We start from the raw sequence: 57,032 nt of genomic DNA on the forward strand, positions 1-57,032 counted from the left end.
GAGTTCGTGAACAAGAAGCTCATCCGCATCGGCTGAGCCCCGCAGCATCCTGAGTCGCCACCTCGCGCGACGTGCGGGCTTTCGGTCTACACGCGGGCATATGCACCCGCATTGCCCGCGTGCGGCCCGATTGCCCGCGTCTCGAGAAGGGCTCGCCGGAGCGACTCGGATGCGGCGACTCGACGATCTGGGCGCCCGGTTCGCCACCGCCGGGGGCATGGCATAGACTGGATGGAGCAGTTGAAGTCTGCATTCTTTCGCCGTGCCCGCGGGTCGGGACGACAATTCCCGGTCAGGTCAGGGTGGAAGACTGTGGGCATCCCGGGCCGCATGGCCTTAGGGCGGTAGCTCAATTGGCAGAGCAGCGGTCTCCAAAACCGCAGGTTGCAGGTTCGATTCCTGTCCGCCCTGCGCGTCAGCGCACGCTGACACACGGAAGGTACTCAGGTGAGTTCGATGGTCCAGGATGAGCCGGCGGGCGGCGACGTCGTCGCCAAGCGTGACGCGCCGCGCGAGAAGAAGCCCAACTTCTTCCTGCGCATCGTCATCTTCATCCGCCAGGTCTTCGCAGAGCTTCGCAAGGTCGTCACGCCGACCCGTCAGGAGCTGCTGAAGTTCACGGCAGTCGTGCTCGGTTTCGTCGTCGTGATGATGGCGCTGGTCTACGGGCTCGACGTGCTTTTCGTCTGGGTCACGAGCGTCGTGTTCGGCGTACCGGGCGGCACCGTCCCCTGAGCGGCGCTTCTGCGCCCGCGGAGCGCGTCGAGCGCTCGCACCACGAACGGAAGAGAACACAAGTGTCAGAACGATTCACCGACGACGCCGACTGGGCGACCGCGGCCGAGCAGTCCAGCGAGGACGACGAAGCCCAGGAGGGCAACCAGCTCGCCGCCGAGGAGCGCTCCGTCGCACCCGCCGAGCAGGTCGCCCTGCACATCGAAGACGAGAACGGCTCCGATGAGAGCGACGGTCTCGACGAGATCGAGGTCGACGACCCCGAAGCCGACGCGGTCGTGAACGACGCGCTCGAGATCGACCAGGCCGCCGAGGCCCAGGCCGCCGCCGAGGTGCTCACCGAGTCGCTCGAAGACGACGTCGCCGAGCGTTCCGCCGAGGCTGCTGACGAGGTCGCCCCCTACGACGGTCCCGACGTCAACGGAGAGCCCGACGCGCCTGTGCTCGACGAGGACTTCGTCGAGGATGTGGATGCTGCGGCGTCCGTCGTCGACGACGTCGAAGCATCCGTCTCGCCCGCCGATGCCGCCGAGGCCCCGGCCGACGGCGAGAGCGACGAGGACGCCGACCCGTACGAAGAGTTCCGCATGGATCTGCGGATGCTTCCGGGCAAGTGGTACGTCATCCACTCCTACGCCGGGTTCGAGCGCAAGGTGAAGGCCAACATCGAGCAGCGGAAGTCCACGCTCGAGGTCGAGGACGACATCTACCAGGTCGAGGTCCCGATGGAGGACGTCGTCGAGATCAAGAACGGTCAGCGCAAGATGGTCACGCGCGTCCGGATCCCCGGCTACGTGCTCGTGCGCATGGAGCTCAACGAAGACACCTGGTCGGTCGTGCGTCACACGCCCGGCGTCACGGGCTTCGTGGGCAACGCGCACAACCCGACCCCGCTCCGCTTCGAAGAGGCCTTCAACATGCTGAAGAGCCTCGTCGAGGTCAAGGAGGTCGCTCCCGCGAAGGCCGGCGCCACGAAGGGCGGCCAGCCGCTCGCGCGCAGCGTCGTCACCGAGGTCGACTTCGAGATCGGCGAGACGATCACGATCAAGGAGGGCTCGTTCGCGGGTCTTCCCGGTTCGATCAGCGAGATCAAGCCCGAGAGCGGCAAGCTCACGGTGCTCGTGTCGCTCTTCGAGCGCGAGACCCCGGTCGAGCTGTCGTTCGACCAGGTCACCAAGCAGTAACCACAGACTTCCTCTCGGTCCCTGAGCCTGTCGAAGGGTCCGAGAAGGGGAACCGCTGCCCGGAGATGCCGGACGTGCGGGAGAACGGATTCGGTCCCTGAGCCTGTCGAAGGGCCCGAATCGTTCGATGAAAGGAAAAGGAAATGGCACCCAAGAAGAGGGTTACCGGCCTGATCAAGCTCCAGATCAAGGCCGGCGCCGCCAACCCCGCGCCGCCGATCGGTCCGGCGCTCGGTCAGCACGGCGTCAACATCATGGAGTTCTGCAAGGCGTACAACGCGGCGACCGAGGCCCAGCGCGGCAACGTCATCCCCGTCGAGATCACCGTCTACGAGGACCGCAGCTTCACGTTCATCCTGAAGACCCCGCCGGCCGCCGAGCTCATCAAGAAGGCCGCCGGACTGTCCAAGGGCTCGCCGACCCCGCACACCACCAAGGTGGGCAAGCTCACCAAGGAGCAGGTGCGCGAGATCGCGACCACCAAGCAGCCCGACCTCAATGCGAACGACATCGAGGCCGCGTCGAAGATCATCGCCGGCACCGCCCGTTCCATGGGCATCACGGTCGAGGGCTGAGGGGAATACGAATATGGCTACCAAGTCCAAGGCCTTCCGGGCCGCTGCCGCCAAGATCGAGGCGGACAAGTTCTACACCCCCACCGAGGCTGTCGCCCTCGCGAAGGAGACCGGCTCGGCGAAGTTCGACTCGACCGTCGAGGTCGCGCTGAAGCTCGCCGTCGACCCCCGCAAGGCCGACCAGATGGTTCGCGGAACCGTCATCCTGCCCCACGGCACGGGTAAGACCGCCCGCGTCATCGTCTTCGCCACCGGTCCCGCGGCCGAGGCTGCCATCGCAGCCGGCGCCGACGAGGTCGGCGGAGCCGAGCTCATCGAGAAGGTCGCCGGCGGCTACACGTCGTTCGACGCCGCCGTCTCGACCCCCGAGCTCATGGGCCAGGTCGGTCGTCTCGGCAAGGTGCTCGGCCCCCGCGGCCTGATGCCGAACCCGAAGACCGGCACCGTGACCCCCAACCCGGCCAAGGCCGTCGAGGAGATCAAGGGCGGAAAGATCGAGTTCCGCGTCGACAAGCACGCTAACGTGCACTTCGTCGTCGGCAAGGCGTCGTTCTCGGCCGAGCAGCTCGACGAGAACATCGCCGCGGCTCTCGAAGAGGTCGTTCGCCTGAAGCCGTCGAGCTCGAAGGGCCGTTACATCCAGAAGGGTGCGGTGTCGACCACGTTCGGCCCCGGCATTCCGCTGGACGTCAACGCCATCGTCTGACGCATCGCGTACAAGAGGGTCTCACCGGTCTCCGGTGGGGCCCTCTTCGCGTCTGCCGTCAGGCCGTGTCGCGGATCTCGAATCCGCCCGCGCCGATTGCGGGGATGTCGGTGACCTGGAGGTCGTCGACGCGGGCGCCCGGCGGCCCGTGCGCCATCCAGGCGAGCATCGCGTCGATCTGCTCGCCCGAGCCCTCCACCTCGGCCTCGACCGATCCGTCCGCTCTGTTTCGTACCCACCCCGCCACCTCGGCGCGTCGAGCGAAACGGCCCGCCGAATAGCGGTACCCGACCCCCTGGACCAGACCTCGGACGACGACACGGATGCGGCGCATCTGCCCATCGTGCCGCACGCCCGGCGCCCTGTCAGTGCGGGAGCACCAGACTGACCGCCAACGCGATCATCACGACGGCGATCACCCCGTCGAGGATCCGCCACGCGCGGGGGGTTGCGAGCCACCGACTGAGGTAACGCGAGCCGAAGGCCAGCGCGAAGAACCAGGCCACGCTCGCCATCATGGCTCCCGCGGCGAAGACCCACCGGGTATCGCCGTGCGCGGTGGCGATCGAACCGAGCAGGAACACCGTGTCGAGGTAGACGTGGGGGTTCAGCCACGTCAGCGCCAGGCACGTCAGCACCACGGGAGCCAGACGCGGTCGAGTCGCCAGCGCTGTGGCGGCGGGCGCAGCATCCGTCCTCTCATGGGCGGGCGCGACCTCGACGCGCAGCGTCGCACCGCCCGGGCGCCAGGCGCGGCGTGCGGCGAGGAGCCCGTAGCAGAGCAGGAACGCGGCGCCCGCCCACCGCACGACGTCGATCACCCAGGGCACGGCCGCCAGCACGAGCCCGATACCCGATACGCCGACCGCGATGAGCAGCGCATCCGAGGCCGCGCAGACGAGCGCCACCGTGAGGGCGAACTCGCGCCGGAGCCCCTGACGCAGCACGAACAGGTTCTGCGCCCCGATCGCCACGATGAGAGAGAGGCCGAGCCCGACGCCGGCGAAGAACGAGGTGATCACGCTCCGACGCTACGTGCGCGGTGATATCACGTACAGCTCAATATTCTTCGCTGCCATTAGCGTTGCTTCATGCAGATCCCGCTCGACCTCGCCCGCACTCTCGCCGTGGTCATCGACGAGGGCACCCTCGAGGCGGCCGCTCGCCGCCTGCACATCACGGCGTCGGCCGTGAGTCAGCGCATCCGCGCGCTCGAGAACCGCCTCGGTCGCGTGGTGCTCGTGCGCTCCAAGCCCGTGCGGGCGACCGACGCGGGGGAGGCGGTCGTGCGCCTCGCCCGCCAGCTCGCACTCATCGAGCACGACGCCCTCGCCGAGATCGGCGACGAAGACGAGGGGGCGACGGCTGTCGTGCCCCTCGCCGTCAACGCCGATTCCCTCGCAACCTGGTTCCTGGCGCCGCTCGCCCGTCTCGCCGAACGCCGGCGCATCGTGTTCGAGCTGCACCGCGACGACCAGGACTTCACCGCGGGTCTTCTCGAATCGGGCACGGTGATGGGGGCCGTGACCTCGCGTGCGGAGCCGGTGGGCGGATGCCGCGTCCGCGCGCTCGGGGTGCTCCGCTACGAGGCCGTCGCCGGCGCATCGTTCGCGGCCCGGTGGTTCGCCGGGGGCGTGGATGCGGCGTCGCTCACCGCCGCCCCGGTGGTCGACTTCGATCGGCGCGACGATCTGCAGTCGCGATGGCTGTCGGCGAACGATGTCGACCCGTCGGCGCCGCCACGACACCTGGTGCCGGCGTCGAGCGAGTTCGCCGAAGCGGTCGTACGCGGACTGGGGTGGGGGCTGTTGCCGCGCTTCCAATCGGAGGCGCACCTGCGGACGGGCGGGCTCGTCGCCCTGGGTGGCCCGCCGATCGACGTCGCGCTCTACTGGCAGCAGTGGAACCTCACGTCCGACCTGCTCGACGCCATCGCCGACGAGGTGGTCGCCGAGGGGCGGCGGGTGCTCGCGCACTGAACGCCCACCGCCCGCTGGGCGACGCGGTCAGGCCGCCGTGATGTACCCGTTCGGGTTGAGCACGTACTTGCGGGCCGTGCCACTGTCGAAGTCGGCGTAGCCCTGCGGGGCTTCGTCGAGAGTGATCGGGGTGGCGTGGACGGCCTGGGCGATCTGCACCTTGTCGTGCAGGATCGCCATCATCAGCTGCCGGTTGTACCGCATGACCGGGCATTGACCGGTGGTGAACGACAGCGACTTCGCCCAGCCGAGTCCCAGTCGCAGCGAGAGCGAGCCGACCTTCGCGGCTTCGTCCACGCCACCGGGGTCGCCCGTCACGTAGAGCCCCGGAATGCCGAGCGCGCCGCCCGCCGCGGTGAGGTCCATCAGCGAGTTCAGCACCGTCGCCGGTGCCTCCTGCGCCGAGTCGGAACCGTGACCGCGAGCCTCGAACCCCACGGCGTCGACCGCGCAGTCGACTTCCGGAACCCCGAGGATCTGCACGATCTGATCCTTCGGATCGCCCTTCGAGACGTCGACCGTCTCGCAGCCGAACGACCGAGCCTGGGCGAGGCGTTCCTCGTTCAGGTCGCCGACGATGACCACGGCGGCGCCCAGCAGTTGGGCGGAGACGGCGGCGGCGAGACCGACGGGCCCGGCACCGGCGATGTACACGGTGGATCCCGGACGCACCCCCGCGGTGTAGGCGCCGTGGAATCCCGTCGGGAAGATGTCGGAGAGCATGGTGAGGTCGAGGATCTTCTCGAGAGCCTGCTCGCGGTCGGGGAAGACGAGCAGGTTCCAGTCGGCGTAGGGGACGAGCACGTACTCGGCCTGGCCGCCCACCCATCCGCCCATGTCGACGTACCCGTAGGCGCTGCCCGGGCGATCGGGGTTCACGTTGAGGCAGATGCCCGTCTTGCCCTCCTTGCAGTTGCGGCATCGACCGCAAGCGATGTTGAACGGGACGGAGACGATGTCGCCGACCTTGACGAACTCCACATCGGGGCCGACCTCGATGACCTCGCCGGTGATCTCGTGGCCGAGCACGAGCCCCTCGGGAGCGGTCGTGCGCCCGCGCACCATGTGCTGGTCGGATCCGCAGATATTGGTGGCGACGGTGCGGAGGATCGCTCCGTGAGGAACCTTCCGTCCGACGTTCGCGGGATTCACCCCCGGCCCGTCCTTCAATACGAACTCCGGATACGGGGTGTCGATGACCTCCACGACACCAGGACCCTTGTACGCAACCGCTCGGTTCGTCGACATCTTCGTCGCTCCTTCGTGAGGGGGCGCGCATCGTCGCGCGCCGATGCCCCCACCCTCCCACCGGGGCACCCGTTGCGCGACCCCCCTCGCGCAACGGGCGGTTCGGATCAGTCGTCGCTGACGCGCAGGACGAGCTTGCCCCGCGTGTGTCCGTGTTCGAGCTCGCGGTGCGCGTCGGCCGCCTCGTCGAGCCCGAACACCCGATCCACGTAGACCTGCACGGCGCCCGACTCGAGCAGGCGTGCGACCGTCGCGAGCGTTCCACCGTCGGGCGCGACCTTGAAGCTCGTGGCGCGGAAGCCTTCGGCGGTCGCCGCCTCGTAGAACCCCGGCCAGGCGCCGGTCGGCACCTCGATGAGCAGTCCGCCCGGACGGAGCACCCGGAGCGAGCGGGTGCCCGTGTCGTCCATGACGTTGCCGACGAGATCGATCACCACGTCGACGTCGGAGACGTGATCCTCGAACCGCTGGGTGGCGTGGTCGATGACGGTGCGGGCGCCGAGGTCGCGCAGCCAGTCGGCATTGCGGGCGGAGCCCGTCGCGATGACCTGCGCCCCGAAGTACGACGCGAACTGCACCGCGAAATGGCCCACGCCTCCGCTGCCGGCGTGGATGAGGATGCGCTGCCCCTCGTGAGCGAGGGCGGTCTCGACCACCAGGCCCCACGCGGTCAGCGCGGCCACCGGCACGCCGGCGGCTTCGACGTGCGAGAGTGACGCGGGCTTGCGCGCGAGCGAGAGCGCGGGCACCGTGACGTACTCCGCGTAGGTGCCGCCGGTGCGGGGGAAACCCGCCATACCGAACACCTCCGTTCCCACGGGGAACGCGTGCGCCTCGTACGGGGATTTCACGACGACGCCGCTGAAGTCGAAGCCGAGCACCGTCGGGAACGAACCGATCGCGGCCGACACTCCCGCGCCCGATCGCGTCTTGGCGTCGATCGGATTGACGCCGGCGGCGACGACCCGCACGAGCACCTCGCTCAGCACCGGTACGGGGGTGTCGATCGTCGCGAGGTGCAGCTGCGCAGCATCCCCCGTCCTGTCGATGACCGCGGCGCTCATCGTCGACGGCAGCGCGGGCGGATCGGCGAGCGCGACGTTGGAGGGGGACTCGGGGCGGTGGGGCCGGAATCTCATCGGCGCTCCTTCCGTGCGATGGGCGACGACGGCGACGGTGCCGACGACGGACACCAGTCAACCGCGGAAGTGTCTCCGCGGTGTTACGCGGGTGTCACCGCGGAAAGAAGCTCGCCCTTCAGGCCTCCGGCGTCTCGCCGGAGGCGAGCGAATGCAGCAGGCGGGTGAGATGGCGGATGTCGTCGATCGACCAGTCCTCCAGCACGGTGAACAGGCGCCCCTTCTGCGGAGCGCGGGCGACGGCCAGGCGCTCCGCGCCCTCGGGGGTGACCGCGATGAGTCGAGACCGTCGATCACCCGGGTCGAGCGTGCGCGCGACGAGTCCGAGCCCCTCAAGCTCCGAGACGCTGCGGCTGACGAGCCCCTTGTCGGACGCCAGGTGCTCGGTGAGGGCCGAGAGCGTGGTCGATCCCGAGCGACCGATCAACGACAGCACCTTGAAGGTGCCGGGGAGCATGCCGGGGTGCACGCGGTCGGCCGCCGCGGCGAGGTGGCGGCGGTAGGCCATCATCAGCTCGGCGAACGAGCCCTCCAGCGCCTCGACCGCGACGGACCGGTCATCCCCCGCCGGTGCGTCGACCGGGATCGTCGCGTCGGCGGGGGAGTCGGTGGCGGTCATGTCAGTCATTCTCGCCGACGGACGAGCGCGTTGCACGTGCGTCGCTCTCGGGAACGGTCGTGACCGTACCGGTTCCGGCGAGCACCGACATGCCCTCGGAGGTCGAGACCGTCGCGAGGTCGGCTTCTCCGGCGTGGATCCGCTCGCTCGTGGTCATGCGGTTCAGCGGGTGGTTCGGCAGGAAGATGATCGCGATCAGGCTGATCACGGCGATCGGCACCGCGATGAGGAACGAGCTCGCGATCGACTGCGCGTAGATGTCCTCGACGATGATCCGTACGGACTCGGGGAGCGCCGAGACCTGCGGGATCGTTCCGGACTGCAGCTGCGCCGCTACTGCGGCGCCGTCGGCGCCGAGGCCCGCGATCGCCGTCGCGATGTCGGCTCCGCGATCGACGAAGAGGCCGGCGGCGGTCGTCGCCAGGGCCGCGCCCATGACCGAGACGCCGACGGTGCCGCCGAGGCTGCGGAAGAACGTCACGCCGGAGCTCGCGGCCCCCATGACCTCCGGACGCGCGGTGTTCTGCACGATCAGCACGAGGTTCTGCATCGTCATGCCCACGCCGGCGCCCAGGAGCGCCATGTAGACCGAGACGAGAACGAAGTTCGTGTCGTAGTGGATCGTCGACAGGAGGGACGACCCGGCGATCAGCAGCACGCCACCGGCGATGAGGTAGGGCTTCCAGTGGCCGTAGCGCGAGATGAGCGAACCGACGATCACGGATGCGAGGAGGAGCCCCGCGATCATGGGGATCGTCATGACACCGGCCTCGGTCGGGGTCGCCCCGCGCGCCATCTGCATGTACTGGCTGAGGAACACCGCGGTGCCGAACATCGCCAGGCCGGTCGCGATCGAGGCGATCGTGGCGAGGGTGAACGTGCGGTTGCGGAAGAGCGTGAGGGGCACGAGGGGCTCCGACACGCGCAGTTCGACGATGACGAACAGGACGGCCGAGACGATCGCACCGCCGACCATCAGCACGGTCTCGGTGCTCCACCAGTCGTAGTCCTTGCCCGCGTTGGTGACCCAGATGAGGATCAGCGAGACCGCGGTCGCGAGCAGCACGATGCCGAAGTAGTCGATCTTCACCGCCCGCTTCGGTCGGGCCGGGAGGTGCAGGGTGCGCTGCTGGATGAACAGCGCCGCGACCGCGAAGGGGAGCGCGACGAAGAAGTTGAAGCGCCAGCCGAACGAGTCGGTGATGACTCCGCCGAGGAGCGGGCCGCCGACGGTGGCGACGGCCATGACGGCGCCGAACAGACCCATGTAGCGGCCGCGCTCGCGGGGGCTGATGATGTCGGCCATGATGACCTGGCTCAGCGCGGCGAGGCCGCCGGCGCCGAGTCCCTGAACCGCGCGGAACGCGATGAGCATCTCGGTGTTCTGCGAGAAGCCGGCGGCCGCCGTCGCGAGCACGAAGATCGCGATGGCGATCTGGATCAGCAGCTTGCGGTTGAACAGGTCGGCGAGCTTGCCCCAGATCGGCGTCGAGATCGCGGTCGTCAGCAGGGTCGAGGTGATGACCCAGGTAAAGGCGGCCTGGTCGCCGTTGAGGTCGTGAACGATGACGGGCAGCGATGTCGAGACGACGGTCGATGCGAGCATCGACACGAACATCCCGAGGAGGAGTCCGATGAGCGCGGGCAGCACGCGCCGTGGCGCGGTTGCGGGCTCGGAAGCAGTGGTGGCCATGAGAACCTTTGCGAACGAGGAAGAGAAGTCGCGACACCGTCGACGCGATAGTTGACTTTCATCAACTTTACTCCGATTGTTTGACTTTCGTCAACTATCCCCGCATCGTGCGATGCGCTGCTCAGCCGTCGGTCAGCGCGAGTGCGCGGAATCTCTCGCGCGGAGGTTCGACGCGCGGGGCGGGTGCTCGCGCCGCCATGGTGCGGCGGTGCAGCTCGTCGATCAGCGCCGTGGCCAGACGCACCAGGTTGTCGATCTCGCGTTCGTCGCGGTCGACCCACTGGCACTGAGGCTCGTCTCCGACGGGCACGAACCCGTCGTGCTCCTCCCACGTGACGAGCGTGCGCTCGGCGCCGAGCACGTGCTGCTGCCACCAGACCTGTCGCAGATAGGTGCGCGGGATGCTGCGCCACTTCTTGTTCGTCGTCTTGATCTCGGCGAGGATGACCCGCCCCGCAGCATCCACCGTCACACCGTCGGGTGTCGCGAGGTGTCGCTTCTCGACGACCGCGTGGAACAGTGCCGAGGACGGCTGGATCCCGTGCGTCGCGGCGACCCACGCGGCGATCTCGGGCTCGCGTGCCTTGCCGTGCGCCGTGTAGGCGTTGCCGGAGAACCCCGATCCGAGCAGCTTCGCGTCGGCTGCCCGGGGGATGACCCGGTCGCTCGTCAACGCGGCGACGTCGGTGGCGGTGATCCCCCGCGAGCGTGCGCGCACCCACGCGACCCGGTCGCGCGAGTCGGCCACGATCCGCGCTGCCAGCTCAGGGCTGCGCGCGGACAGTTCGGGGGACATGCGTTCGACCCTAACCCCGCCTCCCCGCCGTGCGCGCCTCGACGCGCGTCGAGATCACGACTTCTCGCCGAGACGACACGCTGTCCGCGTTAGGTGGGTGGCCGTTCGGCAAGTGAACGGTGGATCGGAGTCTCCTCCCCAACGGTCCGCGGGCGCGAGTTCCGCACAGACGCGGGCAGGGCGCCCTGCAGCGAGAACGCGCGGGCGACGATCGACGCGTGAAGAAGGCGATCGTTGTCGATGATGCGAGGCGGATGCTGCGTTCTCGCGCCGAGCTGATAGATCGGGGATGGTCCGACCGCCGACTGAGTGTGGCAGTGGAGGGCGGTCAGCTCATCCGCGTGAAAAAAGGATGGTTCGTCACAGCGGCGGCATGGGGTGATCTCTGGCCGGAGGGCCGCCACCTCGTCGAAGTCGTGGCCGCCTCGAACGACCTGTCGGGCGGCACCCATGTCTTCTCGTACGTGTCGGCGGCGGTGTTGTGGAAGCTCCCCCTGTTCCGAGTCGTTCCGCTGCGGGTGCACGAAACCGGGACGACGCGCATGCACGCGTCGAGCACCCCGGGGGTGCAGCGACACGAGGATCGCCTCCCGGAGGCGGATGTCGTCGTCGTAGACGGAATCAGGTGCACGTCCCTGGAGCGGACGGTGCTCGACGTTGCGCGCGTCGCCGCACCGGAGGTCGCCGTCGCGGCTGCGGACGCCGCTCTCGCCCTCCGCGCGGGCGCGGACCATCGTGCCTACGACGAGCGGACGGCCGAGGAATGGCGCGGATCGATGAGCGACCGGGTGGCGGGCGCCGGGTCGATCCGGGGCGTCCGTCAAGCGCGGTGGGTGATCGAGTTCGCCGACGGGAGGGCGCAGCTGCCCGGGGAGAGCGTGAGTCGGCTCCAGCTCTCGAGGCTCGGGTTCGCCGCGCCATCGCTGCAGGTTCCGGTGCCCGCGCCGGATGGGTCGATCTACTGGGTCGACATCGGTCTAGACGACGTCTTCGCGTTCGGCGAGTTCGACGGCAAGACGAAGTACGTGGATGCGGCGATGAGACAGGGCCTGAGCATCGACGAGGTTCTGCTCCGCGAGAAGCAGCGCGAAGACTGGATCCGTGGCACGACCCACCGCAGGTTTGCGCGTTGGGGAGACGAGCACATCGGGACCCCGGAGCTTCTGGGCGCGCGTCTGGCCTCGTTCGGCATTCGCCCCCGCGGGTGAGCTCACCGTCGACTCGATATCCCCTCGCCGACCCGCCATCCCTTCGACGCAGTCGGGATGGCCGTTCGGCGAGACGACGGCGTCTCGGCGATGGATTTGGCGGGGGCGGGGGCGGGGGCGTATCGTGGGGGTAAGCCAAAGACCGCCGGTCATCGGGGTGCGCGAAGCGCAGCACGATCGAAGCAGCTGACGCGAATCCCGCGAGGGATCGTGAACGCAGACCTGCGCAGGTGTACGAACGAATTCCCGATCGGGAACCACGCTCCGTGCCTTGCGCCGGAGCGTTTTTTCATTGCTGGGGAGAGACCGGATGCTGCGGCCCGACGCCCGCTCCCGCGGTGCGTCTCGTACACACAAGGAGTGGCCATGGCGCAGAAGGACGCATCGGTTGCCGAGCTCACGAAGCACTTCGAGGACTCGACCGCCGTTCTGCTGACCGAGTACCGCGGTCTGACGGTTGCCCAGCTCAAGGAGCTGCGCAACAACATCCGTCAGGACGCGGAGTACGCCGTGGTGAAGAACACGCTGACCAAGATCGCCGCGTCCAACGCGGGCGTGACGGGTCTGGACGACGAACTCAAGGGTCCGTCGGCCATCGCCTTCGTGCACGGTGACCCGGTCGCCGTCGCGAAGGGGCTGCGCGCCTTCGCCAAGGCTAATCCTCTTCTCGTGATCAAGGGTGGGTACTTCGACGGTGCCGCCCTGACCGCGGATGAGGTCAACAAGCTCGCCGACCTCGAGAGCCGTGAAGTCCTGCTGGCGAAGCTCGCCGGTGCGATGAAGGCCTCGCTGTTCGGCGCCGCATATCTGTTCAACGCACCGCTGTCGAAGGCCGTTCGCACGGTCGATGCGCTGCGCGACAAGCAGGAGTCCGCAGCCTGACACGGTCAGGCGCGGTACGAATAACCCCGATCAAGGAGAATCATCATGGCAAAGCTCACCACTGACGAGCTGCTCGACGCCTTCAAGGAGCTCACGCTCATCGAGCTCAGCGAGTTCGTCAAGAAGTTCGAGGAGACCTTCGAGGTCACCGCTGCGGCTCCGGTCGCCGTCGCCGCTGCCGGTGCCCCCGCCGGTGGCGCCCCCGCCGAAGAGGAAGAGGTCAAGGACTCCTTCGACGTCATCCTCGACTCGGTCGGCGACAAGAAGATCCAGGTCATCAAGGTCGTCCGCGAGCTCACCTCGCTCGGCCTCGGCGAGGCCAAGGCCGTCGTCGACGGTGCCCCCAAGGCCGTGCTCGAGGGCGCGACCAAGGACGCCGCTGACAAGGCGAAGGCCGCTCTCGAAGAGGCCGGCGCCAGCGTTACCCTCAAGTAACCCTGTCCACGAAGGGCCCCGGATGCTGCGAAGCATCCGGGGCCCTTCGTCGTGGGCCCCGGATCGTGCCCCGTCAGCGGGGTGCGGCGGTGGAGGCCCGCACGACGAGCTGCACCGGGATCGTCGACCGTGCGGGGGCGTCGGCGTTGTCGACCATCCCGAGGAGGATGCCGACGGCCTGCTCGCCCTGCGCGGCGGGGCGCTGTTCCACCGTCGTCAACGCGAACATCTCCGCGTAGTCGTGGCCGTCGACCCCGACGACGCTGAGCTGGGAGGGGACGGCGATACCCAGTCGGCGGGCGGCCACGATCGCGCCGATCGCGATCTCGTCGCAGGCCGCGACGATGGCGGTGGGTCGGCTTTCGACATCGGCGAGCAGGGCGGCGGCGGCGGCGTAGCCGTCGGTGATCGTGAGTGTCGATTCGTGGACGCGCGCGGTGTCGGCCAACCCCGCGCCGGCGAGAGCCTGGCGATAGCCGGCGATGCGGTCGATCACGTCGTGGGCGGTGGGCTCGCCCTTCGGTGTCGCGCCGAGGAACACGATGGCCCGATGGCCGAGCGCCAGCAGATGCTGGGTGATCATGCGGCCGATGGCGGTGTTGTCGATGCCGAGCGTGGCGATCTCGGCCAGTTCGTTGCCGATGCAGACGGTGGGCTTGCCGAACGAGAGCAGCCGGGCGATGTCGGCGTCGTCGGGCTCGAGGGCGACGGCGATGACGCCGTCGAATCTCTTGCGCGCGAGGAAGTGCGTGTACAGGCTCGCCCGATCGCGTGAGTCGGGCTCGGCGACGTACAGCGTCAGGTCGTAGCCGCGCGGGATGAGCGTGCGCTCGACACCCTCGATGATCGAGCCGAAGTACCAGCGATTGACGCGCGGCACGATGAGGGCGACCGTGTTCGTGCGGCCGGTCGCGAGGCTGACCGCACTCGTGGTGGGCACGTAGCCGAGCGATCCCGCGGCATCCTGTACCCGTCGCCGGGTCGCATCCGAGACGTACCCGCCCCCGGTGAGGGCGCGGCTCGCCGTCGACTTCGAGACGCCCGCCAGGCGTGCGACATCGGCGATTCCGCTCACTGGTAGCCCTTCCTGCATCGCGGCATCTCTGCACACGGACGGCGGCGTCGCCGATCCGGATCACAGAAACCATAGTGCAGAGCGCGAAAAAAGAGAACCGGTTCCACACGGTGTCGGATGCGGCGGGCGCGGGTTTCACGCGAGGTTATCGTTTCGTGATGATTCACCGTTGTATCCGGTGAGCATCTCGCTTACCTTGGTGTGGAATCGGTTCCCGAACGGAACCTGCGCAGGTGCAAGTCGCGCCCGCGCCCTCGAAGAGGAGGAATCACATGATCAGTTCGCAGCGACGCCGCGTGATCGCACCGATCGCGTTCATCGGCATCGCGGGGCTTGCTCTTGCAGGCTGCGCAGAGGGTGGCACCTCGGACGACTCGGGCTCCGTCGAGGGCCAGACCGTGCAGATCGCCGGTGGCATCACCGGTGTCGAGGCAGACGACCTCAACGCGTCGTTCGAGCAGTTCACCGCGGACACCGGGATCGAGGTCGTCTACACCGGCGACAAGAGCTTCGAGGGCAACATCGTCACGAAGGTCACCGGCGGCTCCGCCCCCGACATCGCGATCGTTCCCCAGCCCGGTCTCGTCAAGGCGCTCGTCGACACCGGCGAGGTCAAGCCGGCACCCGAAGCCGTCGAGTCGAACGTCGACGCGAACTGGTCGCCCGACTGGAAGACCTACGGCACTGTCGACGACGTGTTCTACGCCGCTCCCATGCTCGGAAACGTCAAGGGCTACGTCTGGTACTCGCCGAAGCAGTTCGCCGAGTGGGGCGTCGAGATCCCGACGACCTACGACGAGCTCCTCACCCTCACCCAGACCATCCGCGACACCACGGGCACCGCGCCCTGGTGCGCCGGCTTCGCGTCCGACGCCGCATCCGGCTGGCCCGGAACCGACTGGATCGAAGACCTCGTGCTGCGTCAGTCCGGCGCCGACGTCTACGACCAGTGGGTCGCCAACGAGGTGCCCTTCACCGATCCGAAGATCAAGGACGCCTTCGACGCGGTCGGCGAGATCCTGCTCAACCCCGAGTACGTCAACGCCGGCTACGGCGACGTGAAGAGCATCAACTCGACGGCGTTCGCCGACGTGGCCGCTGCTGTCTCCGACGGTCGCTGCGCGATGACCCACCAGGCATCGTTCCTCTCGGCGAACTTCCTCGAGGCGAAGACCGCCGCGGGCGCGACCCCCGAGATCGGTCCCGAGGGCGACGTCTACGCGTTCCTGCTCCCGGGCATCGAAGCCGACGGCGAGACCTTCGTCGAGGCCGGCGGTGAGTTCGTCACGGCGTTCTCCGACTCCGCGGCCACGCAGCAGGTGCTCGAGTTCATGTCGACCCCCGAGTTCGCGAACGCCCGTGTGGAGCTGGGCGGCGTCATCTCGGCCAACAAGAACGCCGACCCGTCGCTGGCTTCCAGCCAGTTCCTCACCGAAGCCATGGAGCTTCTGCAGGACCCCGAGACCGTCGTCCGCTTCGACGCATCGGACCTGATGCCGGCCACCGTCGGCAACGGATCCTTCTGGAAGGGCATGGTCAACTGGATCGACGGCCGCCCGACCGACCAGGTCCTGAGCGACATCCAGGCCGGGTACGACAACTGATCTCGTAATGAGTGCGCGCCGCGGGGATCCCATGATCCCCGCGGCGCGTACTCTTCTCCGCACTACGCGAAAGGTATGACAATGTCGCATACGCTCACCGCGCCACCGGAAGCTCCGCCGGAACAGCCGCGTGCTGTCGCGTCGCAGCCGGGCCGCCGCGCCGCCACCATCGGCGTGATCGTCGCCGCCGTGGTGCTCGTCGTCGCGCTGGTGGCGCTGTTCGCCGCCCCGGCGGTCGACGATGCCCCCAAGACGACCATCGGGTTCTCGCTGAACAGCTTCTTCGTCTGGATCGGCAACCTGAACCCGCTCGTCCAGATCCCGATCGCGGTCGTCGCCTTCGGCGCCGTGGTCGCGCTGATCCTCCTCATCATCGAGTTCGCCCCCCGGGCCGGTCGCGGCTACTTCTGGATGCGGCTCGTGATCTGCTTCGCCGTTCCGGTAGTCGCCTTCATGCTCCTGCGGCCCTACCAGAACGCCGTTCTGTACGTCGTGGGCATCGCGCTCGCGCTCGGCGCGCTGCTGTTCTTCTTCGACTACCGCTCGCGAGCGGGGGCCGGGTACTTCTTCCAGCTGGTGGTGTTCCTGCTGCCGGCGGCCATCCTGCTGCTCCTCGGCCTCATCTACCCCGCGATCTCGACGATCTACCAGTCGTTCTTCGACAAGAGCGGCGAGACGTTCGTGGGGCTGGAGAACTACATCTGGACCTTCACCAACCCCGAGGGGTTCTGGTCGGTCATCAACACGATCATCTGGGCGATCTTCGCCCCCACCCTGTCGACGGCGATCGGGCTGGCGTACGCGGCGTTCATCGACCGGGCGCGCGGCGAGAAGATCCTGAAGCTCTTCGTCTTCATGCCGTTCGCCATCTCGTTCGTCGGTGCCGGCATCATCTGGAAGTTCGTCTACGACTACCGGCAGGGCGAGCAGATCGGCATCCTGAACGCGATCGTCACGCTGTTCGGCGGTCAACCCATCGGGTGGCTCGATCAGACGCCGCTCGTGAACACCTTCGCGCTTCTGGCGGTGTTCATCTGGACCCAGACCGGTTTCGCCATGGTGATCCTGTCGGTCGCGATCAAGGCGGTGCCGACCGAGCAGCTCGAAGCCGCGCAGCTCGACGGCACGACGCCGTGGCAGCGATTCATCAACGTGACCGTGCCCGGCATCCGCGCCTCGCTCATCGTGGTGCTGACCACCATCACCATCGCCTCGCTGAAGGTGTACGACATCGTCGCGGTCATGACCGGCGGGCGCGCGAACTCCAGCGTGCTCGGCTTCGAGATGGTCAACCAGCAGCAGCGGTTCCAGAGCTTCGGGCATTCGTCGGCGCTGGCCGTCGTGCTGTTCCTGTTCGTGCTGCCGCTGATCGTCTACAACGCGCGTCAGATGCGCAAGCAGAAGGAGATCCGATAATGGCCACGGTGCAGGAGGCCCCCGCCTACAGCGCGCGCGCCGCCAGGAAGACGGCTCGCGAGACCCGTCGCAACGAGGCGGAGGCGCACAAGCGGCTCACCTCGCGGACCGCGACGATCATCGCGATCGTCATCGCGATCTTCTGGACGATTCCGACATTCGGTCTGTTCGTCACCTCGTTCCGACCCGGTGCCGACTCGCAGACGTCGGGGTGGTGGACGGTCTTCGTGAACCCCGGGTTCACTCTCGACAACTACTCCGAGGCGCTGACGTCGGGAGGCACCGCGCTGACGCTGGGCGACTCGTTCCTCAACTCGCTCGCGATCTCGATCCCTGCCACGATCATCCCGATCTCGATCGCCGCGCTCGCCGCGTACGCGTTCGCGTGGATCGACTTCAAGGGCAAGAACCTGCTGTTCGTCTTCGTCTTCGCCCTGCAGATCGTGCCGATCCAGATGGCGCTGGTGCCGCTGCTGTCGCTGTTCTCGCGCGGCCTCGAGATCGGCGGCACCGCCGTCTTCCCGGGTTTCGAGCTACGAGATGTCGACCACAGCTTCGCGACGGTGTGGATCGCGCACGCGATCTTCGCCCTCCCGCTCGCGATCTTCCTGCTGCACAACTTCATCTCGGAGATCCCGACCGAAGTGATTGAGGCGGCACGTGTCGACGGTGCCGGTCACGGCCAGATCTTCTTCCGGATGATCCTGCCGCTGGCCATGCCGGCCATCGCCTCGTTCGCGATCTTCCAGTTCCTCTGGGTGTGGAACGACCTGCTCGTCGCGACGATCTTCGCGCCGACATCGTCTCTGCCTCTGACGCAGACGTTGAACTCGCTGTCCGGGTCGTGGGGTGATCGCTGGTACCTGCAGTCCGCCGGTGCGTTCATCTCGATCATCGTTCCGCTGATCGTGTTCTTCTCCCTGCAGCGCTTCTTCGTGCGGGGTCTGCTCGCCGGCGCGACGAAGGGCTGACACGGGGCGCGGGGCGGAAGCACTCCTGGATACAGTGTGCCCATGGATGCTTCCGCCTCCCCCTCCCCGCTCGTCCAGGTCGACGTCGAGACCGGTCTGACGACGGCGCAGGTCGCCGAGAGGGTGGCAGCGGGCACGACCAACGCGTATCGCGCCGACTCGAGCCGGAGTATCGGCAGCATCGTCCGTGCGAACGTGCTGACCCTGTTCAACGCGATCGTCGGCGGCTGCTTCCTCGTGCTGCTGCTCCTGGGACGCTGGCAGGACGCCCTGTTCGGGCTGAGCGCGCTGGCGAACGCCGTGATCGGGTGCGTGCAGGAGTTCCGCGCGAAGGCCGCGCTCGATCGCCTCGCCCTGCTCAACGCCCCGCTGGCCCGGGTGCGTCGTGACGGTGAAGATGCCGAGATCACCCCCGACGGGATCGTGCTCGACGACGTGCTGGTGCTCCGCGCCGGCGACCAGGTGCCCGCCGACGCCGTGGTGCTCTCGGAGCGGTCTCTGCAGATCGACGAGTCGATGCTCACCGGCGAGTCCGACGCGGTCGACAAGCGTCCGGGCGACGAGGCGCTGTCAGGTTCGATCGTGGTGGCGGGGGAGGGCGCGGCACGAGTGGTGCGCGTCGGCGCGGATTCGTATGCCAACTCGTTCGCCGCCGAGGCCAAGCGCTTCTCCATGGTCTCGAGCGAGCTTCGCACCTCGATCAACCGGGTGCTGACCTGGGTCGGCTGGGGGATCGGGCCGATCGGCCTGCTCGTTCTGAACGCGCAGATGGTCGCCGCCGGCGGGTGGGTGCAGGCCTGGGAGAGCGGGGCGTGGACGCAGGCCGTGGTCAACGTGATCGCCGCGCTGACCGCGATGATCCCGCTCGGCCTCGTGCTCATGACGTCGATCGCCTTCGCGGTCGGCGCGGCCAAGCTCGCGGCGCGTCAGGTGCTCGTGAACGAGCTGCCCGCCGTGGAGGGCCTCGCGCGCGTTGACATCATCTGCCTCGACAAGACGGGCACCCTCACCGCGGGCGAGATCCGCTTCGACGGTGCGCACCCCGTGACCGAGATCGCCGGGTGGCGTGATGCGCTCGCCTGGTACGGCGCCGCACCCGATGCGAACGCGACGGCGAAGTGCCTGCGCGACCCGTTCCCCGAACCCCGACCCCGCGAGGTGCGGGGCACCGTGCCGTTCTCGTCGGCGCGCAAGTGGAGCGCGGTCACGCTCGACGGAGCCGCGGATGCCGGGGGCGGAACGTGGGTGCTGGGGGCCCCGGAGATGGTGTTCCCGGATGCGGCGACCGACACCACGACGCCGCTGGGCTCGCTCTCGGTGACGCTCTCGTCGTCGGGGATGAGAACGCTCGTGCTCGCTCACTCGCCCGTTGCGCTGTCGGACGACGACATGGAGGCCGAGCGTCTCCCCGGCGCTGTCCAGCCCGTCGCGGTGCTGACCTTCCGCGAGGAGGTGAGGCCCGACGCCGCCCAGACGCTGGCCTACTTCCGGCGCCAGGGCGTCCGCATCCGGATCATCTCGGGCGACAATCCGCGCACGGTCGCCGCGATCGCCCGCGAGCTGGGCGTCGATGCGGGGGAGGGTGTCGACGCGCGCACTCTGCCCGACGACGAGGCGGCGCTCGGCGAGGTGCTGGAGAAGAACATCGTCTTCGGCCGCGTGACCCCCGACCAGAAGAAGCGGATCGTGCTGGCCCTCCAGGCCCGCGGGCACACGGTGGCCATGACCGGAGACGGCGTGAACGACGCCCTCGCGATCAAGACCGCCGACATCGGTATCGCGATGAACTCGGGAGCCGCCGCGACGAAGGCGGTCGCGCGCCTTGTTCTGCTGGACAGCCAGTTCTCCCACCTGCCCGACGTCGTCGCGGAGGGGCGGCAGGTGATCGCCAACATCGAGCGCGTGTCGATGCTGTTCCTGACGAAGACGGCCTACGCCACGACGCTGGCGATCCTCTGCGGGGCGCTCGTGATGGAGTTCCCGTTCCTCCCGCGTCAGCTGTCGATCACCGACGGTCTGACGATCGGCATCCCCGCCTTCTTCCTCGCCCTCATGCCGAACGCGCAGCGCTACGTGCCCGGCTTCCTTCGGCGCTCGTTGACGTTCGCGATCCCCTCGGGCGTGCTCATCGCCGTGGCCTTGACCGTCTACGCGCGGATCGCGGCCGAGATGGGCGTGGCCCAGCCCGAACTGCGCACCGGCGCGACGATCATCCTCGCGGTGATCGGCATCTGGGTGCTCGCGGTGCTGTCGCGACCGATCAACCGGTGGAAGGGGCTCGTCATCGGGGCGATGTTCATCGCCCTGTTGGCGATCTTCACGATCCCGCTGTCGACCGGCTTCTTCCAATTGATCGATCCGGGTGAGGATGCGGCGTACCTGGTCGCCGGCATCACGGTGGCGACCGTCGGGGGCATAGAGATCGTGCGCGCCGTCCATCGCCGTTTCCTCGTGCGCACGCTCGGAGAGAACCCCTTCGCGGCGGTCAGCGGCGGAACCAGCGACTTCCCGGCGGCGCCCACAGCGCGGCGACGATGAACACGTCGACCACGATCTGGATGAGTGTCACCGGATCCCACGACGTCGTCGCGACCGTGATGACGTGCAGCACGAACTGCACCACGAGGTAGACGGTCACCGCGAGGCGCGCGAGGCGGCGCCCGCGGCCCACGGCCGACGCGACGGCCAGCGTCAGCAGCCCGAGAAGAATGATCCCGGCTCCGAGGAGGGAGACGATGAGCACCTCGGCTTCGGGCACCTGGTAACGGCTGAGCAGCACGAGGAGACCGAGGGCGGCGTTGGACAGCGCACTGAGGTAGACCAGCACGAGGACGATCGTCACCAGGACGGGACGACGCATGCGCGCGGGGGTCGCAGCATCCGTCGTCATGCGATCACTGTAGCGTCGGGCCGATCGATCGCGTCGAAGCGGTCAGGCGGCGCAGCTCAGGCGCGTCTGCATCGATCGCATCGCATCGATCTCGGAGGATTGCCCGGTGATGATCGACTGCGCGACGGTGAGCACCCTCGGCTCCTGACCCAGCTCGACCACGGCCTGGGCCATCGGGATCGCTCCCTGGTGGTGGCGGATCATGAGCTCGAGGAAGAGGCAGTCCGCCTCGGAGCCGGTGGCCGCTTCGAGCTCGGCGAGCTGCGCGTCGGTGGCCATGCCCATCTCGTCGCGGAGCTCCTGCTCGGTGGCGGTGGCGGGATCGTGCTGGTGGGCCGAGGAGTCGGACATCCACGACATCAGCGGACCGCCGGTCTGGGACAGACCCCATTCGACGAGCCAGCCGTACATCTCGCCGCGCTGCCCGGCCTGCGCGGTCGCGATGTCGTGCGAGAGGATGCGCAGTTCGTCGTCGGAGGTCTTGCGGTAGATCTCCATCGCCATGCGGACGGCCTGCTCGTGGTGCACCTGCATATCGCGGGCGAAACCCGCCTCTGCCGAGACCGTGGAGGGGCGCACGGGCGCCGCCGACGCGCCGAATGCGGTGAACCGGCCGAGGGCGAACGCCACGGCCACGATCGCCAGGATCGCCACCGCGACGAGGATCCACCGCGTCGCGGGGCGGGGGGTCCTCGCCTCGTCGGTCACGTCAGAGCTTGCCGGGGCCGTTGATCGCGCCCGAGCAGACGGCGTTGGGCTCGGGGGCGTTCTGGCTGCGCCAGTACTCCGTGAAGAACTGCTCGATGCGCGGGTCGTCGGCCGCGTCGATCTTGAGCTGGTGGTTCCAGGCGCTCAAGACGATGGGGGAGTCGAGACCCTCGTAGGGCGAGAGGAGCATGTAGGTCGCCGGAAGCTTCGACTTCAGCGTCGTGAGCTCTTCATCGCTCACCGCGTTGGCGTCGTAGGTCACCCACACGGCGCCGTGCTCCATCGCGTGGACGGCGTTCTCGTTCGCCTGCGGCTCGGTGTAGACGCCGCAGTTGAGCCAGACGGCGTTGTGTGGGCCGCCGGCGGGCGGGGTCTGCTCGTAGGTGACGGCACCCTCGACGTGGTTGTTGGGGAGGTCGAAGGTCTCGACGCCCTCGATCTCGGCGCCCGAAGCGTTCGCGCCGGGGTACGTGGGCGCCGCTTGCGGCGCGAAGATGAACGACGCGGCGACGAGCGCGATGATCGCGAGCCCGGCGGTACCGCCGACGACCCACCACAGCAGCTTGCTGCGGCGGCGCTTGGCGAGCTGACGCTGGTACTCGGCCAGCTTCTCCTGGCGCTTCTGCTCGCGCTGCTGCTTGACCGTCTGGTTGATCTGCGACTGCGTGGCGGGGTTGCCGCTGGTGCGGCGATTCTCGGAAGACATGTGCGTGGTGTGGGCGCTTCTGCTCGGGGGCGAGGACCGTCGGCGGAACTCCGACGGTTTCACCCTATGCGGGAGGATGCGTTCGAGACTGAGAATGCTCTCGAACGGTCATGAATGACACGGTGCGCAGACCGGATCGGTTCGATATCATCGATATCAGACGACCGAATCGATTCGATCCTGTGAGATCGAACGCCGTCGTCGCACCGATCTCCCTCCTGTGCCCGGCGCGTCCGGGTGTTCGCCGACGTCCCGAAACGAAGACTTCTTGCTCGACACCGCCTCCACTCCCGTCGTCCCCGACCGTGCACCGACGGCGCTGCCCGCCACGACCGGTGCGATTCGCACGCTCGGGTCGAATCCGGCGACCGCGCCGATCATGCTGCACCCGGGCGACGCGATCCCGGCGCGACGGCGCATCGTGTTCATCGTGCTGCTCGGGGCGCTGACGGCCCTCGGCCCGTTCACGATCGACATGTACCTCCCCGCCTTCCCGATCCTGCGGGAGGACTTCCAGACGACGGAGGCGGCCATCCAGCTGACGCTGGCCGGCACCATGATCGGCTTCGCCCTCGGCCAGTTGATCGTCGGTCCGCTCAGCGACAAGGTGGGGCGCCGCATCCCGCTGCTCATCGTGACCGGTCTGCACGTCGTCGCGAGCGTGCTCGCCGCTTTCGCGCCCAGCCTCGAGCTGCTCGGAGCCGCGCGTGTGCTCATGGGGATGGGCGCCGCCGCGGGTGGCGTCGTCGCCATGGCGATCGTCCGCGACCTCTTCGGCGGCAAGCGGCTCGTGGTCGTGCTGTCGCGCCTGGCGCTCATCACGGGCGTCGCGCCCGTGATCGCGCCGCTGGTCGGCTCGGCTCTGCTCGAGATCATGCCGTGGCGCGGTCTGTTCATCGTGCTCGCCGCGTACGGCGCGCTCATGCTCGTATGCGCCCTGTTCCTCATCTTCGAGACGCTTCCGCCCGCCCGCCGTCAGGACCGCGGCGCGACCACGGTGATGCAGCGCTACCGCAGCGTCTTCAGCGACCGTGTCTTCGTCGGGGTCCTGGTGATCGGAGGCATGAGCTTCAGCGGACTGTTCTCCTACCTGTCGGCGTCGTCGTTCCTCTTCCAGGGCACGTACGGGTTCAACGCGCAGATGTACGGCGTGCTCTTCGCGGTCAACTCCGTCGGCCTCGTCATCGGCAACCAGATCGCCGCCCGCCTCGCCGCGCGCTTCGGACCGCAGTGGGTGCTCGCTTTCTCGACGGCGGTGCTCATCCTGGCCTCGGGGGCGATCATCGTCGCCGACCAGCTGGGTCTGGGGCTGTGGGGCACGGTCATCCCGCTGTTCGTCTTCATGAGCGCGTGCGGGTTCACGTTCCCCTGCGTGCAGGTGCTCGCCCTCGACCGTCACGGCAAGGCCGCCGGCACCGCCGCATCCGTGCTCGGAGCCGTCAACTTCGGCGTCGCCGGCCTCGTCTCGCCGCTCGTCGGTTGGCTCTCGGGTTCGGCGGGGATCACGGCGACGTCGATGGCGATCGTGATGTTCGGCTGTGCCCTCATCGGCGCCGCGTCGCTGTGGTTCATCGTGCGACCCAGGAGCGTCGCTCAGCTGACCCCCTGAGCCGTCAGCTGAGCGGCTGGTCGTCGGCGTCGGCCCGCACGCAGCACCGGGGGCGGCGGCCACGGCACTACGCTGACCGCATGAGCGACCCCACGGCGGAGGCGGAACTGGCGCGACTGCGCGCGGAGGCGGAGCTCGCGGAGGCGCGGCTGCAGGCCGCCCAGGCGCGCGCCGCGCTCGCCGCGGCAGAGGCGGCGCATGCGGGCTCGGCACCGACCCCGGATGCAGCGGCAACACCCGATGCGACGGCACCGGATGCGGCGGCCGCCCGTGGCTCGGCCCCTGATCCCGCTGCATCCGGCCCGCTGAGCAGCGACGAGGTCGCCGCGCTCACCGAGGCGTACGCGTTCGCCGGTGCTGCGCTCGACCTCGGAGCGCTCGTCAACGGCGAGGCCGTCGCGTCGGCGCAGGTGCGCATCCCGCTGGCCATGACGAACCGTCACGGTCTCGTCGCGGGGGCGACAGGTACCGGCAAGACCCGCACGCTGCAGCTGCTCGCCGAGCAGCTCTCGGCGCACGGGGTCGCGGTGTTCGCCGCCGACATCAAAGGCGACCTGTCGGGCGTGGCCACGCCGGGTCAGCCGAACGAGAAGCTCCTCGCCCGCGCCGCCGGTATCGGGCAGGACTGGGCCGCCGGGGCCTCGCCGACGGAGTACTTCGCCCTCGGCGGCTCGGCGGCCGGGTCGGGGGCGAGCCGGGGCGTGCCCATCCGCGCGACCGTTTCGGGCTTCGGCCCGCTGCTGCTGGCGAAGGTGCTCGGACTCAACGCGACGCAGGAGTCGAGCCTCGGTCTGGTCTTCCACTACGCCGACCGCGAGGGGCTCGCGCTGGTCGACCTGTCGGACCTCCGCGCCGTGCTGACCTTTCTCACGAGCGATGAGGGAAAGGCCGAGCTCAAGGAGCTGGGCGGATTGTCGTCGGCGACGGCGGGCGTGATCCTGCGAGAACTCATCACCTTCGCCGACGCCGGGGCCGACGTCTTCTTCGGTGAGCCCGAGTTCGACGTCTCGGATCTCCTGCGCACCGCGCCCGACGGACGCGGCGTGATCAGCCTGCTCGAGGTGCCCGGGGTGGCCGACCAGCCGACGCTGTTCTCGACGTTCCTCATGTACCTCCTCGCCGAACTGTTCGAGGTGCTGCCCGAGGTCGGCGACCTCGACAAGCCCAAGCTCGTGTTCTTCTTCGACGAGGCGCACCTGCTCTTCCGCGACGCCTCGAAGGACTTCATCGCCGCGATCACGCAGACCGTGCGGCTCATCCGGTCCAAAGGCGTCGGGGTGTTCTTCGTCACCCAGACGCCGAAGGACGTGCCGGGCGACGTGCTCGCCCAGCTGGGCTCACGCGTGCAGCACGCGCTCCGCGCCTTCACGCCCGACGATGCCCGAGCGCTGCGGGCATCCGTTCGCACCTATCCGACGTCGGGGTACGACCTCGAACGGGTGCTGCAGGAGCTCGGCACCGGTGAGGCGATCGTCACGGTGATGGGCGAGAAGGGCGCTCCGACGCCCGTCGCGTGGACGCGGCTGCGCGCCCCGCGCGGACTCATGTCGCCGACACCGGCTGCCGCGATCGAGGCGGCGGTCGCCGCATCCGCGCTTCTGCCGGCCTACGGCACCTCGATCGATCGCGAGTCGGCCCGCGAGATCCTCACCGCGCGCATGAACGCCGCGCACGAGGCGTTCGCCGCCGCGGAGGCGGCGAAGGAGAAGGCGAAGCTCGACGCGGAGTACGCGAGGCAGCAGGCGGCGATCGACAAGGCCCGCGCGGCGGCCGACAAGAAGGCCCAGCAGGAGTACGAGCGGTTGCTGCGGCGGACGGCGGGGTCGACCCGCACCACCTCGCGCCGCGCACCCAAGACCCCGATCGAGCAGATCCTCGGTTCGACATCGGCGGACACCCTGCTCACGGGCGTCATCCGCGGACTGTTCGGCACCGGCCGACGGTAACGCGGCGTCCCGTCGACCGGTGCCGGGTCATCAGTGCCGCTGCACGTCGAGCGGCATCGTCGAGGTGTCGAGCAACGGGTTGTCGTCTTGGTGCGCGACAAGATCGCGGGCCTCGGCGGTGGTCTCGACCGTCGGCACCGATCCGAGGAGCGGCCGGCGAGCGGTCTCCCGCATCGACAGGAGGGCGACGAGCCCGAGCGCGGCGAAGAACATGATGTAGAACGCCGGCATCAGGGTGTTGCCCGTCAGCTCGATGAGACCCTGGCTGAACAGCGGCGTCGTGCCGCCGAACAGCGAGACCGACACGTTGTAGGCCACGGCCATGGCCCCGAACCGTGAGGCGGTCGGGAACAGCGCGGGCAGCGCCGAGGCCGAGATCGCGACGTAGAACGCCACCGGGATCGCCGCCAGGGCGAGGGCGATCATCACGGCCCACAGCTCGCCGATCTGCATGATGAGGAACGCGGGCACCATCAGCACGAGCGCCGACCCCGCGGCCAGAACGTAGACGGGTTTGCGTCCGATCCGGTCGCTGAGGCGTCCGATGAAGGGGAGCGCCACCGACATGACGATCAGCACGGGCACGGTGGCGACCGCCGCGAACAGGTTCGAGACGCCGACCTCGCGTTCGAGGTACGTGGGCATGTAGCTCGTCAGCGCGTAGCCGGCGGAGTTCGTAGCCGCCACCAGCGCGATCGCGATCAGCAACGACTTCCCGTGGTGGCGCACGATTCCGACGAGACCCTGGCGGGCGAAGGGCCCGTCCTCGGCGATCGTGGGGTCGGCCCCCTTCTCCTGCGCCAGCTCGAACGAGGGAGTCTCGGGGATGCGCAGGCGGAACCAGATCGCGACCGCGCCGAGCGGGATGGCGAGCAGGAACGGGATGCGCCATCCGTATTCGACCATGCCGTCCGGCCCGCTGACCGAGGAGACGATCGCGGTCGTGATCGCCACGACGCTCGCACCGGCGGCGAAGCCGATGTAGGAGCCGACGTCGAGCCACGACGACCAGAAGCCCCGGGAGCGATCGGGCGAGAACTCCGACACGTAGGTCGTCGCCCCGGCATACTCGCCACCGGTCGAGAAGCCTTGGATCATCTTCAGCAGGTACAGCGGCACGATGGCCCAGAGCCCGATCTGGGTCGAGGTCGGCAGCATCCCGATCAGAGCGGTGGCGAGGGCCATCATCGCCATCGTGAGGAAGAGCACCTTCTGGCGGCCGATCCGGTCGCCGAGGGGGCCGAGCACGAAGCCGCCGAACGGGCGGACGAGGAACGAGATGGCGAATCCGAGGAGGGTCACCAGCAGGCCCCAGGGCTCGGGCAGGTCGGAGGTGAAGACGACCGCCAGGGTGACCGCGAGGTACCCGTAGATGCCGAAGTCGAACCATTCCATGAAGTTGCCGACGACGGTGCCGCCTATGGCGGTGCGCACTTTCTTGCGGTCGACGACGATGACGTCGTCGACCTCCAGGCGGGGGGTGGACGATGTGGGCGGTGTTGACTCGCTCATCGGTCCAGCCTTTCGCGATCACCCCGTCGATTCCAGTCGAGGCCGCGACGTGCGATGTCGGAAGGGATGCGGTATGGGCGCATGAGTGCGGTCAAGCCCTCCGGGGGAGAGGATGCTGCGGCGTAACGTCCAGGTATGAGCGAGCTGACCGCGCCCACCGGGCGCGAACCCGAACTGCGAGCCGAACCCCGGACGGACGGGACGCCGCCGCGCGCGCTCGTGATCGGCGCCACCGGATACCTCGGCGGACGACTCGTCCCCCGCCTGCTCGAAGCGGGCTACACCGTGCGCGTGCTCGCCCGGCATGCGCCGCGAGTGGCCGCCTTCGAGTGGGGCTCGCGGGTCGAGGTCGTCGAGGGCGATGCGGGCGATGCCGACGCGGTGGAGCGGGCGGTCGCCGACGTCGACGTGCTCTACTACCTCGTGCATTCGATGGCGGCCGGGAAGGACTTCGAAGACACCGACCGCGTCGCCGCGCAGACCGTCGCCGACGCGGCGGCCGCAGCATCCGTCGCGCGCATCGTGTACCTCGGCGGACTCCACCCCGACGATGCACCGCTGTCGGCGCACCTGCGCTCGCGTGTCGAGGTGGGGGAGATCCTCCTCGCCAGCGGCGTGCCGACGCTCGTGCTGCAGGCCGGTGTCGTCATCGGCTCGGGGTCGGCGTCATTCGAGATGGTGCGGCACCTCACCGACGTGCTGCCCTACATGCCGGCGCCCAAATGGGTGCGCAACCACATTCAACCGATCGCGGTGCGCGACGTGCTGCACTACCTCCTGGGCGCCGCGCGCGTCGACGCGACCGTGAACCGCGCCGTCGACATCGGCGGGCCCGACGTCTTGCGCTACGGGCAGATGATGAACGGCTACGCGGTGGAGGCGGGGCTGCACCAGCGCGCGATCGCTGCGCTTCCCGTGCTCACGCCGCGGCTGGCTTCGCACTGGGTGAACCTCGTGACGCCGATCCCGCGGGCGACCGCCCGGCCCCTCGTGGAGTCGCTGCAGAACGAATGCGTGATGAAGGACCACGACGTCGACGCGCTGATACCCCGCCCCGCCGGAGGACTGACGCCGTACCGCCGAGCGGTCGCTCTCGCGCTCGGGCGTGTGCAGGACGACACGATCGAGACCAGCTGGCAGGACGCCGAGGTCTCGGGCGTGCCGAGCGACCCGCTGCCCAGCGATCCCGAGTGGGCGGGGCGGATGGTCTTCGTCGACGCTCGCTCGGTGACGACGACGGCGTCGCCCGAGCAGGTGTGGGCGGTGATCGCGGGGATCGGCGGGGCGAACGGCTGGTACTCCTCGAGGCTGCTGTGGTCGATCCGCGGCCTGATGGATCGGGTGGTCGGCGGCGTCGGTCTCGCACGCGGACGCCGCAGCCGCGCGGTGCTCACGGCCGGCGACGCGCTGGACTTCTGGCGCGTCGAGGCGATCGAGCCGGGGCATCTGCTGCGCCTGCGCGCCGAGATGAAGGTGCCGGGTCTGGCCTGGCTCGAGATGCGCGTGAGCCCCGACGGTGACGGCGCCCGCTATGAGCAGCGCGCGGTGTTCTTCCCCAAGGGCCTGGCCGGACGCCTGTACTGGCTCGGAGTGCTGCCCTTCCACGGGCTGATCTTCCCCGGCATGGCCGCCCGGATCACTGCGGCCGCCGTCGCGGCCGGCCAGCGGTCCGAGCGCGTCGCGGTTTAGGGTGAGCAGCATGCAACGCACTGCCGCCGTGATCACGGTGTCCGACAGGTCGGCGACGGGCGAACGCCCCGATGCGAGTGGTCCGGTCGCCGTAGACGCGCTCCGTGAGGCAGGCTTCGCGTGCGAGGAGGCGGCCGTGGTCGCCGACGGCGTCGACAGCGTCGAGGCGGGACTGCGGGCCGCCATCGCGGCGGGAGCGCGACTGATCGTCACCACCGGCGGCACCGGCGTCGGGCCGCGCGACCTCACGCCCGAGGGCACGCGGCGGGTCGTGACGCGGGAGCTCCCCGGAATCGCCGAGGAACTGCGTCGTCGCAGTACGGCCGAGAAGCCCGCGGGGATGCTCTCGCGCGGCGTCGCCGGTGTCGTCGACGGATCGGGGGCGCTCGTGGTGAACCTTCCGGGCTCGCCCCGCGCCGTGGCGTCCGGCATGCCCGTCATCGCGTCGATCGCCGGACACGTGATCGACCAGCTCGGCGGATCGGACCACTCGTGAGCGCCGTGCGCCTGGCCGCGCTCTCCGACCGACCGCTCGATCTCGACGCGCACCTCGCGGCCGTCGACGATGCGACCGCCGGGGCGGTGACGACCTTCATCGGTCGCGTGCGCGATCACGATCCCGATGCCTCGACCGAGGTCGTCGCACTGGAGTACTCCGCGCACCCCGACGCCGAGGCGACGCTGCACGGCATCGCCGAACGTGCCGCGGCCGGCACCGACGCGATCGTCGCGGTCAGCCACCGCACCGGGCGGCTCGGCGTGGGCGACGCGGCCGTCGTCATCGCGGTGGCCTCGGGGCACCGCGCCGAGGCGTTCGAGGTGTGCCGCGCGGTGATCGAGGCCATCAAGCTCGAGCTGCCGGTCTGGAAACGCCAGGTGGAGGCCGACGGCACCACGGCGTGGAAGGGCCTCGGAGGCTAGCTCACCCGCCGGGCTCGGCTCGGCCGCTCGAGACGCGGGGGATCACGCGAGGTGCGGGCTGTGGCGCGGGGATTGCCCGCGTGTGGGCCGATTGCCCGCGTGCGGGGACGCGGGCGGGGGCGGCTCAGCCGCCGGCGAACGGCGGCAGCACGTCGACGATCGTCGCGTCGACGAGCGTCGCGTCGGTGTCGGTGCGCACGCCGTCCACGAGCACCGCGCAGCGCGGCAGGATCTCGCCGAGGTCGGGGTGCTCTCCGACGATCGCCGCGCGGAGGGCGGCGAGGGATGCTTCGAAGCGGTGCTCCTCGTCGACGCCCGCGCGCTCTGCGGCCGCGGCGAAATACCTCACACGGACGCTCATTCGGGGCGCGTCCAATCTCCTGAGCGGCCGCCGGCCTTCGCCGTGATGCGCACGTTCTCGATCACCGTGGCGCGGTCCATGCCCTTGATCATGTCGACGATCGCGAGGGCCGCGACCGAGACCGCGGTCAGCGCCTCCATCTCGATGCCGGTGCGGTCGGCGGTGCCGACGGTGGCTTCGATCTCGACGCCGCCGTCTGTCACGACGAGGTCGACGGATGCTGCGTGCACCCCGATCACGTGGGCGAGGGGCAGGAGGGCGGGAGTGGACTTGGCGGCCTGGATGCCGGCGATGCGGGCCACGGCGAGGACATCGCCCTTGGGGGCGGTGCCGTCGCGGAGCGCGGCGATCACCTCGGGAGAGCAGCGGACGAAGCCCCGCGCGGTGGCCGACCGGACGGTCGGCTGCTTCGCGGTGACGTCGACCATGCGGGCGTGGCCGGCAGCGTCGAGGTGGGTGAAGCTCATCCCACCAGTATGACGTCGAGCGGATCGCCCTCGGCGACCTCCGTGACCTCCGCGGGCACGATCGCGAAGGCTCGGGCCTGCGCGAGGCCTCCGGCCAGATGCGACCCCGAGCCCCCCGCGGTGGCCGGGCGCACGGTGCCCGCGGCGAGGTCGACGACGGCGGGGAGATACTGTCGCCGCGCCGGGGGCGTGCGCCAGCTCTCGGCCGCCCGCAGCCGCACCGCGGGGCGGGCGATGTCGGCGCGTCCCTGCAGGTGCAGAAGCGCGGGACGAACGAAGACCTCGAACGACACCGCGACGCTGACGGGGTTGCCGGGGAGGCCGAAGACGAGGGTGCCGCTCGGGAGCGTGCCGAAGGCCTGCGGCTTGCCCGGCTGCATCGCGACCGCGGCGAATTCGATCCCGCCCCGGCCCGCCCCGTCCGCCGAGAACGCGCCGCGCACGGGCTCGTACGCCCCCGCGCTCACCCCGCCGGTGAACACGATGACGTCGGCGCCCGCGGCCTCCGCCTCCCGGGTGACGCGTGTCACCTCGGCCGGGTCGTCGCCCACCCGGTGGAGCCCGACGAGCTCGGTGTCGGCTCCGACGAGCAGGGCGGCCAGCAGCGGACCGTTCGAGTCGGGGATGCTGCCGCGTCGTCCGTCGGCGCCGGGGGCGGTCAGTTCGCTGCCCGTCGACACGACGACCACGCGGGGCGCGCGAGAGACCCGCACCTCGCCGACGCCGGCGGCGACGGCGGCCGCGATCTGGAAGGCTCCCAGCCGCACGCCCGGCGCCATGACCTCGTCGCCCGTGCGCAGGTCGCCGCCACGGCGTCGCACGAAGAGCCCGGTTTCGCGAGGAGCGCGCTCGATCACCACGTCGTCGAGCCCCGCGGAGAGGCCCCCCGCGGTGTCTTCGAACGGCACGATGACGTCGGCGTCGCCCGGAACCGGGGAGCCCGTCATGATCCGCGCCGCCTCGCCGGGCCCGAGGGCGGGATCGAGGGAGGTGCCGGCGGGGAGGTCGGCGACCACCCGCAGCGTCACCGGTGCGTCGGGCGCCGCATCCGCGACGTCGTCGAAGCGCACGGCGAACCCGTCCATCGCGGAGTTGTCGAACAGGGGGATGTCGCCCGCGGCGATCACGGGGTCGGCGAGCGTGCGTCCGAGCGCCGCGGTGACGGGGAGCACGTCGACCGGAAGGGGGCGGACGGCGGCGAGGATGCGCCCGAGCTGCTCCTCGACGCTGCGCAGCCCCGGGCCTGCGCCGCTCACGCGGGCACCGCCGAGGTGCGCGCGAGGAGGGGCACTTCGCTCTGGCGGGCTCGGAGCGCGTCGATTACGACGACGCGACCGAGAAGGGGGTCGCCGGCCCCGGTGATCAGCTTCACGGCCTCGGTGGCGAGGATGCCGCCGATCTGCAGGCAGAGCGATCCGAGCACCCCGACCTGCTCGCACGTGGGCGGCTCGCCCGTGCTGTCGGTCGGGTAGAGGTCGTGGAGCGAGATCGGCGCGACTCCGGCCGGTGGCCGCGACCAGAACACGGTCGCTTGGCCGGCGAACTCCTGCACCGCGCCCCAGACGACGGGGATGCCGAGGGCGTCCGCTCCGGCGGCGACCGCCTCGCGCGTGCCGAAAGTGTCGCTCCCGTCGACGACGAGGTGCGCGCCCTCGAGCAGTCGCACAGCGTTGTCGGCGTCGAGCCGTTCGGCGCGGGGGATCACCCGGGTCGTCGGGGAGAGGTCGGCCGCGGCGCGGACGGCGGAGTCGACCTTCGGGCGGTCGAGGTCGCCCAGCCGGTGCAGCACCTGCCGCTGCAGGTTCGAGCCGTCCACCACGTCGTCGTCGATCACCACGATCTCACCGACACCGGCGGCGGCCAGGGCGAGGATCACGGGCGATCCGAGCCCCCCGGCGCCGATCACCGCGACACGGGCGGCGGCGAGACGGCGCTGGCCCTCGTTGCCGATGCCGGCGAGCACCGCGTGACGGGCGGTGCGGATGAGCTCGGTGGGGGCGAGGGCGTCGATCGGCTCGACCAGCGGTTGCATGGGATCAGGCTACGCGGGGTGCGGGGAGATGCGCCCGTTCTCGATGCGAAGGGTGCGGTCCACGAGCGCGGCGGGCACGTCGACGTGCGAGATGAGCACGACCGCACGGTCGCCGGGCACCGCGGTGAGCAGGTCGGCGAGCAGGGCGTCGGATGCTGCGGGGTCGACCCCCGCGGTCGGCTCGTCGAGCACCAGCACGGGGAAGTCGTGGAGAAGGGCCCGCGCGAGCGCGATGCGCTGCGCCTGCCCGCCGGAGACGAGGGAGCCGCGCTCGCCGACCGCGACGTCGAGCCCCCCGCGGCCGGTCGCCCAGTCGGCGAGGCCGACGCGCTCGAGGACGCCCTCGAGCTCGTCGTCGGTCGCGGTGTCGCGGGCGAAGAGCAGGTTCTGCCGCAGCGACTCGTCGAAGAGGAACGGCTGCTGCTCGACGAGCCCGACGGTCAGGCGCAGGTCGTCGCCTGAGAGGTCGCGCGCCTCGATGCCCCCGATCCGGTACGAGCCCGTGTAGTCGAGGAAGCGCACCAGCACGTGCGCGAGGGTGGTCTTGCCTGCCCCGCTCGGCCCCGTCACCAGCACGCGCTCGCCCGCCCCGACCCGCAGCGTCACGTCGTCGAGGCGCCCGGGGTCGTCGACTCCGGCTCCGCGACGCGGCCACGAGGCACCGAGGCCGCGCAGGTCGATCCCGCTCCCGCCGGGGCCGACGAGAGGCGCAGCCCGGCCGGTGGCGTCGGGTTCGTCTCGGGGGAGTCCTGCGGGGACCTCGCCGGGCACCGTCTCGGCGATCCGGGTGGCCGCCGCGCGCACCTGGCGCCACGACGCGAGGGCGAGGGGCACGGGGCCGAACACCTCGAACACGGCCATCGGCAGCAGTACGACGATCGCCAGCGCCGGGCCGGTGAGCGTGCCGTCGACCACGCCGGGGGCCGCGACCGCGAGCGCGAGAAGGGAGGCGGTGCCGGCCAGCAGCGACACCGCGCCGGCGGTGAGGCCCTGCGCGACACCTCGGCGCACCACGGCGCGACGCAGGCGCTCGTCGGCCCGCCGCACGCGGTCGTGCGCCGCATCCACCGCTCCGAAAGCGGTGAGCACGTCGATCGAGGTCAGCAGGTCGAGCAGGGCGTCGGAGACCTCCGACCGCAACGGCGAGATCGCGCGTTCGGCGCGTCCGCCGGCGGCCCATCCGACCCACACGGCGAGAGCGAACGCCGTGGCGAGGCTCAGCGCGACAACGAGGGCTGCGCTCCACGAGATGAAGGCGAGGAAGACGACGCTCCCGAGGGCCGCGAGTCCGGCGACGGCGAGCGGCTGCACCACACGCAGCGGGAGGTTCTGCAACTCGTCGACGTCGTCGACGAGGTTCGACAGCAGCGCACCGCGGCGCGCGCGGCCGAGACCGTCGGGGGCGAGCGGCACGATCTCGCGCACGAGCCCCGCCCGCACGGTGGCGAGCTGGTCGAGAGCAGCGTCGTGGCCCGCGAGCCGTTCGAGGTAGCGGAAGACACCGCGCCCCACGGCGAACGCGCGCACCGCGACGACGGCGGCAGAGAGGTAGAGGAGCGCGGGCTGCTCGGCGGCGCGGGCGATCAGCCACGCGCTCGCCGCGAGCAGAGCGATGGCGCTGACGGCGGTGCCGACACCGGCGAGCACACCCGGGGCGAAACGGCGGGCCGACGGCTGCGCCGCCCGCAGCACCGCTCTCACACGCCCGTTCATGAGCGCACCTCCGTCGCTGAGTTGCCGCTTTCGGGGCCTTCCGCGGCCGTGGATGACCCGGGTCGCGGCAGGTGAGAGGCGGATGCTGCGGGAAGGGGAGCGGCGAGGGTGACCACGTCGTCGGCGATGCGGCGCGCGGAGGTGCGGTGCGAGACCAGCACCACGGCCGTGCCGTCGTCGGCGAGGGAACGCAGCCTCGCCCACAGGGCGGCTTCGGTGTCGGAGTCGAGGGCGCTCGAGGGCTCGTCGAGCACGAGGACGCCGACGCCCTCGGTGCGACGCAGCCGGTAGAGGGCGCGGGCGACGGCGATGCGCTGCGCCTGGCCGCCCGACAGACCCGCGCCCTGAGAACCCAGTGCGAGTGCGGGGTCGATGTCGTGCGCCTGGGCGTCGGCGAGGCTGCGGCGCACGACCGCCGCGTCGGGCGCCGGGTCGCCGAGCGCGACGTTGTGCGCCACGGAGCCCGCGACGAGACCGGGGCGCTGCCCCGCCCACGCGATCGCCGACCGTGCATCGGATGCCGCGACCCCGTCGATGTCGATGGTCCCCTCGTACTCGGCGAACCCCAGGAGGGCGGCGACGAGACTCGACTTGCCCGCCCCGCTCGGTCCGTCGAGCAGCACGATGCGGCCGGGGCGGGCGTCGAGATCAACCGGCGGCAGCATCCGTTCTCCTCGGCTGACCCGCAGCCCGCGCACCGCGATGCTCCGCCCGCCGGCACCGGGGCGGGCGTCGTCTTCCCGAGGGCCCTCTTGCTGGGCGCTGTCGAGCACGTCGAAGATCTCGTCGGTCGCGGCGACGCCCTCGGCGGCGGCGTGGAACTGCACGCCGACCTGGCGCAGCGGCAGATACGCCTCGGGGGCGAGAAGCAGCACGAAGAGCCCGACGAGCAGGTCCATCTCGCCGGCGAGCAGGCGGAAGCCGATGGTCACCGCGACGATCGCAACCGAGATCGAGGCGAGGAACTCGAGGGCGAACCCCGAGACGAACGAGACGCGCAGCACCGACATCGTCTCGCGCTTGTAGCGACGCGTGACGGTCTCGATGGTGTCGGCGGCCCGGTGCTGGCGTCCGAAGGCCTTGAGGGTGCCGAGCCCGTTGACGGTGTCGGCGAAGCGGGCGGCGAGGCGCTGGAGCGTGTCGAACTGGCGCCGCTGAACGGCGCGGGTGGCGAGTCCGATCAGCACCATGAAGAGGGGGATGAGCGGAATCGTCAGCACGACGATGAGGGCCGACAGGGGGTCGGCGAGCAGGATCGCGCCGATGACGATCGGCATCGTGAGGGCGGTCGCGACCAGCTGCGGCAGGTAGCGGCCGAAGTAGGCGTCGAGCGATTCGAGCCCGTGGCCGGCCACGACGGCGAGCGAGGCGGCGTTGCGCGTGCCGAGCCATCGGGGCCCCAGCCTGCCGACGGCCGTGACGAGCGCGTCGCGCAGCTGCAGCGAGGCGCGGGCCGCGCCCATCGCCGACACCCGCTCGGACGCGACGATCAGCAGGGAGCGCACCACGACGAACGCGGCGGCTGCACCCACCAGCGGCCAGAGCTCGTCGACAGGACGACCGGCGATGGCTCCGACGAGGGCCGAGGTCAGCGTCCACGCGAAACCGACGATCACACCGGTCTGGGCGAGCACGATCGCCGCCGTCACGCCGAGGAACGACCGCGACGCCGTCGCGTACCGCACGAGTCGAGGGTCGACCGGGCCGCGCACCCGGTCCGCCCGCTTCTCGCTCACCCGGTCCATCCTTCCATCCGCGCGACCGGGGTCGCGGGTCAGTGGACGGATGCTGCGGCCGTCTCGATCCGCTCCCGCGTCACCCGCTTGCGGAAGATCCAGTAGGTCCAGGCCTGATAGGCGAGAACCAGCGGTACGAAGATGAGCGCGGCCCAGCTCATGATCGTGAGCGTGTAGTCGGTGCTCGAGGCGTTCTCGATCGTGAGGTTGAACGCGGGATCGGTCGACGAGGGCATCACGTTCGGGAACAGCGCGAAGAAGAGCATCGCCACGGCGGCGACGATCGTCACCGCGCCGAAGGCGAACGCGCGCCCCTCTCGGTCGCGCGCGTTCGCGAGCACCGACGAGATGAGGCAGATCGCGGCGACCGCGCCGAGGGCGAGCACCGGCAGCGAGAAGTGCGCGGTCACGGTCCAGAGCACGAAGACGGCGGCCACCGCGACGGTGAGCACCCCGGCCCGTGTCGCCAGGCGGCGTGCCTTCTCGTGCACCGGTCCGTCGGTCTTGAGCGCCACGAACGTCACGCCGTGCACGAAGAACAGCAGCAGGGTGGTCGCACCGCCCAGGAGGCCGTAGGGGTTGAGCAGCGTCAGCAGCGATCCCGTGAACTCCATATCGGCGTCGATCGGCACGCCCTGCACGATGTTCGCGAAGGCGACGCCCCAGAGGAACGCCGGCACGGCCGAGCCCACGACGATCATCGTGTCGAAGCTGCTCTTCCACCGCAGCCCGTCGCGCTGGTGGCGGTACTCGAACGAGACGCCGCGGGCGATGAGGGCCAGCAGGATCAGCAGCAGCGGGAGGTAGAACCCGCTGAACAGCGTCGCGTACCATTCCGGGAACGCGGCGAACAAGCACGCTCCGGCGACGATCAGCCAGGTCTCGTTGAGGTCCCATACCGGGCCGATGGTGTTGATGATCTGTCGGCGGCCGACGTCGTCCTTCGCCAGGAACGGCAGCGACATGCCCACACCGAAGTCGAAGCCGTCGAGCACGAAGTACCCGATGAAGAAGAATCCGATGATCCAGAACCAGAGGAATGCGAGGTCCATGTCAGCTCCTAGTAGACCGTCGTCGGGGTGTTCTCGACGGAGTCGGGTTCACGGGGGGCGTTCGGGTCGGGAAGGGGGTCGGGCCCCTTCTGGGCGTACTTGACGATGAGCCCGACCTCGATCACGGCGAGCACGGCGTAGATGCTCGTGAAGGCCACCAGCGAGAGGAGCACGTTCCATCCCGGAACGCTCGGCGAGACGCCGTCCTCGGTCAGCATGAGGCCGAACACGATCCAGGGCTGGCGGCCCATCTCGGTGAAGATCCATCCGACGAGACTGCCGACCAGCGGAAGCGGAGCACTCCAGACCAGCACGCGCCACATCCAGGGCTTCATCGTGAAGCGCGACGTCGTCCGCGTCAGCCACAGGCCGGCGACGGAGAGGAGAGCGGCCGCGCCGCCCAGGCCCATCATCCAGCGGAAGGCCCAGTAGGTCACCCAGATGACGGGCGTGTAGTCGCCGGGGCCGAACTGGGCGTTGTACTGCGCCTGCAGGTCGTTGATGCCCTCGACGCAACCGTCGAACGAGTGCGTCGACAGGAGCGACAGCAGCCACGGCACGCGCAGCGACCACACCTCCGCCGAACCGTCGGGGGTGCCGAGAGAGAAGATCGAGAACGACGCGTCGGCCCCGCAGGCGGTGTTGTACATCGCCTCGGCGGCGGCCATCTTCATCGGCTGGGTCTGCACCATGACGAGGCTCAGCTGGTCGCCCGAGAGGGCGACCCCGGCGAACGAGATCACCAGGAACCACATGCCGAATCGCAGCGAGGGTCGCATCATCTCCGCGTTGCGACCGCGGGCGAGATGCCAGGCGGAGACCGCGATGACGATCGCACCGGCGAACATCCACGCCGAGGTGATGGTGTGGGGGAAGGCGGCCAGGGCGACGGGGTTCGTCAGCATCGCCCAGAAGTCCACGAGTTCGGCGCGCGACCCGTCTGCGGCCATCTCGTAGCCGACCGGGTTCTGCATGAAGGCGTTCGCGGCGAGGATGAAGTAGGCCGACAGGGTCGCGCCGAGCACCGCCATCCAGATGCTCGCGAGGTGCGCGAGGCGCGGAAGCTTGTCCCACCCGAAGATCCACAACCCGATGAAGGTCGCCTCGAGGAAGAAGGCCAGCAGTCCCTCGAAGGCGAGGGGGGCGCCGAAGACGTCGCCGACGAAGCGCGAGTACGCCGACCAGTTCATGCCGAACTGGAACTCCTGCACGATGCCGGTCACCACGCCCATGGCGAAGTTGATGAGGAAGATCTTGCCGAAGAACCGCGTCAGGTGAAGCCACTTCACCGATCCGGTGCGGTACCAGACCGTCTGGAAGATCGCGACCACGAGGCCCATGCCCAGCGTGAGGGGCACGAAGAGGTAGTGGTAAAGCGTCGTCAGGCCGAACTGCCAGCGAGCGAGAAGCAGAGGGTCGAGCCACTCCACGGTTGCCTCCTAGTGAGCACTCATATGTGGTCTGACCACAGGATATCGCGCGTGATTCCGGGGATTGCGGAGGTCTCTCGCTGTCGAGCGATCACCCCTCCGCGTCGATCGTGGCGGTCAGTCGACCGGGTACTGGGGGACTTTGGTCCCAGCGTCCGCACGGAGCCCCGTGTCGATTCCGCGGGTAGCCTCGGAAGATGACCCCGCAGGAGCCGCGCTCGTGACCGCCGTACCGGTGGCGCTGCGGCGGCGCTCCGACGTCGAGGCGGCGGATGCGGCATCCGGGCCCCTCATCGACACGCACGGGCGCGTTCACCGCGACCTGCGGATCTCGCTCACCGACCGCTGCTCGCTGCGCTGCACGTACTGCATGCCCGAGCAGGGCAACGAATGGCTGGCCCGTAACAGCATCCTCACCCTCGACGAGATCGTCGAGATCGCGGAGGTAGCTGCGGCCGCCGGCGTGCATACCTTCCGCCTTACCGGCGGCGAGCCGCTGCTGCGCCGCGACATCGTCGACATCGTGCGACGCCTCGCCGTGATCGAAGGTCCGGGAGGGCCCGTCGAGATCGCCATGACCACGAACGGCATCCGCCTCCCCGAAGTGCTCGACGACCTGGTCGATGCCGGGCTCGCGCGACTGAACATCAGTATCGACACCATTCAGCGCGAGAAGTTCGCCTCACTCACACGACGCGACCGTCTGCCGGAGGTTCTCGAGGGGATCGCGGCGGCCGCGGCATCTCCGCTTCGCCCCCTCAAGCTCAACGCGGTGGCGATGCGCGGGGTCAACGACGACGAGATCATCGATCTCGTGCAGTTCGCGGTGGACTCCGGTGCGCAGATGCGGTTCATCGAGCAGATGCCGCTCGACGCGGGGCACACGTGGGACCGCGAGCAGATGGTCACGCGCGAAGAGATCGTCGCGACCCTCTCGTCCCGCTGGGACCTCACGCCGGTTCCGGGGCGCGGCGGAGCGCCCGCCGAGAAATGGGTGCTCGGCGGGGTCGAGAACGGCGGCGGTCCTCACGAGGTCGGTGTGATCGCGTCGGTGACCGCGCCCTTCTGCGGTGACTGCGATCGCCTGCGGCTCACCGCCGACGGCCAGGTGCGCAACTGTCTGTTCTCCATCGCCGAGTACGACCTCGTTCCCGTGTTGCGCGGGGGAGCGCCCGACCGTGGAGCGGCCATCGACGCCGTCCTGCGCGCCAGCGTGCGCGGCAAGCTCCCCGGTCACGCGATCAACGATCCGTCGTTCCTGCAGCCGCCGCGCGGGATGAATGCCATCGGCGGCTGAGTCGGCTTTCGTATACTCGGTACGTACATACCCGATATCCCGTTCGGAGGCCGCATGTCGGTGCGCCACGCGCTGCTCGCGATCCTCGACCAGGGGCCGTGCTATGGCTACCAGCTGAGAGCCGAGTACTCGCGACGCACCGGGGCTGCGGTCAACGTCGGTCAGATCTACACGACCCTCGAGCGTCTCGAGCGCGACGGCTTCGTCGGCAACCGCGGCGCCGATGAGCGCGGACACGTCTACTGGGGCATCACCGATGCCGGGCGAGCGCTCGCGGCGCGGTGGGTGGCGGAGCCCGACGAGCCGGCCGCGCGCGGCGAGCTCGCACGCAAGATCGCCCTCGTCGCGACGTTGCCCGGCGTCGACGCCGAGAAGGCGATCGCGGCTCAGCGCGCGGCGGCGGTGCTGCGCCTCGCCGAGGCCGAGTCGTCTCCGGATGACGGGGGTGCCCCCGAGAGCGGGGGTGTCTCGTCCGTGATCCTGCGGGCCGCGGAGGGCGCTCACGCGCGTGCCGAGATCGAGTGGCTGGATGCCGCGGCCGCGGCGGTGACACAGAATCCGGTCGGGCGCACCTTCCCGCTGTCGGCGGAGCGGCCCCGACGAGGACGCCCGCGGACCGTCTCGTAGCTTCTGTGGACGGGTAGGGCAGAGAGTCGATTTCGTCAAGCCCGATCGCCCACCCGACCTCGCGCGGCACAGTGGAGCGAGCGGACGGAAGGAGCTGCCATGGTCATGGAAGCGCGGCATATCGACCAGGAAGAGGCGTACGCCCCGTCTGAGGTTCCGTGGAACCGCATCGATCTCGAGCTGTACGAGATCGCCCGCGACGGCGTCGTCGTCGGGTTCATCGAAGTGGCAGGGCCCGTGTTCGTCGCCCTCGCCGGGCCTCGCTACGACCGCGCGGTCGAGGTGAGCCAGGAGCTCACGTTCCACGCGGCCGTCACGGCCGTCCAGCGCTGGCGCTGACGGCCCACGTCGCGGGAGACGTCAGACGAGCCGGTAGCCGGCTTCGTCGATCGCTGCGCGCACGGCATCGTTCGTAACGGGTGCCGAGGTTCGCATGCGCACGCGAGAGGTTCCGCCCGCGACCAGGTCGATGTCGACGCCGTCGACACCGTCGAGCGCGCGCAGTTCTTCCGTGACCGCGCGTACGCAGTGATCGCACGTCATCCCGTCGACGAGCAGCTCGCGCCCCTCGCTGGCCGCGGCGTCCGTCGCGGGGGCCGAAGCGACGCCGCACCCGCCACCGCCGCAGCACGAGCCGGACGGTGCGACGGTGACCGCATCGCCGATCGAGGTGAGGGAATTCGGCTGGATCGTCACGGGAATCTCCTGTCGGAACGGGACGAGCGTGTCAAGAACGGACGAGACGAGCGATCGCCTCGTTTGCTTCGCGGATCTTCTCCTGTGCGACCGGACCACCCTGAGCCGTCGCCTCGGCCACGCAGTGACCGAGGTGATCGCTCAGCAGGGACAGCGCCACGGTTTCGAGCGCCTTCGTGGCCGCCGAGACCTGGGTGAGGATGTCGATGCAGTACTTATCGTCTTCGACCATACGCGCGATTCCGCGCACCTGGCCCTCCGCCCGGCGCAGACGCTTCAGCAGGTCGTCTTTGTTGGCTTCGTATCCGTGCACGCCTCGATGATACCCCCGGGAGGTATCACCGAGGGCATCAGACCGACGTGCGCAGGTCGTCGGGTCCGTCGTCGTCGAGACCCGCTCCGACCTCGTCCTCCGCGGCCAGATCTCCCTGCCCGTCCTCGCCGAGAGCGGCCTCCACGGGCGAGTCGCCCTGCGTGACGGGCTGATCGGCGTCGGTGAGATGGAGGTCGGATACGGGGACGTCCTCGCGGCGCTCGGGCGCCGACTCGTCGTCGACCTCCTCACCGTCGAAGGCCGCGGCGAGCACGGCCTCGCCGTTCATCGTCGGGTCATCGAGAGTCGTGTCGTCCTGCGTGGCGGCGAGGGCCGCGTCGTCGCCCGTCGTCGCGTCGAGCGAGTCGGATTCGTCGAAGGGGATGCTCATGGAGTGTCCTGTCTGTCGTGTCCTCCCACGGTGCCGTCCGCCACGGGCCGGCGCCCCCGGGTTGACGGCGTCGGCGGGGCGCGTTAGTCGGGTCTGCGCAACCCCCGCGCGGACGGCCGTCTTTGGGCGGTGAGAGGCATTACGGTCGACGTATGGCTTCCGCGGACCGCGACGACGAGGTGGATCTCCTCATCGACGCCTGGTCGCGTCGGCTCCCCGACGTCGACCTCACCCCCCTCGATGTCATGTCGAGACTCCGGCGCGTCTCGCACCGGCTCACGCGACTGCGGGCGAGCGCCTTCAACGGCGCCGGGCTGGCGAGCTGGGAGTTCGACGTGCTGGCGGCCCTCCGCCGCACCGAGCCGCCGCACGAACTGAGCCCCGCGCAGCTGATCGGGGCGACGATGATCGGCTCCGCCGCCATGTCGAACCGCCTCGATAAGCTGTCCGGTCGCGGTCTCATCCAGCGCCGCCCCAACGACATCGACCGTCGCAGCGTGATCGTCCAGTTGACCGACGAGGGTGCCGCGCGCGTCGACGCGGCGATGGGCGAGCTCGTGCGTCGCGAAGCGATCGAGCTGCGCGAGGTGAGCCTGGCCGATCAGGCCCACCTCGCCCGCATCCTGCGGCAGATGCTCGACACCGACACGTGAACCGGCTCGGGCCGGTTGCCCACGAGGAGACCGCATGATCCGGATAGCGACGATCGGCTCCGGCGCGATCACGACCCTGTTCGCCGAGGCCGTGGCCCGCACGCCCGGCATCCGCATCGAGGCGGTGTTCTCGCGTGACCTCGCGAAGGCCCGCGACATCGCGGACGGTTGGGGTGCGGCGGCGGCATACTCCGACCTCGACGAGATGCTCGCGTCGCCCGACGTCGACGCGGTCTACATCGCGAGTCCGAACAGCGTGCACGCCGAGCAGGTGCGGGCGGCACTGCGGGCCGGGCGTCACGTGCTCGTGGAGAAGCCGGCGGTCCTCAGCGCCGACGAATGGGGAGAGCTCGTCGCCGAGGCGGATGCTGCCGGAGTCGTGCTCCTCGAGGCCTTCCGCACCGACTACGACCCGGGCTTCGTCGCTCTGGTCGAGATGCTCCCCGAACTCGGGACCCTCCGTCGGGCGTCGCTGCGCTTCGAGGGTCTGTCGTCGCGTTACGCCAAGGTGCGTGCCGGCGAGCACGTGAACATCTTCGATCCCGCCATGGGTGGGGGCGCTCTTCTCGACCTCGGCGTCTACGGGCTGCACACGATGGTGACCCTGTTCGGTGCGCCGGATCGGGTCGCGGGCGAGGCGGTCACGATCTCTACGGGAGTCGAGGGGGCCGGGGCGGTGATCGCGGCCTATCCCGGCCTGGTCGTCGACGTGTCGTACTCGAAGATCACTCGCTCGTCGCTTCCGAGCGAGATCCAGGGCGAGCACGCATCGGTCGAGATCGATCACATCGCCAGCCCTCGCCGCCTCACGATCAGCGGTGCCGACGGCACCCGCACCGTGACGGTCGAGGGTGAGCAGCATGCGCTCGACGGCGAGGTGGCGCGGTTCGTCGAGCTGGTGGCCACCGAAGCATCCGCCACCGCCGATCAAGACCGCACGACCGAGACCCTGCGCCTCCTCGACGCCCTGCGCGCCCGGTAGGTTCCCGTGTCCGCACCGGCGGGGTCGCCGCGTGGCCTCTGTCTCAGCCGACGCGCCGGCGAGATCTGCACGCGCGAGCGCGGGCACCGCGGCCTGCATCACCGGCGCGGCACCGGGCTCCTGTGGACCGAGCTCGAGGCCGACCCGCCGACGTGCCCGGGCGAAGGTCTCGCCGCGGCCGCGGCGCCCGAGCTCGCGGACGGCTTTCCCGACGGCCGCGCGCTGTGCCCGGTGTGCACGAGGTTCGTCGCGCTGCGGCGCGACGGCACGCTGCCCCGGCACCGCAGCTGGCGCGGTCTCGCGTCGCGCGGCGAAGAGGCACGACGTCGGGAGTGGTTCAACGCCTTCGGCTGGTGAGCGAGTCGTAGAATCGGCGCGTGAACGCCCACCGTCCGAGCCGAGGGCGCCGCATCGCGGTCGCGGGCTTCGTCGTCAGCACGGTGCTGCAGGCCGTGCTGGTCGTGCTGGGTCTCGCGTACATCCTGACCGACGGGCGCACCACGTCGCTGGTGCTGCTGCTGACGTGGTGCGGCGTCGGCACGGCGTACGCGGTCGGCATCCTGCTGGTGCTGCGCACCGCGAGTCTGTCGGCGGAGTCGGACGAGCCTCCCATGCTGCTCGAACTCGGCCTCGTGCCCCGCGCCCTCTCGCTCGTCGCGACGATCCTCGTCAGCTTCGTCGGAGTGACCGCCACCGTGCAGCACATCCTGCTGGAGCCCCACGACGAGGTCGACGTCGCGCTCGACGTCATCGGCATCTGGGCGATGATCCTCGCGTGGGTGCTGTTCCACTGGGGATTCGCTCAGCTCTACCTGCAGCTGTACTACCGCGAGACCGATCCGCCGCTGCGCTTCCCCTCGGCGGCGGCGCCCGGCATCCTCGAGTTCGCCTACTTCGCGTACACCCTCGCGGTGAGCCTCGCCGTCTCCGACGTGGACGTGCTCGATCGACGGATGCGGTGGCGCGTGCTCGTGCACTCGGTGCTGAGCTTCTTCTTCAACGGTCTGATCATCGTCACGGCGCTCGGGGCGATCTCCGAGATCGGCAACGGCGTGCTCTGAGCGCGCTCACGTGCGCGGCGCCGGGTAGATGCGGCGCAGCACCAGACGCTGCCCGAGGGTCCACGTCACGGTGACCACGAGGTAGAGCCCCGCTGCCAGCGGCACGAACGCGGCCACCACGGCTGTGACGAACTGGAGGGCTCCGATCAGGCCCCCGGCGACGGCGGGCATCGCGAGGTCGCCGGCGACGGGGGCCATCCGGAACGCGCGACGGGTGATCTCGCCGACCACGGCGATGACGACGACGATCGCCGCGCAGACGAGAACCCCCGCCGTGTCGCCGCGCGACAGCGAGCCCAGGAGGGTGGAGCCCAGCGGTACTCCGAGCAGGGTCTCGTCGAGGAGCGCGTTCGGGTGGCCGGCGATCGTGGTGTGCAGGAACAGGGTGTACAGCACGCCGACGACGGGCGCTTGGATGAGCACGGGCAGACAGCCGGCGAGCGGCGAGGTGTTCTCGTCGCGGTAGAGCTGCATGGTCTCGCGCTGCAGGCGCTCGCGGTCGTTCTTGTGCTTCTTCTGCAGCTCGCGCAGGCGTGGTGCGAGCCGTGCGCGCGTCTGCTCGGCCTTCGCCTGGGCGATGCCGGTGGGGATGAGGGCGGCGCGCACGAGCAGGGTCACGAGCACGACGGCGAGGGCGGCTGATGCGGCAGTGAGCGGTGCGAGCGCCGTGCTGAGCGTCATGAGCCCCGAGTACGCGAGGTCGAGGAGGGCGGCGAGGGGAGGGAAAGCGAAAAGGTCCACGGAGAGGTCCGTTCTTCGAGAGCGATCGATGGCGGGGTCGATCGGCCGCGAAAGGGACGCCGGGGGCGCCACGACGTCGACGGACGTGCGGGCGCGGCGGTCTACGCGGCCGAAGCCGCGGACTGCGGTGCTCTCGGGCGTGGGTGGCCCGCAGCATCCGGATCGCTCTGTGCGAGCGGCGTGGAGATGTCGATCGCGCGCCGCGGATGCGGGGCGCTGACGTCGCCGGAATCGGGCAGGCCGATGGCGACGGCTGCGAGCACGAGCAGACCGACCGCGGCGACCGCGACGGCGACGCCGATCGCGGCGGGGTCGGGGGTGGCGACGAGGCCCAGCACGGTCGCGAGCAGATGGAAGGCGGCGACGATGGATGCGAACACGCGCGCCCCCTTCCGGTTTCGTGGCGACACGATCACGCTAACACCCGGGGGAACGTCGGCGGGGTCGGCCCTGTCAAGCCCCGGGGCCGCGGTCGCGCACGCGCCTACCGTCGTACATATGTCTGATACATCGAACACGCTCGGATCGTCGGAGCCCACGGGCGACAGTGCCGAGAAGAACCCCGAGGAATGGGTCACCGGCGACGAGTCGATGACCGGTCCGCAGCGGTCGTACCTCGACACCCTCGCGCGGGAGGCCGGCGAGGAGCTCTCGGCCGACCTCACCAAAGCCGAGGCGTCGGAGCACATCGATCGTCTGCAGCAGAAGACGGGCCGCGGCGCGAGCTGACGGGCGTGTGCGGCAGGCCCCCTCGAGTCGGCGCGGTCTACTCGGGGGTGCCGTCCGTCACCACGACCGATGAGCCCTCGAGCACGAAGCGCAGGGCGGTTCCGTCGGGGAAGTGATCTCGGAAGTCGGCCGGGGCTCCTGCTCACCATGCTTCGCGCGTACGGGGCGCCCCGATCCCGGCCGAGCGCGTCGCGTGAAAGGGTAGAGCGTGCCTGAATCCCTGCTCGAACGCGTGCCGCGCGGTGCCGACTCGGATGCCGCCTATACCGGCTTCGTCGAGTGGGCGACCGATCGCGGCCTCTCGCTGTACCCCGCGCAGGACGAAGCGGTCATCGAGCTGGTCTCGGGCGCGAACGTCGTGCTGTCGACGCCGACCGGCACGGGCAAGTCGCTCGTCGCGATCGCCGCCCATGCCGCGTGTCTTGCCGCCGGGGGTCGCACCTACTACACGGCGCCCATCAAAGCGCTGGTCAGCGAGAAGTTCTTCGCCCTCGTCGACATCTTCGGCGCCGAGAACGTCGGCATGGTCACGGGCGACTCCTCGGTCAACCCCGACGCCCCGATCATCTGCTGCACCGCAGAGATCCTCGCGAACCTCGCGCTGCGGCAGGGGTCCGACGCCGTGGTCGACCAGGTGGTGATGGACGAGTTCCACTACTACGGCGACCCCGACCGCGGGTGGGCGTGGCAGGTGCCGCTTCTGCTCCTGCCGCGCGCGCAGTTCCTGCTGATGTCGGCCACTCTCGGCGACGTCACCGACCTCGCCGCCGACCTCACTCGGCGCACCGGCCGTCCGACCGCGCTCGTCACGGGGGTCGAGCGCCCCGTGCCCCTGCACTTCTCGTACGCTCGCACGCCCGTGCATGAGACGGTGCAGGAGCTGCTCGACACGCGCCAGGCTCCGGTCTACATCGTGCACTTCTCGCAGGCCGCCGCGATGGAGCGGGCGCAGGCCCTGTCGAGCATCAAGATCATCACGCGCGAGCAGCGCGACGAGATCGCCGAGGCGATCGGCGGCTTCCGCTTCAACACCGCCTTCGGGCGCATGCTGTCGCGGTTCGTGCGCGCGGGGATCGGCGTGCATCACGCCGGGATGCTGCCGCGCTACCGCCGGCTCGTCGAGACCCTCGCCCAGCGGGGGCTCCTCCGGGTCATCTGCGGCACCGACACGCTCGGGGTCGGGATCAACGTGCCGATCCGCACGGTGCTGATCACGGCACTGACGAAGTACGACGGCCAGAAGATGCGGCAGCTGAGCGCCCGCGAGTTCCACCAGATCGCCGGTCGCGCCGGTCGCGCGGGGTACGACACGGCCGGGACCGTGGTGGTGATGGCGCCCGACCACGAGATCGAGAACGCCGCGCAGATCATCAAGGCGGGCGACGACCTCAAGAAGCAGAAGAAGATCGTGCGCAAGAAGGCGCCGCAAGGGTTCGTCAACTGGACCGAGCAGAGCTACGACCGCCTGGTCGCTGCCGAGCCCGAGCCGCTCGTCGCCCAGATGCAGCTCACCGCCGCGATGCTGATCAACGTCATCGCCCGCGGCGGCGACGTCTTCGCGAACGTGCGTTCGCTCGTCTTCGACAATCACGAACCGAGAGCACGCACCTACGAGCTCGCCCGTCGGGCCATCGACATCTTCCGCACGCTCCGCACCGCAGGGGTCGTCGAGGTGGTCGACGGACGTGTTCGTCTCACGGTCGAGCTGCAGCCCAACTTCGCGCTCAATCAGCCCCTGTCGCCGTTCGCGCTCGCCGCAATCGAGCTGCTCGACCCCGCGACCGAGATCGGTGGCGGCCCTTCGACAGGCTCAGGGACCGAGGGGACCGACTCCGGCCCCGGCGTCGGCACGGGGCACTACGCCCTCGACGTGGTGAGCATCATCGAGGCGACTCTCGACGATCCGCGCCCGGTGCTCTCCCAGCAGCAGTTCCTCGCCCGCGGCGAGGCCGTCGCCCAGATGAAACGCGACGGCATCGAGTACGACGAACGCATGGAGGCGCTCGAGCAGGTGACGTGGCCGAAGCCGCTCGAAGAGCTGCTCGCGCAATCGTTCGAGGTGTTCGCCACCGGTCAGCCCTGGATCCGCGATTTCGAGCTCTCACCGAAATCGGTGGTGCGCGACATGTTCGAACGGGCGCTGTCGTTCGGCGAACTCATCTCGGTGTACCAGCTCGCCCGCAGCGAGGGCCTTGTGCTGCGATACCTCAGCGACGCCTATCGCGCGATCCGGCAGACGGTGCCGTCGGAGGCGCAGACCCCCGATCTCCTCGATCTCATCGCCTGGCTCGGCGAACTTGTGCGACAGGTGGACTCGAGCCTCGTCGACGAGTGGGAGGCGATGACGAACCCGCAGGAGCTCGCCCTTCGACAGGCTCAGGGACCGGAAAGTGGAGAGGTCGTGCCGCCCGCTCCGCCCTCGGTGCTGACGAACCGACGTGCGTTCAGCGTGCTCGTGCGCAACGAGCTCTTCCGTCGCGTGCAGCTGGCCGCGCTGCAGCGCGACGACGAACTCGAGACGCTCGACCCTGAGGTCGACTGGCCCGGCGCGCTCGACCGGTACTTCGACGAGCACGACGAGATCCTCACCGGGGGCGCGGCGAGATCGTCGGCGCTCGTGAGCATCGACGAGACGGATGCTGCAGCATCCGGTGTCTGGAAGGTCGAGCAGACCATCGACGACCCGGCCGGCGACCACGATTGGCGCATCCGCGGCGAGATCGACCTCGCGGCGTCCGAGGAGGCGGGCACCGCGGTGCTGCGCATCACCGAGGTGCTGCGGCTCTGACGGCCATTTCTCTGTCACCCGCAGGAAACCTGCGCGTGCCCCCGCGGTCAGACGCGCCCCGTTGAGTGCGTGATGGTTGTCGCGTGTGTTGCGACAACGCCTCTGACATCGCGACTGAAGTGGTTGACACATGCGCAGCATCACCCCCGTGGGGTCCAGATCCGTACGAATCGGCATTGTGGGGGCGGTGATCGCGGCGCTGGCGGTGCCGCTCGCGGCTCTTCCGGCCCAGGCGGCGACCCTCGCCGGCATCGAGGGAACGGGAAGTGCGGGTGACCCCTTCCGCATCGACAGCGCTGAGGACCTCCTGACCTTCGCGGCCGCCGCGAACGGCGACCCGGGCACCTACGGCGCTTCGAACCTGCAGCTCACGGCCGACATCGACATGGCAGGAAAGCCCGAGTTCCCGGGCATCGACCAGTTCTCGGGAACTCTCGACGGCACCGGCCACACGGTGAGCGACATCGTGTACGGCACGTCGAGCGCATCGGGCGGGCACCGCGGGTTCATCCGCCGCCTCACCGAGGGCACGGTGGCCAACCTGACGATCGAGGGCCCGAGCGCCGACAACGGCCAAGGAACGGGGTACATCGCCGGAGTCGCGGTCTACGCGACCCGAGCGACGATCACCGGCACCCAGGTCATCGACGCCGACTTCACCGCGACCAATGGCGAGAAGGTCGCCGGTCTGGTCAGTGAGTCCGACGGCAGCACGATCACGGACAACTTCTCGCAGGGCACGTTCGTCGCGGCGAAGATGCCCGGCGGCCTAGTGGCCTATTCGAAGGGCGCTTCGCGGATCGAGCGCAACCTCGCCGACGCCGACCTCACCGTGCTCCAGGCCGGTGCGGCCGGCGGATCACGCGGTATCGACGCGGCGATGATCGTGTCGTATCCCGGAAACCCGAACTCGGGAACCTTCGCGAACAACGTCGCCCTCGGCGGGTCGATCGCCTACACCGGCCTCATCGACGGCTTCGTCGGGCGCGTCATCGGCTACACGGGCTACTCGGGGTGGAGCGCGCTCGACAACCTCGCCAGCTCTGACATCACCATCTCGGGGGCGACGGTTGCCGGCCCCGGCACCAAGAGCCAGCATGGCCGCGACACGGCCCCGGCGGATCTCGCGAAGCAGTCGACCTACGAGGCGCTCGGCTGGGACTTCGCCGAGACGTGGACCTTCGACGCTGTGCTCGGCCACCCTGTGCCGACCTACATCTACTCGCTGGCCGGAGCGGGAACGGCCGACGCCCCGTACGAGATCGCGACACCGGCCGACCTCGAGTTCCTCGCGGCGGAGCTGAACGCGGGGAACGCCAAGTACACCGGAGCTTCGCACTTCGCGCTCACCGCCGACCTCGACTTCGCGGGTCGCGCACCCTTCGTCGGCATCGATCGCTTCACCGCCGTGCTCGACGGGCGCGGGTCGACGATCAGTGACATCACCTACGCCCGCAGCACCTCGTCGGCGCGTCTCGGTCTCATCCGTGCCATGAACGGCGGCGAAGTGCGCGATCTGGTGCTCGACGGAGTCACGGCGCACTCGGCCAGCACGGCCGAGGGTGACTGGGTCGCGGCCATGGCGGTCGTGGCAGAGAACTCCCGCTTCGACGGTGTCTCGCTGCTGGGCCTGGACCTGCAGGCGCCCGGGGCCGAGAAGGTGGCCGGTTTCGCCGCAGAGCTCCGCGGCGACAGCCGCGTGACCGGAAGCTGGGTCGACGGCGACATCACGGCGAAGAAGCTGCCCGCGGGCATCGCGTCCTACGCGCACAACTCCTCGGTGATCCGCGACAACCTCGCCTCGGTCGACCTCGACGTGACCGCTGCAGGCGGGGACGGAGGCACGCGCGGTATCGACGCGGGCGCCGTGGTCGCTTACCCGGGCTCGGGCAACAAGATCACGATCGAGCGCAACGTCGTCTACTCGGGCTCGATCGACTACAGCGGCCGTGTACCCGGGTTCGCCGGTCGCGTGCTCGGCTACTACCAGACGAGCGGCAACTACCGCGTGCCGACGCTTCGCGAGAACCTGGCCAACAGTGCCTTCACGGTGAACGGCGCGACCGTCACCGGCACCGCGACCGATGCGCACGGTGCGGACACCACCGCTGAGCAGCTCGCGCAGCAGGCCACCTACGAGAAGATCGGGTGGGATTTCGGCGCAGACTGGACCTTCGATGCGCAGCTCGGTCACCCCGTGCCCCGCTTCGTGCAAGACGCCGAGCGACCGAACCGCATCGCCACGACCTTCTCCGGCGACAGCAAGAGCCAGCGCGGGTTCTCGTGGTACTCGACGCTCTCCGGCGACGGCGGCACCGTCAGGCTCGGCACCGACCGTGAGCTCGCCGACCCGATGACGGTGAAGGCCGAGCGCAAGGTCAACCGCCACGGAGAGACGTTCTTCCAGGCGGTGGCCACCGGCCTCGAGCCCGGCACCCGCTACTTCTACCAGGTGGGCGATCACGCCGCTCAGGTGTGGAGTGCGACAGGCTCCTTCGTCACGAGCGACGGCGAGTCCGACTTCGCCTTCGTCGACCTCACCGACACGCAGTCGCAGAACCTGACCGAAGCCGAACTGTCGGCCGCGACGATCGCGAAGTCGCTCGCCACCGTGCCCTCGGCCGAGTTCGTCATCCACAACGGCGATGTGGTCGAGCACGGCGACCTCGAGCAGGACTGGATCGACCTGCTCGACGCGTCGCGCGAGAGCCTGCTCTCCACGACCCTCGCGCCGGCATCCGGAAACCACGACCAGGCAGCGAACGCCTTCACCGATCACTTCGCGCTCGAGGCACCGAACGGCCAGGACACCTCGACGGGTGCGTACTACTCCTACGACTACAACCGGGCGCACTTCGCCGTGCTGAACACCAACGAGGGCGGCGCGCAGGGCGTGTCGGCGAGCCAGATCGAGTGGCTCCGCAGCGACGTCACCGCGGCGCGCGAACGTGGCGCGCAGTGGATCATCGTCACGATGCACAAGGGGCCGTACACGACCGCCAACCACCTCGACGACGGAGATGTCATCGCCATGCGCGACACTCTCGTGCCCGTCATCGACGAACTCGACATCGACCTCGTCTTCCAGGGGCACGACCATGTGATGAGCCGTTCGAAGGTGCTCGCCTACGACGCCGCCGGCGTCGAGAGCGCCCGACCGGTCGAGACGACGGTCATCACCGAGATCGTCGCCGGCAAGCGCGCCGAGTACGCGCTCAACCCCGACGGCACCATCTACTTCCTGCCGAACACGGCCGGAGCCAAGCACTACCAGCAGGCGCAGAGCGTCGGCGGAGGCATCGACCTCGAGCGCTATCTGCAGTTGTTCGATCGCACGGGTGAGCAGAGTTCCGAGAACTTCGTCGGGGTCAACGTCACCGAGGGTCGCCTGACCGTGAACGTGTACGACATCAAGGAGAAGGGCCAGCCGCGCCTGTTCGAGAGCTTCGGCATCGATCGCGAGGTCACCCCGGTCAGTGCGCTGATCGATGCGCTCCCGGCAGTCGAGCAGCTGACGGCGGCGGATGCTGCGGCCGTGGCCGACGTCCGCACCGCGGTCGACGCCCTGTCGTCTGCCCAGCAGAGTGGTCTCGGCAACCTCGAGGCGTTCGAGGCCATCGAGGCGCGGATGCGCCAGCTGACCGGTGCCGTCGTGACCGACGGCAGCGAGATCGCGTGGGCGACGAACGCCGATGCGCGCCAGAGCGTGACGGTGCGCAACCACACCAGGACGCCGTTCGCCGACGTGCCGGTCAAGGTGACGCTGACCTCGACGCCGGGTCAGGATGCCGCGGGACTCGCCATCTTCGGCACCGATGGCGTCGCACTGCCGCACGAGGTCGAGACCTGGAACCCGGGCGGCGACTCCGTCATCTGGGTGCGCATGCCCGAGGTGCCCGCCGAGTCGGCGGCGACCGTCTGGGCCTACTTCGGCGCCGAAGGCGTCGAGAACGACCCGACCCTCGTCTGGGCCGAGGACTACTCGCTGGTCGAGCACTTCTCGCGTTCCGCCACCGCAGGGCAGACGCTCACCGACTCCACGGGCGCCCACCAGGGCACCGTCGTCGGAGGCGACCTCGTGACCGCGGCAGGCTCGCGCGGTGACGCCATCGCCGCGATGGGAACATCACGCCTGCAGTACGCGGGCGACGTCGGAGGCGACGACGACCGCATCTCGATCAGTTCGGTCGTCTCGCTCACCGAGGCCCAACTGGCTCAGATGAAGGGGAACGCGCCGCTCGTGGCGAAGGAGTCTGCCACCGGCGACGGGCTGGCGAGCTTCTGGCAGGGCATCGTCCCCGGCGAGCGCCGTGTGGGCACCCGCTATCTCGGCAACAGCTGGGAGTTCGGCAACGCCGACCTCGGCCACCGCTTCGAGATGCCGTTCGACGGCAACAAGCACCTGGTCACGCAGACGTACGACGGTATGACCTACTCGGTCTTCATCGACGGCGAAGAGGTGCACTCGCAGTTCCTCGAGTACCGCACCACCTACGGCGACGCCAAGGTGCTGACCACGATCGGCGACTACTTCACGAACGACGGGTCTCTGAAGAGCCCCTTCGTCGGCGAGCTGGCAGAGGTGCAGATCGCCGGGGTCGAGTTCACTCCCGACTTCGAGGCGTTCCGCTACGCGAACTATCTCGGCGACGCCGTCGAGCTCGGTGACGTCGTCACGAAGGACGCCGACCGGGTGGTGCTCGCGGTGGCGACACCGCAGCCCGGCGGCGAGATCGAAGCCGGACTCGTGGACGTGACCGGCACGGTCAGCAAGCGTTCCGAGCTGGTGGCCACCGTCGGAGGCGCAGAGGTCTTCCGACAGTCCGTCGACGCGGGTCAGTTCTCGGTGCCGGTGCCGGTCAACGCGGTGGGAGAGCAGCAGCTGACCCTCACGGCGACGGCGGGCGCAGCATCCGATGAGATCACCACGGCACTTTCAGTGAGCGACACGACCGCGCCCGCCCGCCCGGAGGTGTCGGACACCTCGGCCACGGCGACGAGCGTCGATCCGGCGGTCACCCTCACGGTGACCCCCCAGACCGACGACCGCGAGCGGGTGGACGCCTCGTTCTACGCCAACGCGACCGTGCCGCTCGGGGCGGCCAACACCGTCGTGCGCACGGGGTCGACCACCGACCGCACGCCCGAAGCGCTCACGCCGAGCAGCGGGGTCGTCGGTGGCGACCTGCTGCCGACGACGGTGGGAGACGACCAGAATCCGTTCCAGGTGTACACCGTGCAGCTGACGGACGAGCAGGCCGCTGAGGGCGAGTTCCACTTCTCATGGAGCGGCACGGGCGATGACCGTCGCGTGTCGGCGTGGGTGTGGGACAACACCGCGAGTGCTTGGGTGCTCTCCGACTCCGGGAACGACCGCGAGGGCGGTGTCGTCGAGCTCGACGTCGTGGCCCGCGCCGAGCAGGGTGCCGTCGCGAGCGACGGCACGGTGAGCCTTCTCGTGTGGCGAGGCCTCACCGAGCTGCCGTGGGGCGAGGGGCACGTCTTCGAGGCGGCTCCTGACGCGGCCGACTTCGACTGGGGCCTGCCGCACATCCCCGACACGCAGCTGTATTCGCAGGCGACGCCCGACTACATGACCAACCAGTTCGAGTACGTCGCGGCGCAGGCCGAGGAGCGCAAGACGAACATGGTCATCCAGTCGGGGGACTGGGTCAACCGTGAGTACCTCTCGCAGGAGTACCAGTGGAAGAACGCCGAACCGTCGGCGAAGGCGCTCGAAGACGCCGGGCTTCCCTACCTGATCTCCTGGGGCAACCACGATTACTCCGCCCCGCGCAACAACCGCGTGATGCTGCCGAAGTACTTCCCGATGTCTCGATTCGAGTCGAGCCTCGAGGGAAGTGACTGGACCTTCGGCGGAAGCAACGACATCGACAACTACTACTACACGGGCGAGGTCGATGGCGCGAAGCTCCTGCTGCTGACCGTCGGGTTCTTCTCGATCGACAACGCCAATGACGCCGGGCTCGCCTGGGCGCGCGGCGTGATCGCCGCGCACCCCGATCGCAGCGTGATCCTCGCCGTGCACCAGTCGGTGACCACCGGAACCAACCGCTGGGCGAACAGCAACGTCACCCAGATGATCGACGACTTCGACAACGTGAAGCTCGTGCTCGGCGGTCACATCTCCGGCACCGGCGTGGCGTCGCGCACCAATGCGCGGGGCAACACCGCGTACGGTCTGCTCACCGACTACCAGAGCCGTGTGTACGGCGGCCAGCAGTTCTTCCGCAACATGAGCTTCGACGCGGAGAACAATCTGCTCTACTCGAACACCTGGTCACCGCTGCTCGAGACCGCGGTGTCGGATGGTCCGTACCACTCGTCGATCGACGCGTCGGCCGTGCCGGGCTTCCACGGTTCGGACTCCGAGAACTTCGTGATCGAGTTCGATCTCGGGGGGACGACGACCCGCACCCTCCAGACGCAATCTCTGACGCTGTCGGCCGGAGAGCCCGTCAAGATCGGCGACACGGTCTCGACGGTCGGTGACGAGCCGGTGTCGATGGTGCTCGAAGGGGCAGAGGCCGGATTCGAGTACGAGTGGTACGCCGACCTGGTCGACGCGGCGGGCAACGCGACACGCAGCCCTGTCTCGACCTTCACGATCACCGAGGTCTCGGCGCCGACTGCTCCGCGCGACGTCACAGCCGCGGTGACCGCAGACACGGTGCACGTCGAGTGGGCCGCGCCCGAGGCCGACGGCGGCATGCCGGTGACGCGCTACGAGATCACGGTGGGTGAGAGGGTCGTGACCGTCGACGGGGGTATCCTCTCGACCGACGTCGCCGGCCTCGAACCGGGCACGTATGCGGTGACGGTGCGCGCCCAGAATGCGGCCGGCTGGTCGACGGCTTCTGCGGCGGTCTCGGTCGAGGTCACGGCTGCCCCCGAGGTCCCCACCCCCGTGGTGTCGGTCACGGGTGTTCTGAAGCCCGGAGGCGCGATCTCGGTCGCCGGTTCCGGACTCGCCGGGCAGACCGAGTACACCGTGCAGCTGCGTTCGACTCCGACCACGTTGGGCACGGTCACCACGGCCGCCGACGGCACCTTCGCCCTGTCGTCGACGATCCCGGCAGACACGACGCCCGGTGAGCACTCGGTCGTGGTCATGCTCGGTTCGGCGGACCTCGCCTCGACGAAGATCATGGTCACCGCGGGGTCCAGCGATCCGGGTGAGACGCCCGGCCCCGGTGAGACCCCCGGCCCCGGTGAGACGTCGGGCCCGGGTGCGACCCCTGGCCCGGGTGCGACCACTGCGCCGGGGACGACGCCCGGGTCGGCTGCCGGCCCCTCCGACGGCCTCTCAGGTCACCTGCCGACGACCGGTGCCGACGCCACGTGGGTGCCCTGGGCGGTGGGGGCGGCGCTGCTGCTCCTGATCGCGGGCTCGGGGGTGATGCTCGCGCGTCGACGTCGCGTCGGCGTCTGACGACGATCGTCTCGAGAGACGGCCGGGCCTGCGGGCTCGGCCGTCTCCGTGCGTGGCAGACTCCGGTCGAATCCCGCCGCCATCGACTGCGGCGCGTTCGCCCGCGTGGTCTCGTGCGTCTCTAGACTCGCGATGTAGGGCCGAAACCGCCGTGGTCTCGGTCGCGGGGAGAGGGAGTTCGATATGCAGATCGCCATGGTGGGTCTCGGGCGCATGGGCGGCAACATCGTCCGACGGCTGATGAACGACGGACACGAAGCCGTC

At 69.6% G+C, this 57,032-nt stretch carries 54 protein-coding genes and 1 tRNA gene (2 of these 55 only partly in view); 30 read left to right on the forward strand and 25 right to left on the reverse strand.

Annotated elements, in window-relative coordinates; translation table 11 throughout:
• The 6 genes from DEA06_RS09750 to rplA form a co-directional block, all read left to right on the forward strand.
• Positions 1-36 carry the end of an NAD-dependent succinate-semialdehyde dehydrogenase gene (locus DEA06_RS09750; protein WP_116647800.1) on the forward strand. 1,326 nt of this gene lie to the left of the window's left edge, so 36 of the gene's 1,362 nt are visible here — the last part of the coding sequence; the start codon falls outside the window, past its left edge; its stop codon occupies positions 34-36.
• Positions 37-338: 302 nt separating this feature from the next.
• A tRNA-Trp gene (locus tag DEA06_RS09755) sits at positions 339-411 on the forward strand.
• 45 nt (positions 412-456) lie between these two features.
• Positions 457-735 carry a preprotein translocase subunit SecE gene (secE, locus tag DEA06_RS09760; protein ID WP_116647801.1) on the forward strand — a complete coding sequence of 93 codons (279 nt, stop codon included), beginning with the start codon at positions 457-459 and terminating at the stop codon, positions 733-735.
• Between the two features lie 62 nt (positions 736-797).
• The gene (gene nusG / locus DEA06_RS09765; protein WP_116647802.1) at positions 798-1,919 is read left to right on the forward strand and encodes a transcription termination/antitermination protein NusG; all 1,122 of its coding nucleotides are present in this window, start codon (positions 798-800) and stop codon (positions 1,917-1,919) included.
• Between the two features lie 143 nt (positions 1,920-2,062).
• A complete protein-coding gene (gene rplK / locus DEA06_RS09770) occupies positions 2,063-2,494 on the forward strand; it encodes a 50S ribosomal protein L11 (RefSeq protein ID WP_116647803.1) in 432 nt (143 codons plus the stop codon).
• Positions 2,495-2,507: 13 nt separating this feature from the next.
• Positions 2,508-3,200, forward strand: coding sequence for a 50S ribosomal protein L1 (rplA, locus tag DEA06_RS09775; RefSeq protein ID WP_116647804.1), 693 nt, complete (start codon positions 2,508-2,510; stop codon positions 3,198-3,200).
• 58 nt (positions 3,201-3,258) lie between these two features.
• Here the strand turns inward: rplA and DEA06_RS09780 are convergent, their stop codons facing one another.
• Positions 3,259-3,534: an acylphosphatase gene (locus DEA06_RS09780; protein WP_116647805.1), complete on the reverse strand. Its 276-nt coding sequence runs from the start codon at positions 3,532-3,534 to the stop codon at positions 3,259-3,261.
• A 31-nt stretch (positions 3,535-3,565) separates the two neighbouring features.
• A complete protein-coding gene (locus tag DEA06_RS09785) occupies positions 3,566-4,222 on the reverse strand; it encodes a LysE/ArgO family amino acid transporter (protein WP_116647806.1) in 657 nt (218 codons plus the stop codon).
• A gap of 69 nt (positions 4,223-4,291) precedes the next feature.
• On the opposite strand from DEA06_RS09785, the gene DEA06_RS09790 reads away from it, so the two are divergent.
• Positions 4,292-5,179 carry a LysR family transcriptional regulator ArgP gene (locus DEA06_RS09790; protein ID WP_116647807.1) on the forward strand — a complete coding sequence of 296 codons (888 nt, stop codon included), beginning with the start codon at positions 4,292-4,294 and terminating at the stop codon, positions 5,177-5,179.
• A gap of 27 nt (positions 5,180-5,206) precedes the next feature.
• Here the strand turns inward: DEA06_RS09790 and fdhA are convergent, their stop codons facing one another.
• The 5 genes from fdhA to DEA06_RS09815 form a co-directional block, all read right to left on the reverse strand.
• Positions 5,207-6,427 carry a formaldehyde dehydrogenase, glutathione-independent gene (gene fdhA / locus DEA06_RS09795; RefSeq protein WP_116647808.1) on the reverse strand — a complete coding sequence of 407 codons (1,221 nt, stop codon included), beginning with the start codon at positions 6,425-6,427 and terminating at the stop codon, positions 5,207-5,209.
• Between the two features lie 107 nt (positions 6,428-6,534).
• On the reverse strand, positions 6,535-7,566 hold the full coding sequence (locus tag DEA06_RS09800) for an NADP-dependent oxidoreductase (protein WP_116647943.1): 1,032 nt from the start codon (positions 7,564-7,566) through the stop codon (positions 6,535-6,537).
• Between the two features lie 118 nt (positions 7,567-7,684).
• Positions 7,685-8,185, reverse strand: a complete 501-nt coding sequence (locus DEA06_RS09805; protein ID WP_240606893.1) for a MarR family transcriptional regulator — start codon at positions 8,183-8,185, stop codon at positions 7,685-7,687.
• Position 8,186: 1 nt separating this feature from the next.
• A complete protein-coding gene (locus DEA06_RS09810; protein ID WP_116647809.1) occupies positions 8,187-9,878 on the reverse strand; it encodes an MDR family MFS transporter in 1,692 nt (563 codons plus the stop codon).
• Positions 9,879-9,999: 121 nt separating this feature from the next.
• Positions 10,000-10,674 (reverse strand): YqaJ viral recombinase family protein, encoded by a 675-nt coding sequence (locus tag DEA06_RS09815; RefSeq protein WP_116647810.1) that lies wholly within the window; start codon positions 10,672-10,674, stop codon positions 10,000-10,002.
• 218 nt (positions 10,675-10,892) lie between these two features.
• On the opposite strand from DEA06_RS09815, the gene DEA06_RS09820 reads away from it, so the two are divergent.
• From DEA06_RS09820 to rplL, 3 genes are all read left to right on the forward strand, one after another.
• Complete coding sequence (locus tag DEA06_RS09820; RefSeq protein ID WP_116647811.1) at positions 10,893-11,882, forward strand: hypothetical protein; 990 nt, start codon at positions 10,893-10,895, stop codon at positions 11,880-11,882.
• Positions 11,883-12,248: 366 nt separating this feature from the next.
• On the forward strand, positions 12,249-12,764 hold the full coding sequence (gene rplJ, locus DEA06_RS09825) for a 50S ribosomal protein L10 (protein ID WP_116647812.1): 516 nt from the start codon (positions 12,249-12,251) through the stop codon (positions 12,762-12,764).
• A 45-nt stretch (positions 12,765-12,809) separates the two neighbouring features.
• Positions 12,810-13,199 carry a 50S ribosomal protein L7/L12 gene (rplL, locus tag DEA06_RS09830; protein ID WP_116647813.1) on the forward strand — a complete coding sequence of 130 codons (390 nt, stop codon included), beginning with the start codon at positions 12,810-12,812 and terminating at the stop codon, positions 13,197-13,199.
• A 73-nt stretch (positions 13,200-13,272) separates the two neighbouring features.
• Here rplL and DEA06_RS09835 read toward each other — a convergent pair whose 3' ends face one another.
• The gene (locus DEA06_RS09835) at positions 13,273-14,274 is read right to left on the reverse strand and encodes a LacI family DNA-binding transcriptional regulator (RefSeq protein WP_116647814.1); all 1,002 of its coding nucleotides are present in this window, start codon (positions 14,272-14,274) and stop codon (positions 13,273-13,275) included.
• 272 nt (positions 14,275-14,546) lie between these two features.
• Between DEA06_RS09835 and DEA06_RS09840 the strand changes: the two genes are divergently transcribed.
• The 4 genes from DEA06_RS09840 (at position 14,547) to DEA06_RS09855 (ending at position 20,803) form a co-directional block, all read left to right on the forward strand.
• Positions 14,547-15,878, forward strand: a complete 1,332-nt coding sequence (locus DEA06_RS09840) for an ABC transporter substrate-binding protein (RefSeq protein ID WP_116647815.1) — start codon at positions 14,547-14,549, stop codon at positions 15,876-15,878.
• A gap of 81 nt (positions 15,879-15,959) precedes the next feature.
• Positions 15,960-17,294, forward strand: a complete 1,335-nt coding sequence (locus DEA06_RS09845; protein ID WP_116647816.1) for a sugar ABC transporter permease — start codon at positions 15,960-15,962, stop codon at positions 17,292-17,294.
• Positions 17,294-18,265, forward strand: coding sequence for a carbohydrate ABC transporter permease (locus tag DEA06_RS09850; RefSeq protein ID WP_116647817.1), 972 nt, complete (start codon positions 17,294-17,296; stop codon positions 18,263-18,265). Before DEA06_RS09845 ends, DEA06_RS09850 begins: the two co-directional genes overlap by 1 nt.
• Before the next feature lie 42 nt (positions 18,266-18,307).
• Positions 18,308-20,803, forward strand: a complete 2,496-nt coding sequence (locus tag DEA06_RS09855; protein WP_165817962.1) for an HAD-IC family P-type ATPase — start codon at positions 18,308-18,310, stop codon at positions 20,801-20,803.
• Here DEA06_RS09855 and DEA06_RS09860 read toward each other — a convergent pair.
• From DEA06_RS09860 to DEA06_RS09870, 3 genes are read right to left on the reverse strand one after another with little or no spacing between them, the layout of a single operon-like run.
• The gene (locus tag DEA06_RS09860; protein WP_116647819.1) at positions 20,751-21,155 is read right to left on the reverse strand and encodes a hypothetical protein; all 405 of its coding nucleotides are present in this window, start codon (positions 21,153-21,155) and stop codon (positions 20,751-20,753) included. The genes DEA06_RS09855 and DEA06_RS09860 overlap by 53 nt on opposite strands.
• 42 nt (positions 21,156-21,197) lie before the next feature.
• Positions 21,198-21,863: a DUF305 domain-containing protein gene (locus DEA06_RS09865; protein ID WP_116647820.1), complete on the reverse strand. Its 666-nt coding sequence runs from the start codon at positions 21,861-21,863 to the stop codon at positions 21,198-21,200.
• Between the two features lies 1 nt (position 21,864).
• Positions 21,865-22,569, reverse strand: coding sequence for a DUF3105 domain-containing protein (locus DEA06_RS09870; RefSeq protein ID WP_116647821.1), 705 nt, complete (start codon positions 22,567-22,569; stop codon positions 21,865-21,867).
• A gap of 268 nt (positions 22,570-22,837) precedes the next feature.
• Between DEA06_RS09870 and DEA06_RS09875 the strand changes: the two genes are divergently transcribed.
• Both DEA06_RS09875 and DEA06_RS09880 read left to right on the forward strand, forming a co-directional pair.
• A complete protein-coding gene (locus DEA06_RS09875; RefSeq protein ID WP_240606894.1) occupies positions 22,838-24,178 on the forward strand; it encodes a multidrug effflux MFS transporter in 1,341 nt (446 codons plus the stop codon).
• Positions 24,179-24,258: 80 nt separating this feature from the next.
• Positions 24,259-26,124: a helicase HerA-like domain-containing protein gene (locus DEA06_RS09880; protein ID WP_116647822.1), complete on the forward strand. Its 1,866-nt coding sequence runs from the start codon at positions 24,259-24,261 to the stop codon at positions 26,122-26,124.
• Between the two features lie 30 nt (positions 26,125-26,154).
• On the opposite strand, the gene DEA06_RS09885 is transcribed toward DEA06_RS09880, so the two are convergent.
• Positions 26,155-27,636 (reverse strand): MFS transporter, encoded by a 1,482-nt coding sequence (locus DEA06_RS09885; protein ID WP_116647823.1) that lies wholly within the window; start codon positions 27,634-27,636, stop codon positions 26,155-26,157.
• Positions 27,637-27,771: 135 nt separating this feature from the next.
• On the opposite strand from DEA06_RS09885, the gene DEA06_RS09890 reads away from it, so the two are divergent.
• From DEA06_RS09890 to DEA06_RS09900, 3 genes are read left to right on the forward strand one after another with little or no spacing between them, the layout of a single operon-like run.
• Complete coding sequence (locus tag DEA06_RS09890) at positions 27,772-29,325, forward strand: SDR family oxidoreductase (RefSeq protein ID WP_116647824.1); 1,554 nt, start codon at positions 27,772-27,774, stop codon at positions 29,323-29,325.
• Positions 29,326-29,335: 10 nt separating this feature from the next.
• Complete coding sequence (locus DEA06_RS09895) at positions 29,336-29,821, forward strand: MogA/MoaB family molybdenum cofactor biosynthesis protein (RefSeq protein WP_116647946.1); 486 nt, start codon at positions 29,336-29,338, stop codon at positions 29,819-29,821.
• Positions 29,818-30,246: a molybdenum cofactor biosynthesis protein MoaE gene (locus DEA06_RS09900; RefSeq protein ID WP_116647825.1), complete on the forward strand. Its 429-nt coding sequence runs from the start codon at positions 29,818-29,820 to the stop codon at positions 30,244-30,246. Before DEA06_RS09895 ends, DEA06_RS09900 begins: the two co-directional genes overlap by 4 nt.
• A gap of 124 nt (positions 30,247-30,370) precedes the next feature.
• On the opposite strand, the gene DEA06_RS09905 is transcribed toward DEA06_RS09900, so the two are convergent.
• From DEA06_RS09905 to DEA06_RS09940, 8 genes are read right to left on the reverse strand one after another with little or no spacing between them, the layout of a single operon-like run.
• A complete protein-coding gene (locus tag DEA06_RS09905) occupies positions 30,371-30,607 on the reverse strand; it encodes a MoaD/ThiS family protein (RefSeq protein WP_116647826.1) in 237 nt (78 codons plus the stop codon).
• Positions 30,604-31,074 (reverse strand): cyclic pyranopterin monophosphate synthase MoaC, encoded by a 471-nt coding sequence (moaC, locus tag DEA06_RS09910; RefSeq protein ID WP_116647827.1) that lies wholly within the window; start codon positions 31,072-31,074, stop codon positions 30,604-30,606. The genes DEA06_RS09905 and moaC overlap by 4 nt, the downstream gene beginning before the upstream one ends.
• Complete coding sequence (gene glp / locus DEA06_RS09915) at positions 31,071-32,330, reverse strand: gephyrin-like molybdotransferase Glp (RefSeq protein ID WP_205781253.1); 1,260 nt, start codon at positions 32,328-32,330, stop codon at positions 31,071-31,073. Before glp ends, moaC begins: the two co-directional genes overlap by 4 nt.
• Positions 32,327-33,106 (reverse strand): ThiF family adenylyltransferase, encoded by a 780-nt coding sequence (locus DEA06_RS09920; protein WP_116647828.1) that lies wholly within the window; start codon positions 33,104-33,106, stop codon positions 32,327-32,329. Before DEA06_RS09920 ends, glp begins: the two co-directional genes overlap by 4 nt.
• A gap of 9 nt (positions 33,107-33,115) precedes the next feature.
• Positions 33,116-34,819: a thiol reductant ABC exporter subunit CydC gene (gene cydC, locus DEA06_RS09925; RefSeq protein WP_116647829.1), complete on the reverse strand. Its 1,704-nt coding sequence runs from the start codon at positions 34,817-34,819 to the stop codon at positions 33,116-33,118.
• On the reverse strand, positions 34,816-36,564 hold the full coding sequence (gene cydD / locus DEA06_RS09930) for a thiol reductant ABC exporter subunit CydD (RefSeq protein ID WP_116647830.1): 1,749 nt from the start codon (positions 36,562-36,564) through the stop codon (positions 34,816-34,818). The genes cydC and cydD overlap by 4 nt, the downstream gene beginning before the upstream one ends.
• 29 nt (positions 36,565-36,593) lie before the next feature.
• Entirely contained in the window at positions 36,594-37,607 is a 1,014-nt protein-coding gene (gene cydB / locus DEA06_RS09935) for a cytochrome d ubiquinol oxidase subunit II (protein ID WP_116647831.1), read from the reverse strand.
• Between the two features lie 8 nt (positions 37,608-37,615).
• Positions 37,616-39,037, reverse strand: a complete 1,422-nt coding sequence (locus DEA06_RS09940) for a cytochrome ubiquinol oxidase subunit I (protein ID WP_116647832.1) — start codon at positions 39,035-39,037, stop codon at positions 37,616-37,618.
• Between the two features lie 235 nt (positions 39,038-39,272).
• On the opposite strand from DEA06_RS09940, the gene moaA reads away from it, so the two are divergent.
• From moaA to DEA06_RS09955, 3 genes are all read left to right on the forward strand, one after another.
• Complete coding sequence (moaA, locus tag DEA06_RS09945) at positions 39,273-40,334, forward strand: GTP 3',8-cyclase MoaA (protein WP_240606909.1); 1,062 nt, start codon at positions 39,273-39,275, stop codon at positions 40,332-40,334.
• A 54-nt stretch (positions 40,335-40,388) separates the two neighbouring features.
• On the forward strand, positions 40,389-40,961 hold the full coding sequence (locus DEA06_RS09950) for a PadR family transcriptional regulator (RefSeq protein WP_116647834.1): 573 nt from the start codon (positions 40,389-40,391) through the stop codon (positions 40,959-40,961).
• Positions 40,962-41,060: 99 nt separating this feature from the next.
• Positions 41,061-41,300 carry a hypothetical protein gene (locus tag DEA06_RS09955; protein WP_165817963.1) on the forward strand — a complete coding sequence of 80 codons (240 nt, stop codon included), beginning with the start codon at positions 41,061-41,063 and terminating at the stop codon, positions 41,298-41,300.
• A gap of 21 nt (positions 41,301-41,321) precedes the next feature.
• Here the strand turns inward: DEA06_RS09955 and DEA06_RS16825 are convergent, their stop codons facing one another.
• From DEA06_RS16825 to DEA06_RS09970, 3 genes are read right to left on the reverse strand one after another with little or no spacing between them, the layout of a single operon-like run.
• Positions 41,322-41,657, reverse strand: a complete 336-nt coding sequence (locus DEA06_RS16825; RefSeq protein ID WP_240606895.1) for a heavy metal-associated domain-containing protein — start codon at positions 41,655-41,657, stop codon at positions 41,322-41,324.
• Positions 41,658-41,688: 31 nt separating this feature from the next.
• Positions 41,689-41,970 (reverse strand): metal-sensitive transcriptional regulator, encoded by a 282-nt coding sequence (locus DEA06_RS09965; RefSeq protein WP_116647836.1) that lies wholly within the window; start codon positions 41,968-41,970, stop codon positions 41,689-41,691.
• 37 nt (positions 41,971-42,007) lie between these two features.
• Positions 42,008-42,361, reverse strand: coding sequence for a hypothetical protein (locus DEA06_RS09970; protein ID WP_116647837.1), 354 nt, complete (start codon positions 42,359-42,361; stop codon positions 42,008-42,010).
• Between the two features lie 152 nt (positions 42,362-42,513).
• Here DEA06_RS09970 and DEA06_RS09975 point away from each other — a divergent pair, with 152 nt between their 5' ends.
• The 4 genes from DEA06_RS09975 to DEA06_RS09990 are packed head-to-tail and all read left to right on the forward strand — an operon-like array spanning position 42,514 to position 45,057.
• Positions 42,514-43,014, forward strand: a complete 501-nt coding sequence (locus DEA06_RS09975; protein WP_116647838.1) for a MarR family transcriptional regulator — start codon at positions 42,514-42,516, stop codon at positions 43,012-43,014.
• 34 nt (positions 43,015-43,048) lie between these two features.
• A complete protein-coding gene (locus DEA06_RS09980; RefSeq protein ID WP_116647839.1) occupies positions 43,049-43,996 on the forward strand; it encodes a Gfo/Idh/MocA family oxidoreductase in 948 nt (315 codons plus the stop codon).
• Positions 43,997-44,002: 6 nt separating this feature from the next.
• Positions 44,003-44,353 (forward strand): hypothetical protein, encoded by a 351-nt coding sequence (locus DEA06_RS09985; RefSeq protein ID WP_240606896.1) that lies wholly within the window; start codon positions 44,003-44,005, stop codon positions 44,351-44,353.
• Between the two features lie 20 nt (positions 44,354-44,373).
• Positions 44,374-45,057, forward strand: a complete 684-nt coding sequence (locus tag DEA06_RS09990) for a DUF1345 domain-containing protein (RefSeq protein WP_116647840.1) — start codon at positions 44,374-44,376, stop codon at positions 45,055-45,057.
• 6 nt (positions 45,058-45,063) lie between these two features.
• On the opposite strand, the gene yidC is transcribed toward DEA06_RS09990, so the two are convergent.
• A complete protein-coding gene (gene yidC / locus DEA06_RS09995) occupies positions 45,064-45,798 on the reverse strand; it encodes a membrane protein insertase YidC (RefSeq protein WP_116647841.1) in 735 nt (244 codons plus the stop codon).
• Positions 45,799-45,899: 101 nt separating this feature from the next.
• On the reverse strand, positions 45,900-46,178 hold the full coding sequence (locus DEA06_RS10000; RefSeq protein WP_116647842.1) for a DUF6412 domain-containing protein: 279 nt from the start codon (positions 46,176-46,178) through the stop codon (positions 45,900-45,902).
• A gap of 118 nt (positions 46,179-46,296) precedes the next feature.
• Between DEA06_RS10000 and DEA06_RS10005 the strand changes: the two genes are divergently transcribed.
• The 4 genes from DEA06_RS10005 to gnd form a co-directional block, all read left to right on the forward strand.
• A complete protein-coding gene (locus tag DEA06_RS10005; protein WP_116647843.1) occupies positions 46,297-46,527 on the forward strand; it encodes a DUF3072 domain-containing protein in 231 nt (76 codons plus the stop codon).
• Positions 46,528-46,735: 208 nt separating this feature from the next.
• The gene (locus DEA06_RS10010; protein WP_116647844.1) at positions 46,736-49,315 is read left to right on the forward strand and encodes a DEAD/DEAH box helicase; all 2,580 of its coding nucleotides are present in this window, start codon (positions 46,736-46,738) and stop codon (positions 49,313-49,315) included.
• A 148-nt stretch (positions 49,316-49,463) separates the two neighbouring features.
• Positions 49,464-56,768, forward strand: a complete 7,305-nt coding sequence (locus tag DEA06_RS10015; protein WP_165817964.1) for a DUF2341 domain-containing protein — start codon at positions 49,464-49,466, stop codon at positions 56,766-56,768.
• Between the two features lie 183 nt (positions 56,769-56,951).
• Positions 56,952-57,032, forward strand: partial view of a phosphogluconate dehydrogenase (NAD(+)-dependent, decarboxylating) gene (gnd, locus tag DEA06_RS10020; protein WP_116647846.1) — the beginning only. It continues 975 nt past the right edge of the window; 81 of the gene's 1,056 nt are visible here — the first part of the coding sequence; the start codon lies at positions 56,952-56,954; its stop codon lies off the right edge, out of view.

It is taken from the genome of Microbacterium sp. Gd 4-13 (assembly GCF_003095395.1).
In the GTDB taxonomy this organism is placed as follows: domain Bacteria; phylum Actinomycetota; class Actinomycetes; order Actinomycetales; family Microbacteriaceae; genus Microbacterium.

Bases quoted from the DNA above. Each gene is read 5' to 3' on its own strand.
- secE (WP_116647801.1), top strand. From the start codon at position 457: ATGGTCCAGGATGAGCCGGCGGGCGGCGACGTCGTCGCCAAGCGTGAC.
- rplK (WP_116647803.1), top strand. From the start codon at position 2,063: ATGGCACCCAAGAAGAGGGTTACCGGCCTGATCAAGCTCCAGATCAAG.
- rplA (WP_116647804.1), top strand. From the start codon at position 2,508: ATGGCTACCAAGTCCAAGGCCTTCCGGGCCGCTGCCGCCAAGATCGAG.
- DEA06_RS09780 (WP_116647805.1), bottom strand. From the start codon at position 3,534: ATGCGCCGCATCCGTGTCGTCGTCCGAGGTCTGGTCCAGGGGGTCGGG.
- DEA06_RS09790 (WP_116647807.1), top strand. From the start codon at position 4,292: ATGCAGATCCCGCTCGACCTCGCCCGCACTCTCGCCGTGGTCATCGAC.
- fdhA (WP_116647808.1), bottom strand. From the start codon at position 6,427: ATGTCGACGAACCGAGCGGTTGCGTACAAGGGTCCTGGTGTCGTGGAG.
- DEA06_RS09800 (WP_116647943.1), bottom strand. From the start codon at position 7,566: ATGAGATTCCGGCCCCACCGCCCCGAGTCCCCCTCCAACGTCGCGCTC.
- DEA06_RS09805 (WP_240606893.1), bottom strand. From the start codon at position 8,185: ATGACCGCCACCGACTCCCCCGCCGACGCGACGATCCCGGTCGACGCA.
- DEA06_RS09810 (WP_116647809.1), bottom strand. From the start codon at position 9,878: ATGGCCACCACTGCTTCCGAGCCCGCAACCGCGCCACGGCGCGTGCTG.
- DEA06_RS09815 (WP_116647810.1), bottom strand. From the start codon at position 10,674: ATGTCCCCCGAACTGTCCGCGCGCAGCCCTGAGCTGGCAGCGCGGATC.
- rplJ (WP_116647812.1), top strand. From the start codon at position 12,249: ATGGCGCAGAAGGACGCATCGGTTGCCGAGCTCACGAAGCACTTCGAG.
- rplL (WP_116647813.1), top strand. From the start codon at position 12,810: ATGGCAAAGCTCACCACTGACGAGCTGCTCGACGCCTTCAAGGAGCTC.
- DEA06_RS09840 (WP_116647815.1), top strand. From the start codon at position 14,547: ATGATCAGTTCGCAGCGACGCCGCGTGATCGCACCGATCGCGTTCATC.
- DEA06_RS09845 (WP_116647816.1), top strand. From the start codon at position 15,960: ATGTCGCATACGCTCACCGCGCCACCGGAAGCTCCGCCGGAACAGCCG.
- DEA06_RS09850 (WP_116647817.1), top strand. From the start codon at position 17,294: ATGGCCACGGTGCAGGAGGCCCCCGCCTACAGCGCGCGCGCCGCCAGG.
- DEA06_RS09855 (WP_165817962.1), top strand. From the start codon at position 18,308: ATGGATGCTTCCGCCTCCCCCTCCCCGCTCGTCCAGGTCGACGTCGAG.
- DEA06_RS09860 (WP_116647819.1), bottom strand. From the start codon at position 21,155: ATGACGACGGATGCTGCGACCCCCGCGCGCATGCGTCGTCCCGTCCTG.
- DEA06_RS09870 (WP_116647821.1), bottom strand. From the start codon at position 22,569: ATGTCTTCCGAGAATCGCCGCACCAGCGGCAACCCCGCCACGCAGTCG.
- DEA06_RS09880 (WP_116647822.1), top strand. From the start codon at position 24,259: ATGAGCGACCCCACGGCGGAGGCGGAACTGGCGCGACTGCGCGCGGAG.
- DEA06_RS09885 (WP_116647823.1), bottom strand. From the start codon at position 27,636: ATGAGCGAGTCAACACCGCCCACATCGTCCACCCCCCGCCTGGAGGTC.
- DEA06_RS09890 (WP_116647824.1), top strand. From the start codon at position 27,772: ATGAGCGAGCTGACCGCGCCCACCGGGCGCGAACCCGAACTGCGAGCC.
- DEA06_RS09895 (WP_116647946.1), top strand. From the start codon at position 29,336: ATGCAACGCACTGCCGCCGTGATCACGGTGTCCGACAGGTCGGCGACG.
- DEA06_RS09905 (WP_116647826.1), bottom strand. From the start codon at position 30,607: ATGAGCGTCCGTGTGAGGTATTTCGCCGCGGCCGCAGAGCGCGCGGGC.
- moaC (WP_116647827.1), bottom strand. From the start codon at position 31,074: ATGAGCTTCACCCACCTCGACGCTGCCGGCCACGCCCGCATGGTCGAC.
- DEA06_RS09920 (WP_116647828.1), bottom strand. From the start codon at position 33,106: ATGCAACCGCTGGTCGAGCCGATCGACGCCCTCGCCCCCACCGAGCTC.
- cydC (WP_116647829.1), bottom strand. From the start codon at position 34,819: ATGAACGGGCGTGTGAGAGCGGTGCTGCGGGCGGCGCAGCCGTCGGCC.
- cydD (WP_116647830.1), bottom strand. From the start codon at position 36,564: ATGGACCGGGTGAGCGAGAAGCGGGCGGACCGGGTGCGCGGCCCGGTC.
- cydB (WP_116647831.1), bottom strand. From the start codon at position 37,607: ATGGACCTCGCATTCCTCTGGTTCTGGATCATCGGATTCTTCTTCATC.
- DEA06_RS09950 (WP_116647834.1), top strand. From the start codon at position 40,389: ATGTCGGTGCGCCACGCGCTGCTCGCGATCCTCGACCAGGGGCCGTGC.
- DEA06_RS09955 (WP_165817963.1), top strand. From the start codon at position 41,061: ATGGTCATGGAAGCGCGGCATATCGACCAGGAAGAGGCGTACGCCCCG.
- DEA06_RS09970 (WP_116647837.1), bottom strand. From the start codon at position 42,361: ATGAGCATCCCCTTCGACGAATCCGACTCGCTCGACGCGACGACGGGC.
- DEA06_RS09975 (WP_116647838.1), top strand. From the start codon at position 42,514: ATGGCTTCCGCGGACCGCGACGACGAGGTGGATCTCCTCATCGACGCC.
- DEA06_RS09980 (WP_116647839.1), top strand. From the start codon at position 43,049: ATGATCCGGATAGCGACGATCGGCTCCGGCGCGATCACGACCCTGTTC.
- DEA06_RS10005 (WP_116647843.1), top strand. From the start codon at position 46,297: ATGTCTGATACATCGAACACGCTCGGATCGTCGGAGCCCACGGGCGAC.